Here is a 57,671-nt window from a genome sequence, read left to right as displayed (position 1 = left end):
CGAGGCCGCCGCGTTCGTGTTGGCCGAGGCCTCGGAGGAGGCGTTCGTCGACGAATCCGCCGTCGCCGCCGACTCCGACGAGGCCGCGGAGTTCGCATCCGCCGCCGTGGAGGCATCAGCGTTCACGTCGTCCGACGCGTCTGCCTGAGCCGCCGCCTGCGCCGCGACCGCCGCCGAGGCGTTGGCCGTGGAGGTGACATCGGTGGATGCGGTGGTCGAGGCGTCCGTCGTCGCCGCGGCCTGAGCCGCAGACGTCGCATCGACCGTGGCTGCCGCGGAGGCATCCGACGTCGCATCGGCGAGCGCGGCAGCTTCTGCTGCCGCCTGCGCCGACGGGTCGCCGTCTGCGGTCGCGTCAGCCGATGCGGATGCCGAGGCCGCCGCGTTCGTGTTGACATCGCCCGGGTCGCCCGCGGTCACCTCGGTGGTGTCCGTGGCGCTGACCGCACCCGACGTGGCCGTGAGCGTGTATCCGGTGCCCGGAGCCGTGTCGGCGGGAACCGGATAGTTCACCGTGAACGCACCGAACTCGTCGGTCGTCGCGGTCACCGGTCCTCCGACCTCCGCGCCACCGCTCGGTGCAGTGAGCTGCAGCGAGACCGAGGCGTTCACGGGCCAGCCCGTTCCGGTGACGGCGAGGTTGGTGCCCGCAGGCACCGACGCTGCGGCATCGACCACGACCGGGGCCGCGATGACCTCGGTGGTATCGGTGGCCGTCTGGGTTCCGGCGGTCGCGGTGACCGTGTAGCCCGTGCCTGCAGGAGTTCCGGCCGGGACCGGGTACTGCAGCGTGAAGCCGCCGAGTGCGCCCGTCGTCACCACCTGCGGCGTGCCGATCACCGCGCCGCCCGGCGCGGTCAGCTGCACCGTGACATCGGTGTTCGCCGGCCAGTTGGTGCCGGAGACCGCGAGAGTCGTTCCCGCCTCGACCGTCGCCGCAGCATCGACCGTCGCCGCGGCCGTGACCTGGGTCGTGTCGGTCGCGGTCTGACCGCCGACGGTGGCCGTCACGATGTATCCCGTCGCCGGCGCGGTGTTCGCGGGAACCGGGTAGTCCGCCGTGAACCCTCCCGAGCCGTCGGTGGTCACCACCAGCGGACCGCCGACGTTCGCGCCCCCGCCGGGGGCGGTCAGCTGCACCGTCACATCGGTGTTCGCCGGCCAGCCGGTTCCGGTGATCGGAAGGCTCGCGCCCGCCTGCACCGTGTCGGCGGCGTCGACCGCTGCCGCGGCCGTCACCTCGGTCGTGTCGGTCGCCGTCTGGGTGCCGACGGTCGCCGTGACCGTGTATCCCGGGCCGGGGACTGCGCCACCGGGGACCGGGTAGTCCAGCGTGAAGCCGCCCGTTCCGTCGGTCGTCACCGTCTCAGGGCCGCCGACGTTGCCGCCGCCCGGTGCGGTCAGCTGCACCGTCACTTCGGTGTTCGCCGGCCAGCCGGTACCCGTGAGGGGAAGGCTGGTGCCTGCCTGCACGGTGTCCGCCGCATCCACTGCCGCGGCGGCCGTGACCTCCGTCGTGTCGATCGCCGTGACCGCACCTGCGGTCGCCGTGACCGTGTACGCGGTGCCGGGAACCGCCGAAGCGGGCACGGGGTAGTCCAGTGTGAACTCGCCGGCGCCGTTCGTGGTCGCCGTCTCAGGACCGCCGACGTTCGCGCCGCCACCGGGAGCGGTCAGCTGCACCGACACCAGGGTGTTCGCGGGCCAGGTCGTTCCCGAGACCGCGAGGTTCGTTCCGGCCTGCACCGTCGCCGCGGCATCGATCGCCGCGACCGGAGCATCCGTCACCTCGGTCGTGTCCGTCGCCGTCTGAGTGCCGACGGTGGCCGTGACCGTGTAGCCGGCCGCCGCAGGAGTTCCTGCGGGTACGGGGTAGTCGAGCGTGAACGAGCCGGAGCCGTCGGTGGTGACGGGTTCGGGACCGCCGATGTTCGCGCCCCCGCCTGGGGCCGTGAGCTGCACCGAGACCTGCGTGTTCGCGGGCCAGTTCGTTCCGGAGACGAGAAGGTCGGTGCCTGCCTGCACAGCGGGTGCCGCGTCGATCGCCGCCGCTGCGGTGACCTCGGTCGTGTCGGTAGCGGTGCTCGTGCCGTCCGTGGCGGTGACGGTGAAGCCGGCACCGGGGGTCGTCCCCACGGGGATGGGGACGGATCCTGTGAAGCCCCCCGCTCCGTCGGTCGTCAGCGTGACCGGACCTGCGACCGCGCCGCCGCCCGGGGCGGTGACCGTCACGGCCACGTCGGTGTTCGCGGGCCAGCCGGAGCCTGTCACGGGAAGGGCGGTGCCCGCCTGCACGGTGGGCGCCGCATCGACGGCGGGTACCGCCACTGCGACAGCGTTGGGCCCCGCCTGCGCGTGTGCGAGGACGATGGTTCCGACGCCGCCGGTTCCGAGCAGATCACCCACGGTGAGGACGAACGCCTCCTGGCTGTAGATCGGGCCGTTGTCCGGCTGCACGTTGCCGCGCAGCGAGACCACGCCGTTCAGGAGCCCGACCACCGGGTCGAGCGCCGTGACGATCGAGGTGACGGCGGTGGTCACCGTCGGGATGACCGTCGCGATCACACCCGTCGGTCCGAACAGGGTGGAGTTGAGCGGCCCGGTCAGCGCACCGAGGAGCGTTCCGACCGGGATGACGACCGGAAGGCCCGCGACCGTGAGCGCGATGGTCGCCGTGGCGGTTCCCGCCACGACGCTGCCCAGTGTCTGGTCGGGGACCGAGACCTGCAGACCGGTGACGCAGCCCACGACTTCGACGAGGCACACGCCGACGTTCACGTTCAGCGTCGCGGCGTTGAGCGTCGAGGTGAGCGCGGTCTGGACGAGCGCGGGAACCGTCTCGAGGACGTTGCCCACGCGGGTGATGAGGTTGTTCAGCACCGCGGTCGACAGCACCTCCTCGTTGACTCCGAGCCCGTTGAGACCGTGGCCGGTCGTGTCGGCGAGCAGGGCGTCGAGGTCTGCCCCGACGGCGCCCGTGCGCAGATCGACCGTGACCACGCCGTCGCCGACGGGGGTGTCGAGCACGGTGTTCAGCGCGCCGGTCACGTTTGAGTTGATGCTGATCTCGACACCGTCGGCGCCGACGATCGGGCCGAGCACCCCGTTCAGTGTCGCGAGCGCCCCGGCGAGCAGCCCGTTCGGGCCGGCCAGCGTGGCCACGGCGGCATCGACCGTCGATGCCACTCCGCCGGGCCCGGTGAGAGTCGTCGCCAGGCCGCCGACCGCGGGCAGCGTCAGCTGCAGGTCTCCCCCTGCGACGTTGTAGTCACGCGCGACCGTGCCGGTGCCGTCGAGCGACACCTCGGAGCTGATCGCCTCGAGCGAGATGTCGAGGTCGGCGACCGCTGCGGTGACGGTGGATCCGAGCAGACCCTGGAGGTTCAGGGAGGCGTTCGCGGGATACGCTCCGCCGCCCGTGGTGTCGACGACGCCGCTGTCGTTCACGGCCCCGGTCGCGGCGCGCGAGACGCCCGCATCCGACGACTGCGAATACTGGTTCACGGCGCCGAGCTGGAGGAAGCCGCTGAGCGGCACGCTGAGGCCACCCGGGATCTCGAGGTTCAGAGCATTCAACGCGGTGAGATCGAGCGAGCCCGTCTCGGTGTCGGGCGTCGGAACGCCGTTGTTGCTCGTCTCCACACCGGCGAGCTCGACCACGTCGTCGAGCGGCACTCCCCCGAGCAGGAGGCTCCCGCTCAGGAATCGTGAGCTCGATGCGGACTCGTCGCCGGGAGCGGCGTTCGCCGCTGTCGGTATCAGTGCACTCGCCAGGATCACGGCGCCGACGGTCACGCCGGCGATGCCTCCCCCGATGGCCCTGCGCCGCCGCAGAGCCTTCCCCTCAAGAATTTCCATTCGCCTCTCCCGTGATGCAGATGTTCCGCTTCACAAGGCCCTCCCCAGGCGTCGACAGGTGTCGACCGAGCGCATGCCCAGACAGTATTGCGGTATCTCACGGGTTAAGTCCAGGAATCGTCCAGTGATGGTGCCCCAGCCGTAATACCGGAAGACATTCGGATGCCTTCGACGGAAACCGATCCACAGGTTGCGTTCCAGGCCGCACGCGTGAAGACGAATCGCCACACGACCGAAGAGCTCTCGAGGCACGCAGAACCGCCCCGCAGGTCAGACCTGCGGGGCGGTTCCGGGATGCTGCCGGGCGGTGCCGGGGGCGCAGACGATCGCTCGTCCGAGGGTGGGACGATCGCTCGTCAGAGGGTGAGGCCGTGACCGAATCGGAAGAGCGGATCGGCGGTGTCGAACGGCACGTCGGGTCGCGATTCCTCGACCGCCGCCATCGAGCGGGGAAGGTCGAAGGGCAGCGCACCGCGCGCGGGCGCAGCTCCGCTGAGGACATCGAGAAGGGCGGCGCCCGACGCCCCCCAGTTGACCGTGACCGCGGTCGCGGCGTCGACGATCGGCTGGAGGATCGGGGGCCGATCCGCGAGCACGTCGACGACGGTCGGCACGGCGGCGGCGATCTCGCGCACGTGAGCGACGACCTCCTCGGTGAACTCGAGCGACCCCGCGTGGAAGAAGTTCTCGAACGTGGTGTCTCGCTGCTCGAAGGGAGCCTGCAGCCGGACGATCGCGAGATCGGCCTCTGCGGGAGTCGCGACGACCTCGCCGTAGGCGGACGCGACCTCGTTCTCGACACCCTCGACGTACAGACGCAGTCCGGTGGCGAACGGCAGAGCGCCCCGGTTCGTGAGCACTGTCACCGACGCCCGCTGGGCGGCCTCCCCTGCCGCGCGGAACTCGGCTCGCCCCACGACCTCGTCGGCCGCATCCTCATCGACGAACGGGTCTTCGAAGAGACCGAGCTCGAACTTCTCGCGGAGGATCCGTCGGGCCGAGACGTCCAGCCGCTCCTCGGTCACCGAGCCGTCGGCGACGAGCTCGAGCAGCAGCTCAGGGCAGTCCTCGCCACCGAACTGGTCGACGCCCGCGTCGATCACCTTGCGCATCCGCTCCCGCGGCGTCAGGTCCTCGACCCCCCACGCCCTGGCGGGGAAGGGCTGACCGAAGATCTCGGCGTCGTTGATGAGCCCCCAGTCGGTGCAGACCAGGCCGTCGAAGCCGAACCGCTCGCGGAGCAGACCCGTGATCACCGACCTGTTGAAGCCGAAACCGACCTCTTCGAACTCGGTGCCGACAGGCATGCCGTAGTACGGCATCATCTGTCTCGTGCCGGCGGCGAGGGCGTCCTCGAAGGGCTTCAGATGCAGCTCGAACCGGCCGCCCGGGTAGACCTGCTCCCGCCCATACGGGAAGTGCGGATCCTCGCCGTCCTTCTGGGGTCCGCCACCGGGGAAGTGCTTCGTCATGGTCGACACGGAACCCGGCCCGAAGGATGCGCCCTGGAAGCCCCGGATATATGCCGCTCCGAGAATGCCGGACAGTTCGGCGTCCTCTCCGAACGTCGCGGTCTGCCGCGCCCAGCGCGGTTCGGTCGCCAGATCCACCTGCGGATGCAGCGCGACGCGCAGTCCCACCGCCGTATATTCCTGACGGGCGATATCGGCGAAGCGCTGCACCAGGTCGGGGTCTCTCGTCGCCGCGAGCCCGAGGGTCTCGGGCCACTGCGAGAAGGGACCCGCGAGGATCGAGGCGCCGGGGTTCTCGCTGAACGAGTGACGAGGATCGGTCGACAGCGTCACCGGGATCCCGAGCCGAGTGCTCGCGGCGAGCCGCTGCAGGGCGTTCTGCCATGCCGCGATCTCCCGCCCGGTCGGCGCCGCACCGAGCAGGTTGAAGTGGGTCATGTTCTTGACGTGCACGAACTCGCGCGCGCTCGGGGTCGCGAAGACGGGGTTCGCCTCGTCGAGGTCGCCGATCGCGATCATGGTGTGGAAGAAGAGACCCGCCTTCTCGTCGACGGTCATCTCATCGAGGAGGAGCTGCACGCGGTCGTCGACAGGGAGGCTCGCGTCGAGCCACGGGCGCGCGGTGATCGCGTCGGTCGTGGTCATGGTCATGGTCACTTGACTCCCTTGATGCGGTAGACGAGCACGGCGCCGGCCAGTGCGACGAGCGCACCGAACAGGTACCAGGTCGTGTAGCCGCCGAGCGGGGTGGCCGCCCCGAGCGCGATGACGCTCGGCGCGATCGCGGGTGCGATCGACTGGGGCAGCGCGTTGGCGATGTTCAGCACGCCGAGATCCTTGGCCACGTCGTCGGGATTCGGGAGCACCTCGGTCGCGAGAGCCAGATCGACCGAGAGGAACGAGCCGGCCCCCAGACCGATGATGGCCTGCGCGACGATCACGACGGGGATAGACGGAGCGACGGCGAGGATCACGAGGCCGACGACCATGATCAGCCCGGCGATCGCGACGAACGGACGGCGCTTGCCGATCTTGTCGGAGAGGAAGCCCCCGAGCGGCGCGGAGATGGCCATCGCCGCCATCGAGGCGAGGTTGGCGATCAGGATGGTTCCCACAGCGCCCTGCTCGTCGAGGGCGAACTTGGTCACGAGGTAGAGCGGGAGGAAGGTCGCGATGCCGGCGTAGCCGAACATCACGAAGAACTTGGTCAGCCAGGTCCAGCCGAAGTCGGGGTGCTTGCGGGGGTTGAACACGAACGAGCCGAAGAACGTGCCGATCGTGAAGGGCGTCGCAGGCTTCTCGGTGAGGCGTCGGTCCTTGAGCGTGAGCACGAAGACGATGACGAGGATCAGCGCGATGACGGCGGGCACGACGAACCGCTCGAAGTCACCGGGCAGGAAGTTGACGATGAAGCTGCCGGCGAGGATGCCGATGGGGGTCGTGATGCCGACGATTCCCGAGACCTTGCCGCGGCTCGAGACGGGGACCTGGTCGGGCAGGGTCGCGTTCGCCGCGGCGAGGACCGCATTCATCGATGCCTGGACGAGGCACCATGCGAGCATGACGACGAGCACCGACGTCGCGGCGCCGATGATCACGAAGCCGCCGAGGCCGACGATGGCGCCGCCGAGGATCCACGGTCGCCGCATGCCCCACCGGGAGGTGGTGCGATCCGACAGTCGACCGACGAGCGGGTTCGCGATGAGGGCGAAGGCGGCGCCGACGCCCATCACGAGACCGAGGCTGCCCTCGGTGTTCACCGGATCGAGGCGCTGGATCTTGAAGGCCATCGACACCATGACAGGGGTGAGGAGCGCCAGGTACACGCCGAAGTTCACGGCGGCGAGGCCGGGGGTGTAGCCGCGCGGAGTCTTGCGCGGGGTGGTTCCGGGAAGTTTCACACCGGTGGTTCCGGCGGCAGCCGCGGTGGCGGCCGATGACAGCTCTGTCACGGGGGGTCCTTTCGGGCACAGGTTCGCCGGTCGTCCGCGACTCGGCTCGAGGACGACGATACACGAATCTCGACCGACTGGTAAGTGAATATCTACCGGTTGGTAATGAGGGAGAATGGAGGGAAGGGGGCGGTGATGACGACAGAGACCACGACGAAGTCACGTCAGGCGCGCACCGCCGCGACCCGGCAGCGCATCATCGACGCGGCGCGCTCTCTCTTCGTCGCCCATGGGTACCGCTCGACCTCGCTGCGGGACATCGCCGCAGCCGCCTCGGTCAGCCACCCCGGACTCCTCGGTCATTTCACCTCGAAGGACGACCTGCTCGCCGAGGTCGTGGCCGGTTTCGAATCCGACAACGAGGCGTCATTCGACCTCCTCGCGGCCGCCGCCGAGTCCGGCGAGCTGATCTTCGCCGACGTCGCGCGCCGCAATGCCCGCACACCCGGCTACCTCGAGCTCTTCGCCGCTCTCACCGGCGAGGCCTCGGCCCCCGAGCATCCCGCGCACGAGCGGATGAGAGACCGGTACGAGAGGCTGCGCGCTCTCAGCACGGAGGTGATGTCAGACGCGGCCCTGCACGGGACGATCGACCCCGACCGCGCGGTGGCGGAGGAGACCACGCGGCACATGGCCGGATGGGACGGACTGCAGCTGATCTCGCAGTATCTGCCCGACCGCGTCGACGTCGTGCGGATGCTCGAAGAGCGGGAGTCGCTGTGGGCGCTGCCCCCGGGCTGGCGCGAACCCGATCAGCAGGCGCCGACCACGACGGCATCCGGACCCCCTCCCTCGCTGCAGACGGCCTTGGCCGACAACGACGCCGCGGCCGCAGCCGGGTATGCGTCCGGGCGGCGGCGACGCGCGCAGATCCTCGCCGATGCCATGCATCTGTTCGCCCGCGGGGGCTACGGCGACACCAGCCTCAGCGACATCGCGAAAGCCGTCGGCGTGTCGAAATCCACGCTGCTGCACCACTACCCGAGCAAAGAGCTGCTGCTGAGCGCAGTGCTCGCAGAACGCGACCGCGCGATCGAGGACCGTGCCGGCGGTGCGCCACCCGAGCGGGCGAGCGATGCGCTGCGGAGCATCCCGGACGGCGCGACCGTCAGCGCCCTCGATGAGCCGGGGCTGATCGAGGTGTACGCGGTGCTGTCCTGCGAGGCGGTGCCGTCGGCGCACCCCGCGCACGCGTACTTCGCCGACCGCTTCGCGCGGGCCATCGACTATTTCGCCGAGCTCTTCCGTCTCGCCCAGCGCGACGGCGACCTGTCGGCGCATCGCGACCCGGAGCACGAGGCCGTCTGGCTGATCGCGATGTGGGACGGCCTGCAGTACCAGTGGCTGTACGACCGCGGGGCGGTCGATGTCGCGAGCCACCTGCGTGCGCATCTCGCTGACCTGCTTCACCCCGCACGAAGGTAGGCGCCGCATGCCGGCCCGCGCTGCGGCCCGCCCGCGCTCAGGCCGCGGCGATGACCGCGAGCACGCCGTCGCCGTAGGCGTCGCGCTTCTTCGCACCGATGCCGGTGATGCCGTCGAGGTCGGCGAGCGAGGCGGGGCGATGCTCGGCGAGCGCACGCAGCGTGGCGTCTCCGAACACGATGTACGCCGGCACGCCCTGCTCGCGCGCCGTCTCGGCCCGCCAGGCGCGCAGCGCCTCGAAGAGAGGACGGTCGCCGGCATCGAGAGCATCCGCCGCGCTCGCCTTGCGCGCCCGCGGGGATGACGTCGGACGCCCGATCGTGTCCTTGCGCAGCGGCACCGCGACCTCGCCCTTCAGCACGCCCGGGGCGAGGTCACCGGGGGCCAGCGTGCCGTAGTCGCCCTGCGCGGCGACGATGCCGCGCGCGAGCAGCTGACGGACCACGCTGCGCCAGTCCTGGTCGGAGAGGTCTGCGCCGATGCCGTAGGTGGCGAGCTTCTCGTGCCCCTGCTGGCGGATGCGCTCGGTCGAGGCCCCGCGGAGGATGTCGATCAGGTGCCCCGCGCCGAAGGACTGATTGCGCTCGCGCTTGAGCCGCACGATCGTCGACAGGAGCTTCTGGGCAGGGACCAGCCCGTCGAACGTCTCGGTCTCGTCGAGACACGTGTCGCAGTTGCCGCACGGCTGCGACTCCTGCCCGAAATACCCGAGCAGGTTCTGCCGACGGCATTCCACCGTCTCGCAGAGCGCGAGCATCGCGTCGAGGTGCTGTCCGAGGCGCATCTTGAAGGTGCGGTCGCCGGGGCTCTGATCGATCATGCGGCGCTGCTGCACCACGTCGCCCAGTCCGTACGCCATCCACGCGATCGACGGCTCTCCGTCGCGCCCCGCGCGCCCCGTCTCCTGGTAGTAGCCCTCGACGGACTTGGGCAGGTCGATGTGGGCGACGAACCGCACGTCGGGCTTGTCGATGCCCATCCCGAAGGCGATCGTGGCGACCATCACGACGCCGTCCTCGCGCAGGAACCGCGACTGGTTGGTCGCGCGCACCTCGGCGGGGAGCCCTGCGTGATACGGCAGTGCGTCGAATCCCTGCGCGGCGAGGTACGCGGCCGTCTGCTCGACCGACTTGCGGCTGAGCGCGTAGACGATGCCGACCGATCCCTCGGGCTGCGCACGGATGAACGAGACGAGCTGCTTGCGCGGATCGACCTTCGGCACGATGCGGTACTGGATGTTGGGTCGGTCGAAGCTCGCGACGTAGTGCTTCGCGTCGTCGAGGTGCAGTCGCTCGGTGAGCTCCTTGTGCGTGGCCCGGGTGGCGGTCGCGGTGAGCGCCATGCGCGGGACCCCGGGGAACCGCTCGCCGAGGTCGCCCAGCGCGAGGTAGTCGGGGCGGAAGTCATGCCCCCACTGCGACACGCAGTGGGCCTCGTCGATGGCGATGACGCTGAGGGTTCCCCGCTGCAGGAGCGCGGTGGTCTGCGGAGACGACAGTCGCTCGGGAGCGACGTACAGCAGATCGATCTCGCCTGCGACGTAGGCGCGCTCGACGTCACGGCGCTCGTCGATCGACTGCGTCGAGTTGAGGTAGGCGGCGTTCACGCCGTTGGCCCGCAGTGCGTCGACCTGGTCGTGCATGAGGGCGATCAGCGGGCTGACCACGAGGCCCGTGCCCTCCCGCACGAGCGCGGGCACCTGATAGGTGACGCTCTTGCCGCCGCCGGTGGGCATGAGCACGACCGCGTCGCCGCCGGCGATGACCTGCTCGACGATCGCCGCCTGGTCGCCACGGAACTCGTCGTAGCCGAAGACCGTGTGCAGCGCCTCGGCGGCGGTCGGGTACCGGCTCGGCGCCGCGCGGCGTGCCGCGGGAGCGGATGCCCTGGAGGGTGCCGACGGGCTGGTCGCCGACCGCCCGGCCCCGGTGGTCACCGGTGTCACGGGACCGGGCCCCCAGTCGAGCGGCGGCTCGTACCCCGCACCCTGGGGCTCCCAGTCCATCGGCTCGGGCGGCTCGGACGGCTCCCACCCCGGGGCGTCCCACGGCTCATCGGCGTAGGGCAGATCCTCGTACGGATCACGGGGGGTCTGCGGCATCCCTCCAGCGTAACGACCCCCACCGACGCCGGGCGCCCCCGATCGCATCCCGCGGGCGTAGGTTGGATCCACACGCCTCGAAGGAGCCTCCGATGACCGACATCACCGTCACCCGCGTCGACGACGAGTCCCGCTACGAGATCCGCACCGACGGCGCGCTCGCCGGCTACGCCGAGTTCCAGCTCCGGCCCGGCGCGATCCGCTTCACCCACACCGAACTGGACCCGGCCTTCCAAGGACAGGGACTCGCCGGCATCCTGGCGGAGAGGGCGCTGACCGATGCCGCCGCCTCCGGCGAGGCGATCGTGCCGCTGTGCCCGTACATCGCCAGATACCTCGAGAGCCACGAGATCCCCGGCGCAGAGATCCGCTGGCCGAAGCGCCCCGGCACCGCCCCCGCGGAGGCGTGATGATCGGACAGCGGCGCATCGTCCTCGAGCCGCGCGAGGTCCCGCTCGGCGGCGTGCGGGGCATGAGCGTGCTGCGCGTGCTGCCGCACCGCAACCTCCCGACGATCGGAGCCTGGTGCTTCCTCGACCGGTTCGGTCCGGCCGACACCCGCATGCGCGTCGAGCCGCATCCGCACATCGGACTGCAGACCGTGACCTGGCCGCTGATCGGCGAGATCCGGCATCGTGACTCGCTGGGCAGCGATGCCGACCTGCGCCGGGGCCAGCTCAACCTCATGACCGCGGGCGACGGCATCTCGCACTCGGAGTACTCGATCGGCGACGAGCCGATCCCCCTCGACGCCCTGCAGTTCTGGGTCGTCCTGCCCGAGGGCGCCCGACAGGGCATCGGCGGCTTCGAGCGCCACGCCGACCTGCCCACCCTGACGCTTCCGGCCGAGGAGGGCCCGGATGCCACGGCGACCGTCGTGCTCGGGGAGTTCGCCGAGGTCGTGTCGCCGGCGACCGTGCACACGCCGATCGTCGGGGCCGAGATCGCGGTGCCGTCGGGCGCCCGCATCCGCCTGCCGCTGCGCACGGACTGGGAGCACGCGATCATGCTCGTCGAGGGCGACGCACAGGTCGCGACGCACGGGATGACTCAGAACGATGTGCTCTACCTCGGCGACTCCCGCGACGAGGTCGAGGTCACGAGCGCTCAGGGGGCACTGCTGTTCCTGATCGGCGGGGAGCCGTTCGACGACGAGATCGTCATGTGGTGGAACTTCGCCGGCCGCACGCACGAGGAGATCGTCGAGGCGCGCACCGACTGGGAAGCGGCATCCCCGCGCTTCGGGGTTGTCGAGGGGCACGACGTGCGCATCCCCGCTCCTCCGCTGCCCGACGTGCGATTGATGCCGCGCGGCCGCCGGATCTGACGCGGACGATGCCCGTGCTCTTCCCGGGTCCGCTCGCGCCCATGCCCGACCGCACCGCATCCGCCACCATGATCTGGCCGAGCGCGGCGCCGACCCCGCCGCCACGATTCGTCGAGGGCTTCGACCCGTTCGTGGCATACGCACGCGATGCAGGAGCGGACCCGGCGGCCCTCGCTGCCGATCCTCTGGCGCTGTGGGACTTCGTGGCCGCGCACGCCGAACTGCTCGAGGAACCCGCGACGGCCGAGGCGGCCGCGCGCTTCCTCGGGAACACGATCGCCGTGGTGCACCCCGCCGCGACGTGGCGGATGACGAGCGAGCCCGAGGTCGGCACCTCGGTGATGTCGGTGCCGGTCACCGGTCTGTTGCGGACCATGGTGGAGCATCCGGAGCATCGCGAGCCGTTCCGACAGATGCTCGCCTCCTGGCCGCAGGCCGACCTCGACGATCAGGAGATCGCGGCGCTGGCGCACGAGGAGGTCGAGGTCGATCTCGTCACGCCTCCGGTGCCTTTCGTCCGACCGGAGATCGACCTCCCCGAGTTCCTGGACGATGACGGCCGCATCATTCCCTACGGGTCGCGCTGGGGCGGCGGGTCGCCCTCCGAAGACGCCTACTCGCGGGTCTCGCACCTCGAGCGCTTCGCCCCCGTGCCCGCGGTGGTCGACGCGCTGGTCGCGCATCTTGAGACCTGGTACGCCGTCGCGGTGGACAGCCGGACGGACGAGTCCGGGTCCCACATCGTGCAGCTGCGGCCCGCCACCGGGGCACCGATCACGATCACGAGCGGCGCCACGGGCGAGATCGTCACGATCGAAGCGGGTGCCCTGTTCCGCGAGACGGTGCCCGGGTGCACCTGCGATGCGTGCGACGAGACGGCCGAGAGCGTGGCGGATCAGCTCGAGGAGACGGTGCTCGCGATCGCCGCCGGCGGCCTGCGCGAAGTGTTCCCCGTCGGGGCACGCCGCTGGCTGCACACCCGCATCCTCACCCCCGACGGCACGGGGCGGTCGAGCAGCGGCGAGCCCAGCGGCCCATCGCTCGCCGCCGGACTTCTCGGCGCCGAAGAGGTGCTGCGCGGCCTCCCCGACGGATGGTGGCCGGCATGGTCGCTGCGCCCGCAGCCGACGTGAGACAGCCGCGGCACCCTGCGCTCCGCGGAGCGCCGGGTGCCTCGGCAGCCCACTGCTACGGCGTGTCGACCGTGACGACGGTCTGCACCGCCGAGTCGCCGTACTGCACGAGTCCGAGATAGCGGGTGCCCGCGGTCAGGCCGGTCCAGCTCAGCTCGTAGCTCGTCGCCTGTCCGCGCACAGCGGGGACGGGGTTCGGGTTCGCCGTGAACGTGCCTTCGCCGTCGGCCTGCACGGTGGCGTAGGTCATGTCCCACGTCATCGACGCCGACGTGGAGTACACGTTCGCGACCACCAGGTAGGTACCGGCCGTCGGTGCGGTCAGCGTCACCTGCTCGTCTGCCGAGCCCGTGGCCGACTGCCAGCGCTCGTAGTAGCTCAGGTCGTCAGGGCCGACCACGCGGTAGACCGTGAGGTCGAGGTCGCTTCCGGTGTCGTCGGACGAGTCGAGATCGAAGCGCGAGAGCGCGGCTCCCTCGGGCACGTCGACGATCCACGACACGTTCTTGTCGGCGTCTCCCGACGCCTCGTCGCCCGAGTGCCCGACCACGCGGCCGTCCGGGTCTTCGAGCAGCGTGAACGGCGTGAGACCCGACAGTCCGAGTGCGAGATCCCCGTCGACGCCCGGCGTGATCTCGACCGACGTCGACCCGTCGACACCGGTGCCGGACACCTCGGCCGGAGCATCCGCCGTGACCGGGAAGACCGCGATCGGTGAGCGCACCGTGTTCTTCTTGCTCGTCCACGTGAGCGATCCGGTCGCCCACTGCTCGACCGGCGCGCTCTCATTGTCGAACGTCACCGTATACGTCGCGGTCTGGCCCGGCTTGGTGAACTTCAGCGTCGACGGCTGCACCGTCGCGTTCACACCCGGCAGGTCGACGGATGCCGTGAAGGTGCCCTTCTCGGTCGCCGTGACCGTGCGGGTGACGGTCTGCGCGCTCGCCAGCGACCCGATCGAGAACGACGCGACGTTGAGGTCGCTGCCGTCGATCGGCTCTCCGGGGAAGTCGGCGAGGCCCTTGCCCTCGAGGTACGCGGTCCAGTCGGCCACGTCGTTGAGGTACAGCAGCCCCGGGGTGAAGTAGCGCTTCGGGTCGACCTGACCCGCACCCTGCTGGAACGGATCCGTGTTCGGCGATCCGTCGGCGTTCACCGTGTCGTACGCGGTGGTCATCATGGCCGACTTGATCTCGGCCGGCTTCGCGTTCGGACGCTCGCCCAGGTAGAGCGCGGCGAGGCCGGCGATGTGCGGAGACGCCATAGAGGTGCCCGACAGGATGCCGAAGGTCGGCGTCTCTCCGGGCGCGTTCTGCGTCGCCGCGAGGATCGCCACACCCGGAGCCGCGATGTCGGGCTTCATGATGTCGCTGCCGTCAGCGAGCATGGGCCCACGGCTCGAGAACCCGGCGATCTGCGGCACCGGCGGCGTCACGCCTGTCGTGTTCTCGCCCACGAGGGAGATCGGACGGTCGACGCCGCCCTGCACGTAGCCGAGCACGGCGGCGCGGTACGCGGAGGCGAGGTGCACGGTGGGCACGGCGTGGAAGTCGTTGTCGAGCGAGTCGGCGCCACCGGGGACGTTCACGAGGACGACACCCATCCCGCCGGCATCCTTCACGACCTGCGACTTCTCGGCCCGCGCGTTGCCGCCACGGTCGCAGACCACGATGTGACCGGCGGCCTTCGCCGCATCGAGGCTTCCCGGCAGGCACAGCGCCGCGTCGGCGGACGCCTGACCCGCGGCCGGCACATCCCCGGCGTAGACGGAGGGACCGGTGACGGTCGTGCCGAACGGCACGCTCACCGAGGCGCCCGCCTGAGCGAACCCGTCGAACTGCACGGTGCCCTCCCAGGTCGGGATCGTCGACGCCGCGACGGTCGTGTACCAGGGCGAGGCATGGTCGGCGGTGACCGGGTCTGGCCCGTCGTTGCCCGCGCTCGTGGCGACGAAGACGCCGGCGGCCGCCGCGTTGAAGAACGCGATGTCCTCGGGGGCGAGCACGGTGGATGCCGCCCCGCCGCCGATCGAGTAGTTGATCACATCGACGCCGTCGGCGACGGCCTGGTCGATCGCGGCGATGAGGTCGCTGCCGGCGCAGATGTCGTCGGTGGTGACGGTCTCATCGGGCCCGACATAGCAGGCCTTGTAGGCGGCGACCTTGGCACCGGGTGCGACACCCGAGATCGTGCCGAAGTCGACCGACTCGATCGATGCCTTCACGCCGAAGTTCCCCGCCGCGGTGCTCGCGGTGTGCGAACCGTGGCCGTCGCCGTCGCGTGGCGAGAGGTAGTCGTACTGGAAGTCGAACCCCGCCGCCTGCGCTCCGGTGAAGAAGTACCGGGCGCCGATGAGCTTCGACGAGTAGTCGCCCTTGTCCCACTCCTGCGCCTCGACCATCTCGCCGCGGAACTGGCCGCCGTCGGACTTGTCGAAGTAGACGGACGTGCCGTCGGTGTAGGGCTCGCCGCCCTTGTGACGCTTGTCCTTCTTGGGCTGCTTCTTCAGCTTCTTGCCCGCGAACGACGGATGCTCCGGAGCGATGCCCGTGTCGATGACACCGACGACCACGCCCTCCCCGGCCTTCTCCACACCGCCGGTCTGCTGCCAGATCCCGCCGCGGCCCTTCCTGTCGTCACCCAGACCGAGGAAGTCCGTCGAGGTCTGGGCATCCGGGTGGCGGATGAAGTCGGGGTACACGTCGTAGACGTCCTTCGACGCGCGCAGCGTGTCGACCTGCTCGCCCGTGAGCTCGGCGCTGAACCCGTTGAGGACGACCTGGTAGCTGATGTCGGGGGTGACGCCGGCCTCCTCGGCCACGGTCCGCTGCTCCGTCTCGAGGTGCTCGACGTAGCGCTGCGCATCCTGCGACTCCGTCTCGAGCTGCTCGCCCTCGGAGGGCTTCGTCGCCCGGAGCCCGTCGACCTCCCCCGTGTAGCTCGCGAGCGGGTCGGACTTCAGCACGACGATGTAGTGACCGGGCGTGCCGCCGACGGGGGTGGGGGGCGTCACCTCCTCCGTGCCGGCATAGCCTGCGGTGGCCGTGGATGCGATGAACAGCGTGGCCAGGGTTGCGGCCGCTGCCATCCGGAGGGGTGTTCGACCCATGTTCTTCTCCCGGTGATCAGGGTGCGGAGGCGTTGCCGCACCGCGGCTCAACGTACGCCCGACTTTCGGCCACACACCAGGGTCGGGGACGATTACTGGACGAACGGCCAGGCGAATCGCCAATGGTCGATCAGCGATCTGTGCCCCGGCCGCCGCACCGCGCGAGGAGCCTCAGCGACGCTCGGGCGAGTGCACCCGGGTGAGGAATCTCTGGGTGCGCGGCGACGGCCCCCGCGGGTCGAGCAGCGACACCACGACCGTGACGGCGGCCGCGAGCGGGATCGTCCACGCCGCCGGCTGAGCGAGGTACGGCGCGGCCGCTCCCACACCGCCGATCAGCCCGTGGACCAGCAGCGCCAGGCCCGCGGCGAGGCCGCCCGAGAGCATCCCGGCGACCGCTCCTCGAGCCGTGAGACCGCGCCACCAGACCCCGAGCAGCACGACAGGCGACAGCGTCGACGCCGCGATCACGAAGACGACGCCGACGCTCGAACCGAGCCCGGCCGGCGCGGTGAGGAGCGCGACCGCGAGCGGCACCAGCGCGCACAGCACGGCCGAGAGACGGAAGGAGCGCACCGATCCCGAGAACACGTCCTGGCTGATGACGCCGGCGAGCGACACGACGAGACCGGCGGACGTCGCGAGGAAGGCCGCGAACGCACCGGCGACGATGAGCGCCGTCAGGAGCTCGCCCGCCAAGCCCGGGAACACCCTCGACGGGAGCAGCAGCACGACGGTGTCGGCGACGCCGGGCACGGCGAGGTCGGGGGCGGCGATGCGCGCGAGGAGTCCCATGGTGCTCGACACCGCATAGAACGCGCTCACCATGACGATCACGATCACCGTCGTCCGCCGGGCCGAGACCCCCGTCGGGCTCGTGTAGAAGCGCACGAGCACGTGCGGCAGGCCCATGGTGCCCAGCAGCAGCGCGATGAGCAGGGATGCCGTCTGGTAGGCGTCGAACCCCGACGGCCCGGCCTCGGCGGGGAACACGAGAGCGGGGTCGAAGTCGTGCGGTCCGCCGCTCAGTGCGAACGCGATGCACACGACGGGCACGAGCAGCGCCGTGAGCTTGAGCCAGTACTGGAACGCCTGGACGTACGTGATCGCCCGCATTCCTCCGGCGGCGACCGCCGCGGCGACGAGCACCGCGACGAGCACCGCACCGACCCATTCCGGCACGCCCGCGACGACGAGCAGCGTGATACCCGCGCCGTGCAGCTGCGGGACGATGTACAGCCAGCCGATCACGAGCACCGCGATGCTGGTCACCCGGCGGGCCGCCGTCGATTCGAGTCGCGCCTCGATGAAGTCGGGGATCGTGTACGCCCCGCTGCGCCGCAGCGGCGCCGCCACGAACACGAGGACGAGCAGGTAGCCGGCCGCATAGCCGATCGGGAACCAGAAGCCCCGCGCGCCGTCGAGCAGCACGAGCCCGGAGAGTCCGAGGAACGTGCCGGCCGAGAGGTACTCGCCGCTGATGGCCGAGGCGTTCCACACCGGCCGCACGGTGCGCGAGGCGACGAAGAAGTCTCCGGTGGTGCGGGAGATGCGCAGGCCGTACACGCCGATCAGCAGGGTCGCGACCACCACGAGCGCGATGCCGACGAGGTCGAGCACGGCGTTCATTCGCGGTCACGCAGTGCACGGAAGCGCCGCTCGTTGCGGGCAGCCGTGCGCACGTAGAGCACCGCGAAGACGACGATGAGCGGATAGAAGGCGTACGCCTGCAACAGCCACGACAGCGGCAGCCCCCACACCACGAATCGATCGATCTCGGGGATCAGGGCGACGGCCAGGGTCAGCGCGATCACCACCAGTACGAAGCCCGCGACCGTGCCGAGCGCGAGCCGCAGCTGGCTGCGCATCAGCGCGCGGACGAACACCGCCTCCGCCTCGTCGACCGGCGAACCGGGCAACGCGATGCCGCGCGTCGACGGCGCCGCACCCCGTGTCGGAGCGTGCGCGGTCACCCGTACGCGCTTCGGCGTCTCGTTCACCGCGCGTCCTCCACCCGCAGCAGGGCATCGCGCACCGTCGGCACCAGACGCCTGCTCACGGGAAGTACCGCGGCATCCACCACGACCGCAGGATCTGCCCCCGACAGCCGCGCCTCGGTCACCGCCGCCGAACGGACGAGGGTCGAGCGGTGGATGCGCAGGAAGCCGGCATCCGCCCACCGCGATTCCAGCTCCGAGATCGGGATGCGCACGAGGTGTCCCCCGTCGGCGGTGTGCAGCCGCGAGTAGTCCCCCTGCGCCTGCACCCAGCGCACCTCGCTGCGCCGGACGAAGCGCACCGCCGACCCCACCGTCACCGGCAGCGTCTCATCGTCGGCGGGGGCGGCGACCTCGCCCAGATCGATCACGCGGTCGATGGCGCGGCGCAGTCGCTCGATGCGCACGGGTTTGAGCAGATAGTCGGCGGCGCGCAGCTCGAAGGCCTCGACCGCGCGGGCCTCGTCGGCCGTGACGAACACGACCGCCGGCGGCGTCGCGAGGGTGAGCAGCGAGCGGGCGAGCTCGGTTCCCCGCAGACCCGGCATGTGGATGTCGAGGAAAGCGATGCGCACGGCGCGCTGCGAGAGCAGACGAAGCGCGTCGACACCCGAGGTCGCGGTGAGCACCTCGCCGATGCGCGGGTCGAGGCGCAGCAGGTGCACGAGCTCGTCGAGAGCGGGCTTCTCGTCGTCGGCGACGAGCACGTCGATCATTCGCACCTCGGTCGTCATCGAAGTCTCAGTCGTTGTCCGGGTCGTGCTGCGGCTGCGACTTCGGCACCCGCATGCGCACCAGGGTACCCGCGCCCGTGTTCGTCTCGACGACGAGGCCGCCGTCGGGGCCGTACAGCTGGCGCAGCCGGGTGTCGACGTTGCGCAGCCCCACGTGCAGCCCGTCGTCGGCCGCGGTGAGAGTGGCGAGCAGCCCGTCGGGGTCCATGCCCACGCCGTCGTCCTCGACGGTCACTTCGGTGTGCGTCCCGTCATCGCGCGAGACGATGCGGATCTCCCCGCCGCCCTCCCCCGGTTCGATGCCGTGACGCACGGCGTTCTCGACCAGCGGCTGCACCGAGAGGAACGGGATGACGGTCGCGAGGGTCTCCGGCGCGATCCGCAGGGTGACCCGCAGGCGTTCCCCGAACCGGGCGCGCTCGAGCTCGAGGAAGGAGTGGATGCTGCCGAGCTCCTCCGCGAGCGTCGTGAACTCCCCCTGCCGCCGGAACGAGTACCGGGTGAAGTCGGCGAACTCGAGCACCAGGTCGCGCGCGCGCATCGGATCGGTGTGGATGAACGACGCGATCGCGGTCAGCGCGTTGTAGATGAAGTGCGGCGAGATCTGCGCGCGGAGCGAGCGCAGCTCGGCTTCGGCCAGCTGGGTGCGCGAGGCGTCGAGGCTGCCCAGCTCGACCTGAGCGGCGCACCAGTCCGCGACCTCCTGCGCCGCGCGCACGAGAGCGGCACCCACCGGCGACGCGAAGGCGACGACCACCCCGATGATCTGCCCGTCGACGACGATCGGCGCGCCCACGCCTTCGAGGTCGTCGGCCCGGCCGTCCGGTGAGCGGAAGACCTGTCTCCGGCCCGAGCTGCGCACCTGCCGGGCGATGCGCACGGTGGCCGGCTCCAGCCCCTCGGACGCCCCGTCTACCGACAGGGCGTCATCGTCGCCGACGATCGCGACGGCCGCACTGCCCAGCAGCACCCGCAGATGCCTGGCGGCCTTGACGACATCGGGGCCGGCGAGCCCCGCGCGCAGATGCGGGGCCGCGAGGCTCGCCTGATGCAGCGCCTGCAGTGCCGCTCGCTCGGCGTCGCTGCCGAGGTCGGCCGACCCGCGGGCGAGACGCCGCGCGAGCAGCAGGAGCACCGAGAGCACGATGCCGCCGACCACGCCGAGGACCGCGGCGAGGACGACGTCGTTCATGCCCTCAGCCTAGATCCGCGCGTCGGCTCCGCCCCCCTCCGCCCCCTGAGCGAGGAGCGCCCTCGCCACCCCCGCCGCCGCCGCGAGGAGCGCAGCGACGAGACGAAGGGCGCACCGTCAGCCGCAGCGCGCCCCTCCGTGTAGAACGCCCTTCGTCTCGCTCCGCTCGCTCAGGGAGCGGCAGACTTCCGCCCCCTGAGCGAGGAGCGCAGCGACGAGACGAAGGGCGCACCGTCAGCCGCAGCGTGCCCCTCCGTGTAGAACGCCCTTCGTCTCGCTTCGCTCGCTCAGGGAGCGGCAGACTTCCGCCCCCTGAGCGACGAGCGCCCTCGCCACCCCCCGCCCCCTGAGCGAGGAGCGCAGCGACGAGACGAAGGGCGCACCGTCAGCAGCAGCGCGCACCCGGGTTGCGGTCCTGATCGTCCATCCGCTGCCGCCAGAACTGGCGTTCGGTCATCGGCGCCTCCCCCGGATGCTGCCGCTGATGGTGGGCGACATACGTCGCATAGGCGCTGTCACCCATCAGGGTGGTGATGTACCAGCGGATGCCGCGGCCCACCCGCCCCACGGCGCCGAGCAGCGTCCGCAGAGGGGTGGTCGCGGCATCCGCCCGGTTCACGATGTCGGCCAACTCAGTGCCCCGACGTCGAGCGCTCGTCGGCGAGGATCGGCTCCCACTCCTTCTCCAGTTCGCGTTCGGCCGGGCTCGGGAGGAATCCGGCCGGGGCGAACCGCCGCGAGGCGACCGGCGTCTCTTCGGTGTTCTCGCCGCCGCCGTTGCGGATGGCCTTGACCGTGACGACCACCGCGGCGACCATGACGATGATCGCCAGGGTGACGAAGATGATCGACAGGGTGCCCTGCACGGCGGTGTTGCGGATGACGGCCTCGAGCACCTCGGGGGCGCCCAGCGACGTATCGCCGCTGTCGCGTGCCGCGACGTAGCGGAAGTGGTTCGCCCAGTAGCCGATGGCCGGCACGGGGGAGGCGATCTTGTACAGCGACGCGGTGATCGTCACCACGGCGGTGAACGCGAGCGGCAGCCCGATGATCCACAGCCACTTGATGTAGCTCTTGCCGCGCTTGGCGACGATGGCCATCACCACGGCGAGCGCGATCGCGGCGAGCAGCTGGTTCGCGATGCCGAACAGCGGGAAGAACGTGTTGATGCCGCCGAGCGGGTCGGTGACGCCGAGGATGAGGATCGCTCCCCAGCCGGCCACCATGATCGCGGTGCAGATCCAGACTCCGGGGCGCCAGGAGACGTCACGGAACTTCGGGAACCAGGCGCCGATCGAGTCCTGCAGCATGAAGCGGGCGACGCGGGTGCCGGCATCCACTGCGGTGAGGATGAACAGCGCCTCGAACATGATCGCGAAGTGGTACCAGAACGCCATGAGCGCCTGCCCGCCGAGGGCCTGCTGCATGATGTGGGCGAGACCGAGCGCCAGGGTCGGCGCGCCGCCGGTGCGCGAGACGATGGACTCTTCGCCGACCGCCTGCGCGGTGCCGGTGAGCATCTCGGGTGTGAGGTTGACCCCCGTGAGCCCGAGGGAGTTCACGAAGGCGACGGCCCCTTCGACCGTGCCTCCGGTCGCCGCGGTGGGCGCGTTCATCGCGAAGTAGATGCCCTGGTCGATCGAGATCGCGGCGACGAGGGCCATGATCGCGACGAAGGATTCCATCAGCATCCCGCCGTAGCCGATGAAGCGCGTCTGGCGCTCCTTCTCGACGAGCTTCGGGGTGGTGCCCGATGCGATCAGTGCATGGAAGCCCGAGAGGGCTCCGCAGGCGATCGTCACGAACAGGAACGGGAAGAGCGGACCGGCGAACACCGGCCCCATCCCGTTCTCGCCGAAGACGCTGACGGCCGGCACCGTGATCTCGGGGCGCACGAGCACGATCGCGCCGGCGAGCATGACGATGACGCCGATCTTCATGAAGGTCGACAGGTAGTCGCGCGGAGCGAGCAGCAACCACACCGGAAGCACGGCGGCGATGAAGCCGTAGACGATGATGCCCCACGCGATGGTGGTGCGGTCGAGGTGGAAGATCGCCTGGCCCCACTCGGTGCCGGCGACCCAGCCGCCGCCGATGATGGCGGCCATCAGCAGAGCGAAGCCGATGAGCGACACCTCGGTGACCTTGCCCGGGCGCAGGTAGCGCAGGTAGACGCCCATGAAGATGGCGATGGGGATCGTCATCGCCACCGAGAACACGCCCCAGGGGCTCTCGCCGAGCGCGTTCACGACGACGAGGGCGAGGATCGCGACGATGATGAGCATGATCAGCAGCGAGGCGACGATCGCCGCGGTCCCGCCGATCCTGCCGAGTTCCTGCCGCGCCATCTGGCCGATCGTGCGGCCGCCGCGACGCATCGAGAAGAACAGCACGGTGTAGTCCTGCACGGCACCCGCGAGCACGACGCCCACGATGATCCAGATCGTGCCGGGGAGGTAGCCCATCTGCGCGGCGAGGACCGGGCCGACGAGCGGGCCGGCGCCGGCGATGGCGGCGAAGTGGTGTCCGTACAGCACACGGCGGTCGGTGGGGACGTAGTCCTTGCCGTCCTGCCTGACCTCGGCGGGCGTCGCCCGACGGTCATCGGGCCGGGTGATGTACTTCTCGATCACCTTGGAGTAGAACCGGTAGCCGATCAGGTAGGTGCAGACGGCGGCGAACACGAACCAGATCGCGTTCACTGTCTCGCCGCGCACGATCGCGAGCATCGTCCAGGCGACCGCGCCGAGCAGGGCGATCGCCGACCAGAGGACGACCTTGGGCCAGGTCCAGCGGGCGGCCTTCTCGTGGTGCTCGTCGGCCAGGGCGACCGGCGGCAGGGAGGGATCGGTGGTGATCGCGGTGTCGCCGTGCCGACCGTCGCGATCGCGGCCGGTACCGCCGCGGCGATGCGACGAAGATGCAGTCATGGAGGTCTCCTCGGGGTGCGCGTCTTTGCGTTCCCTCACGCTAGGAAGCATCCGCGTCGTCCACCGGCCCGAGACGCGGGACATGCGACGAACGGCGCGGACGACGCGACGAACGGATGCCGCAGCGGACGTTTTCCCCGGCGCCCGCCGCCGCGGACCCCTCGACCCGCAAGTAGGCTGGAGGTGTGGCATCCTCCCCCGTCCTGACGACTCGCGTGCTGCTCGTCTGCGCGGCGATCGGCGTCGCGACGGGCATCCTCGGAGGAATCGCCGGCTGGATCACGCTCCCCGTCCTCGCAGGGCCGGCCTTCCTCTACGGGCTGGTGCTCGGGTCGCACGTGCTGCCGGGGATCATCGCGCAGGAGGTGCTGCGGCGTCCGTTCGTGGCTCTCGTCACGCACGTGATCGCGGCTCTCATCTCGAGCGCGTTCAACCCGGCCTGGACGCTGCGCTTCATCGGCACCGCCCTGCTCTTCGGCGCGATCCAGGAGGGCATCGCCGCGCTCACCCGCTACCGCTCCTGGGGCGCGTGGCGCTTCTTCCTGTCGGCGGGCGTGATCGGCGTGATCGTCGCGGTCGTGGTGTTCTTCGCGGCGCACCTCGCCGTGATGCCGCTCTGGGCGCAGATCGCCTACCTGGTGATCTCGGTGCTCGGACCGATCGTCTGGACGGCCGTCGGCCTCGCGATCGGCACGGCTCTGAGCCGCGCGGGCGTCTCCCGGCGCTGATCCTCGCCTCGGCACCTCGCTGCGGCATCCTCCTGCGCGGGTGCTGCGCCCTTGCTGTACCCCTGCTGCAGATCAGGTTAGGCTTAGCTAAGTCAGAACTTAGCCGATCCGCTGAACCGGGGTGATGCCGTGCGCTCCTCTGCGCCCCTGCTGAGCGTGCGTGACCTCTCGGTCACGCACGCGGATGCCGCGCACCCCTCCCCCGCAGACGTCTCCTTCGACATCCACCCCGGCGAGGTCGTGCTGCTGCTCGGCCCGTCGGGCTCGGGCAAATCCACGCTCACGCTCGCCCTCAACGGGCTCATCCCGCATGCCGTCCCCGCGACCATGTCGGGCGTGGTCGTGGCCGGCGGACTCGACACCGCCGACACCCCGACCGCCTCGCTGAGCACGCGCGTGGCGATGGTGTTCCAGGATCCGGATGCGCAGATCGTCACCGGCACGGGCTACGACGAGGTCGCGTTCGGCCCCGAGAACCTGCGGCTCCCCCTCGACGAGGTGCACCGCCGGACCGAGGACGCCCTGCGACGCGTCGGCCTCTGGGAGCGCCGAGACGAGAACCCCGACCGTCTCTCGGGCGGTGGCCGCCAGCGCCTCGCGATCGCCTGCGCTCTGGCGATGGGATCCCCGCTGATCGTGCTCGACGAGCCGACCGCCAATCTCGACCCCCAGGGCATCGACGACGTGTACGCCGCGCTGACCGACGTGATCGCCGCCGGGGACAGGGCGATCCTGCTCGTCGAGCACAACCTCGACGCGGCGATGGGGTTCGTGACCCGCGCGATCGTGCTCGATGCCGCGGGCCGCGTCGCGTTCGACGGTCCGGCCGACGAGGTCATCCGGAGGCACGCCGACGAGCTCGTCGCGATGGGGGTGTGGCTCCCCGCGGCCACGCTGGCGGCGCTGCGGATGCGGGAGCTGGGCCTGCACATCCCGGAGATCCCCCTCACCCCCGCCGAACTCGCCTCGGCGCTGGCGGACCGGCCCTCCGTCGGCCTGCAGGACCACGGCACGGATGCCGGACCGCAGCCGGTGGATCGACCCGACATCCGTGCCTCGATCCTGCAGGCCGCACGGGCCTGGGGCCCGATCGCCCCCTCGATCGACGAGTCGGATGCCGTCAGCGGGTCGCCCACCCCGATCATCCGCGCCCGGGGGCTGACCGTCCGCCGCCACCGCACCGAGATCCTGCACGGTCTCGACCTCGACATCGCCCCCGGAACCCTCACCGCGATCGTCGGGGCGAACGGCGCGGGCAAGACCACGCTGCTGCAGGCGCTCGCCGGAGTCGTGCCGCCCCCGCGACGGCAGGTGTCGGTCGACGGGATGGACCCGGGGTCCGCGTCGCCCGGGGAGCTCGCGAGCCGCATCGGCTTCGTCTTCCAGAACCCCGAGCACCAGTTCATCGCGCACACCGTCTTCGACGAGCTCGCGCACGGCCTCCGACTGCGACGCACCTCGGATGCCGAGGTCACCGCGCGGGTCGACGCCATGCTCGAGCGGTTCGGCCTCGAAGCCAAGGCGCACGTGCACCCCTTCCTGCTCTCGGGAGGAGAGAAGCGTCGCCTGTCGGTCGGTACCGCGCTCATCACGCGCCCACGGGTGCTCGCCCTCGACGAGCCGACCTTCGGACAGGACCGCGCACGCGCATCCGAACTCCTCGCGCTGCTGCACGACCTGCGCGACGAGGGCACCACGATTCTCATCGTCACCCACGATCTCGCGCTCGTCGCCGCGCACGCCTCGCACACCGTGATCCTCGCCGACGGACGCGTGCATGCCGCCGGTCGCACCGCCGACCTCTTCCGCGACGAGCGCCCGTTCGTCGACGCCGGTCTCCGCCTCCCGGCCCTCCAGCGGGTGCTCGCCGCAGCAGGGCAGGCGCTCGCATGAGCGCGCAGACGTTCGACCCGTACGCCGCGGTGGCCGAGCCCTCGCCCCGCCGGTTCCTCCACGCCCTGAACCCGCTCGCGAAGGTCGCCGGAGTCGCCCCCGCGATGGTGGTGCTGATCTTCGTGCGCGACCTCGCGACGCCGGCGGCCTTCCTGCTGCTCTCGCTGATCCTGATCGTCGTCGGAGCGCGACTCACGGCGCGCAGCGCGGCCCTGCTGTTCCTCGCCCTGCCGGTCGGGATGGTCGCGATCGCCCTCGGCTTCTCCCTGTGGGTAGACCCTGATCTCGTCGCCCACACCCCCGTGGCCGCTCGGATCGGCGACTGGACGCTGTTCCAGGGAGCCCTCGCGATCGGCGCCGCCACCGCCCTGCGCCTCGGCTCGATCATCGCGCTGGCGCTGATCGGAGGACTCACCACCACGGGCCCCGATCTCGTGCGGGCGAGCGTGCAGCAGCTGCGGGTGCCGTATCGGATCGGGTACACGGCTCTCGCCGCGTTCCGCTTCGTTCCGCGTTTCGGGCACGAGCTGTCGGTGATCCGCGCCGCGCACCGCGTGCGCGGCCATCACGGCGGCAGCGGACCGTTCGCGCGCATGGCCCGGGGGTGGGGGTACATCGTGCCGCTGCTGGCGGGAGCGATCCGGCATGCGGAGCGTGTCGCTCTCGCCATGGACTCCCGCGCCTTCGGCGCGCACGCCTCGCGTACCGAGCCCCACCTCGTGCCGTTCCGCCTGCGCGACACCGTCTTCATCGGATGCTGCCTCGCCGCATCCGCCGCGATCCTCGTGATCTTCTTCCCCTGGCAGCTTCCCTGAAAGGTATGCGCATGGCGTTCAGCAAAATGGTCAAGCCCGAGTCGTCCGAGGTCATCCACCTCGAGGTGCTGCGCACCGAACGCCTCTCGCCGCACTGGATGCGGGTGACTCTCGGTGGTGGCGAGATCGAGAAGTTCCGGCCTATGGGCTTCGATCAGTGGTTCCGGCTGTTCCTGCCGATCGGGGGCGAGGCCGGGCTCGACCGTGTGCCCGCCAAGGCGAACAGCCTGCTCGGATACCTCCGATTCCTGCGCATCCCCAGCGGCGAGCGCCCGGTCATGCGCAACTACAGCGTGCGCGCGTATCGCCCCGCATCGGAGGGCGCGGGGCCCGAGATCGACGTCGACTTCGTGCTGCACGGATCGGCTGAAGACGGCACGGCCGGACCCGCTTCGCGGTGGGCCGAGACCTGCGAGCCCGGCGAGCCCGTGCTGATCCTCGACGAGGGGATCACGTTCAACCCGCAGCGCGGAACCGAGCGGGTGGTGCTGGTGGGCGATGAGACGGCTCTTCCCGCGATCGCCTCGATCTGCGCCTCGCTGCCCGATGACGCCACGGGCACCGCTCTCATCGAGGTGCCCTCCGAGGGGGATGCACTCCCGTTCCCGCATCCGCAGGGAGTCGACATCGTCTGGCTCGTGCGCCCGCACGAGTTCGCACCCGGGACTTTCGCCCTCGGCCGGTTGAGCGATCTGGAGCTGCCCGAGGCCCCGTTCCACGCCTACGCCGCAGGCGAGCAGTCGCTCGCCTCGGGCACCCGCAAGCACCTGGTCGGCGAGCGCGGGGTCGATAAGAACAGCGTGAGCTTCTGCGGTTACTGGAAGATCAGCGCAGGCTCCCCCGCGTCGAAGACCGCACGGGACGCGTCGGCGGAGCCCCGCGCATGAGCGGGGCGGATGCTGTGCGCCCGAACCCCCGCGCGAGCGCGTCGGCCGCCGGTGCGGGGTCGTCGGCCGGTGCGGAACCGCACCCGGCACCCGGTGCGGGGTCGTCGGCCGGTGCGGGGCCGGAAACGCACCCGGCACCCGGTGCGGGGTCAGAAACGCACCCCGCACCCGGTGCGGGGTCAGAAACGCACCCGGAATCGCCCTCCGCGGTGCAGAATCGACCCCGCAGCGGCGTCGGCCGCTCGCGCTTCCGCCTGCCGACCGCGATTCTGCTCACCTGCGCGGCGCTCGGGGTGGCCGGCGGCATCCTGCTCGCGCCCGCCAACTGGATCTCGACGGTCCTGTTCCTCGGCGTCCCGTTCGCCAGCGTGGCGCTGGCCGGGTTGTGGCTGCTGCCGTCGGTGATCGCCCTGCGTCTGCTGCGACGCCCCGCGGTCGGCCTGCTGGTGGGGCTCCTCGCCGGGCTCGTCATCGTGCCGTTCTCGGGTTACGGGTTCAGCAGCGTGGCCACGAACCTCTGGTGGGCGGCGTTCACCGAGCTTCCGTTCCTGTTCGTGCTGTGGCGCTACTGGGGAACCTGGATGCACTACCTCGGCGCGGCGATCGTCGGCATCGTCTACCCGATCCTCGCCTGGACGTCGTTCAACCTGGGGACGTTCGACCTCGGCCTGCAGATCACGTTCTTCGCGATCACGCTCGCGAGCTGCCTCGGCGGCACAGCGCTCGGGATCGTGATCGCCGACCGGCTGCGACGCGCGGGTGTCGGCGGTCGCCTGCCGCGCTGACAGACCCTGGCCAGACCCGGGTCGCCCTGTTCAGATCCGGTCGTCCTGTCCAGATCCGGTCCTCCGCTCCAGATCCGGTCCTCCTGTCCGATCCTGGTCGCCCCGGCCGGGCACAGTTTCGGATGCCGGCGCGAGGCGCGCCGTTCGCCGACCTCCGACCCCGGCGCGTCTCTCCTGCCCTCCGAAGCCGTGCCCAGGGCACAGGGCCGCCTCGCTCCGACGGCCGGCCGACCGACCGCGACGCAGAGGGGCCCCGGATGCTGGCATCCGGGGCCCCTCTCGTGATCTGCGTCAGCGCTTGCCGGCGATCTGACGGCCGACGATCTCACGCATGATCTCGTTCGTGCCGCCGTAGATGCGGTGCACGCGGGCGTCGAGGAAGGCGCGCGCGATCGGGTACTCGGTGATGTAGCCGTAGCCACCGTGCAGCTGCACGCCGGTGTCGAGCACTTCCCACTCGCGCTCGGTCGCCCAGAACTTCACCTTCGCGGCCTCCTCGGCCGAGAGCTTCCCCTGCGAATAGGCCAGCAGCGCGCGGTCGACGTATGCCCAGAGCGCGTCGACCGTCGTCGCCATGTCCGCGATCTTGAAGCGGGTGTTCTGGAAGTCGATGATCCGCTCGCCGAACGCCTCGCGGTCCTTCGTGTAGGCGACGGTCCAGTCGAGCGCGGCCTGCGCGGCTGCGGCGCCGGCGACACCGATCGACAGGCGCTCCAGAGGCAGGTTCATCATCAGCTGCACGAAGCCCTTGCCCTCGACACCGCCGATGAGGTTCTCGTCGGGGACGAAGACGTCGCTGAACGAGAGCTCGGCCGTGTCGTGCCCCTGGAAGCCCATCTTGTGGAGCTTCTTGCCGTGCTCGAACCCCTCCATCCCGTCTTCGAGCAGCACCAGGCTGAACGCATCGGGACGGTTGCCCTCACCGGTCTTGACGAACGTGACGACGAGGTCGGCGGTGGCCCCCGACGAGATGAAGGTCTTCGCGCCGTTGACGATGTACCCGCCGTCGGTCTTCTTCGCCGTCGTCTTGATTCCGCGCAAGTCGGACCCGGCGCCGGGCTCGGTCATCGCGAGGGCGCCGATCACCTCGCCGGTGGCCATGCGGGGCAGCCACTTGGCCTTCTGCTCCTGCGTGCCCATGTGCACGAGGTACGGCACGGCGAGGTCGTCCTGGATGCCGAAGGCACCCGCGAGCGAGCCCGCGCCGGCGGCGATGACCTCTTCGTTCACGACCGCGCGGAAGCGGAAGTCCTGCAGCATCCCGGCGCCGCCGAACTCCTCGGGCACGGAGAGTCCGATGATCCCGGCCTCTCCCGCGGCGAGCATGGTCGCGCGGTCGACCTCACCGTCGGCATCCCACTTCTCGATCGTCTCGTGCGTGACGTGGCGCTTGACGAAATCCTTGACGAGGTCGCGGAATGCCTCGTGATCCTCTTCGTAGATGTCGCGTTCCATGGCGTCCTCCTGAGCGTTGGTGCGTCTTTGCTCCGGCGAGTCTATGCCGGTTCACCGACACCACGACAGCACGTTGTGAGAATGCATCCCACATTCGGTGACACTGGGTACCGCGATTGTCGGATGCCGCAATGAGGTCGTCGCGACCGGCATCCGCGGGTGATCAGTGGATGTAATCGGGAGCCGCGGGAAGCCCGAAGAACTCCTCGAGCGTGTGATATCCACCCTGGTGGTAGGCCGCGGCGAGCTCCCGCCCGACGTAGCGGAGATGCCACGGTTCCGGCTTGTATCCGGTGATCCCCGAGCCCACCTGCTCGTACCGCACGATGAAGCCGTACTCCCACGCGTTCGCCGCGATCCAGTCGCCCTGCGCGGTCGCGCCGAACGACTCGATCGCACCGCAGGACGACTCGCACGCCACGAGGTCGATCGCGAGCCCGGTCTGATGTTCGCTGTGGCCCGCCCGCGCCGACGACGCATCGGCGCCCGCCTGGCCGTCGGTGCGCACATGCGAGGCATGGGTCGCGACCTGCAGGTCGTACGACCGGTATCCGTTGTTCGCTCCGATGCGCCCCGCCCCCTCGGAGTCGGCCGCCGCGGCCATCTCTCCCACCGCGGCGGCGACATCGGCGCGAGCCTGGCCCGAACGCGTCGTCATCTGCACCGGGATGTCGGCGAGAGGCGACGGCGCGAAATCGAGGGGGGTCAGCGGACGCGCCTTGTTGACCACGACCCACACGTGCGCCGGGTCGTCGAGAGCGATGCACGGCGCGTTCCCCGCGATCACGGCCGCCCGAAAGCCCTCCCCACCACCGAACCCGGCGATGATCGCCGCGTCGTCGGCGACCGAGATCGCCTCGAGCACGCTCGGCTCGGCGCACGGGTCGGCCGCAGTGGTCGCACCGACCTCCACGGCCGGCACCTCCTGCGCGACGACCGGCTCAGGCATTCCCGGATCGTCTGCGGCCGAGATCGCGACGGGCGCCGAGGCGAGCGAGAGCAGGATGCCGATGGCGGTCACCGCGAGTCCGACCGGCAGCGCCGGCCCTCGTGCCGGGGACCGGGTCGCCGCATGCTGAGGCTGCGGCGGAAGATGCATGCCTCCATTGTCCCTTAAGTCTGCTCGAACATATGTCCGCTCGGGTTGACGCATCCATCGTTCTTATGTTCGAATGAATGCATGAGGTGGCAAGGTCAGAAGGTCGGCGATGTCGACTCCGGGGCTCTCCCGGGGCTCGAAGACCGGTCGAGCGTGCTGCGCACGGTGACCACGCCCGAGTTCGCCGGCATGACGTTCCATGAGGTGCTGTCGAAGTCCGCGCTCAACCACGTCCCCGGCGCCTCGCGGATGCCGTTCGCCTGGACGATCAACCCGTACCGGGGATGCAGCCATGCCTGCGTCTACTGCCTATCCCCCGACACCTTGATCCTTTGCGCCGATGGCCGCCAGCGGCCCCTGCGTGCCCTCGAGATCGGTGACGAGATCATCGGCACCGAGCGGCAAGGCAGCTATCGCCGCTACGTTCGCACCAAGATCCGGGCGAAGTGGGCGACGCGGAAACAGGCGCATAGGGTCACGCTTGCGGATGGGACCGAACTCGTTGCGAGCGGGGATCATCGGTTCCTCACTGAGCGCGGGTGGAAGCATGTCGCAGATGCTGATTCCGGGAAACGTCCACATCTCACGACGAACAATCGGCTCATGGGGTTCGGAATCGGATCCGCCGGGTCGTCGATCGATGCGCTCTCATCCGGATACCGTCGGGGTTACCTCTCGGGAATGATCCGCGGCGACGGGACGATCTTCCACGGCACCTATCCGAGCGAGTCCCGAACCCGCGAGATACACAGCTTTCGCCTCGCGCTGATCGATGACGAAGCCCTCGAGCGAACTCGGCGATTCCTCGACGATGAAGGCGTGCCGACCAGGACCCGCCCCTTCGCGGTCGCCACCAATACGCGCAGCGCTGCGGACGCGATCCACACCGCCGCCAGGCATCATGTCGAGACCGTCGAGTCGCTCGTGGAGACGCCCGACGCTCCGGACGCCGACTGGTACGCGGGGTTTCTCGCCGGCATCTTCGACGCGGAGGGAAGCTGCTCGCAGGGCGTCCTGCGGATCTCGAACAAGGACGCAGAGATCATCGCGCTGATCGCACGCGGTTTGCGGATTTTCGCGATTCCGCATGTCGTCGAAGATCCGCGCCCCAGCGGCGTTCGTTGCGTCCGTGTCGTCGGCGGCCTCCCCAGCCGCCAGCGATTCTTCGCGATCTGCTCGCCGGCGATCACTCGCAAGCTCTCCATAGAGGGGACCGCGGTGAAGAGCGTCGCCGATCTGAGGGTCATCGAGATCACGCCGATCCCGGGAGAGCAGGAACTGCTCGATATCACGACCGGCACAGGAGACTTCATCGCCAACGGGGTCGTCAGCCACAACTGCTTCGCCCGAGGGACGCACGAGTACCTCGACCTCGACGGCGGGGCGGACTTCGATTCGCAGATCGTGGTCAAGACCAACGTGGTCGAGGTTCTGCAGAAGGAGCTGCGCAAGGGCAGCTGGCAGCACGAGACCGTCGCACTGGGCACCAACACCGACCCGTATCAGCGGGCCGAGGGGCGCTACCGACTGATGCCGGGGATCATCGACGCGCTGGCCACGTCGGGAACACCGATGTCGATCCTCACGAAGGGCACGCTGATCCGTCGCGACATCCCTCTGCTGGTCGCGGCCGCGCAGCGCGTGCCCGTCGACATCCAGATGTCGATCGCGATGTACGACGACGAGCTGCAGAAGGCCATCGAGCCGGGCACGCCGACGACGCAGGCGCGGCTCGACACGGTGCGGGCTCTGCGCGATGCCGGGTTCCGTGTCACGGTGTTCCTGATGCCGATCATGCCCCACATGACGGATTCGGTGGAGGCGCTCGACACCGCACTGCACCGTATCAAGGAGGCGGGCGCGAGTCGCGTCGTCTACGGCGCGCTGCACCTTCGCGCGGGCGTGAAACCCTGGTTCATGCAGTGGCTGGGCGAGTACCGCCCGGATCTGCTGTCGTCGTATCGCGGGCTGTATCCGGGGGTCTCCGCCGAAGCCCCGAAGGGCTATCGGCAGTGGCTCGGCAAGAGGGTGCGTCCGCTGATCCGGATGCACGGCCTCGACGCCGAGCACGAAGACGACTATCCGGTGCGCGGCATCCGCTCGTCCGCCCCGCACGGACGCCCGGCGCCCGCCGTCGCGCCGCCTGCCGCGCCCGCGCAGCCGATGCTGTTCTGACGCGCGCTGACGCGCCGTCGCTCCGGAACTCTGGCGGCGTCACCGGGCGTGTGCGCGCCGAGCATCCCGTTAGGTTGGACTGCATGTTCCGCGCATACGTCGCCCTGCTGTTCCTCGCCGGTCTCGCCGCGACCGTCTTCGGCACGCTGATGCCGCTCGGCGGGGGCTCGACGCTCGTGATGGTGGGGGCGGCAGCCCTCGGTGCCTCCTTCGTGCTGATCGGGATCGTGCTGCTCGGCGACCGAGGTACAGCGTCGGCATCGTCGCGATAGGGCTCCGCCGGTCGAGTGATCGGTCGAGGTCCGGCGAGGGCGTCCAGGGCGCGTAGGCTCGGTCGTTATGGCTACCGGCTCCACGATGCACACGTTCGACGTCCAGTTGGCCGACATGGATCGTGGCGTCTACGACGACTACTCGCTGCGTGTCGCCCGGCATCCGTCAGAGACCGACGCCTACATGCTGACGCGCGTGCTGGCATACGGACTCGAGTTCACCGAGGGCATCACCTTCGGCGGCGGCATCTCGCAGACCGACGAGCCGGCCGTGCTCGTGCGCGATCTCACCGGCAGCACCACGGCCTGGATCGAGGTCGGAGCGCCGGATGCCGAACGCCTGCACTACGGATCCCGGCTCGCCGAGCGCACCGTCGTGTACACGCACCGCGACCCGGCGAAGGTCATGGCTCCGTGGGCCGACAAGCGCATCCACCGTTCCGAAGACCTCCGCGTCTTCAGCTTCGACCCCGGCTTCGTGGATTCGGCCGCGCCCCTCCTCGCGCGTCGCAACACGATGACCCTCACCGTCACCGAGCAGGTGCTCTATCTCGACCTCAACGGCACGACGCTGACCACCGCGATCCACGAGCACCGACTCGGCTGACGCGGGCTCCCGCGCACTGCGCCGCACCGTGCACCGCACCGTGCACCCGTCGGGAGGAGAACTGCCCGTCGGGCGGACTCGCCGCCTGAGATCCTCCTCCCGACGGGTGGATCTCCTCCCGGAGAGACGGGGCACGCCACGAAAAAGGCCCCGCCGCCGCAGATGCGGAGACGGGGCCTTCGAGCGATCAGGCCGTGAGGTCTGCCGCGGTCGGCACGCGGCCGGCGATCTCCTCGATCAGGTCGTCGTTCAGGCGCGCGTTCTCGAACGGTGCCTCGATCTCGGCGCGCTCCAGCAGCTCCGTCATCCGGCGCTGACGCTGGCGTGTGATCAGCGTCACCACACGTCCCGAGCGACCGGCGCGACCGGTGCGGCCGGAGCGGTGCAGGTACGTCTTGTACTCGTCGGGGGCATCGGCCTGGACGACCAGGTCGATGTCGTCGACGTGGATGCCGCGGGCGGCGACATCCGTCGCGACGAGCACGTTCACGCGGCCCGAGGTCAGACGCTCGAGGTTGCGCGTGCGCTTGGCCTGGTTCAGGTCGCCGTGCAGCGAGACGGCCGGGATGCCGGCATCGTCGAACTGCTCCGCCAGCATGTCGGCGTAGGCGCGGGTGCGGGCGAAGACGAGGGTCTTGCCGTCGCGGTCGACGAGCGAGGTGAGGATGTCGGCCTTGTCGCGGTGCTCGATGACGAGCACGCGGTGCTCGATGGTGCTCGAGTCCTGGTCTTCACCGGCGACCTCGTAGACGGCAGGATCGACGAGGAACTCGTCGACCAGCGCCGCGACCTCGCGGTCGAGCGTGGCCGAGAACAGCAGCTTCTGGCTGCCGTCGGCGGTGTGCCGCAGGATGCGCTGCACGGGCTCGACGAATCCGAGCTCGCACATGTGGTCGGCCTCGTCGAGCACCGCGATGCGGCAGTCCGACAGATCGAGCTTGCCCTGGTTGATGAGGTCCTCGACACGACCGGGCGTGCCGATGACGATGTCGACGCCCTTCTTCAGTGCGCCCACCTGACGTCCCTGGGGCACGCCACCGTAGATCTGGGTGGTGAACAGGCCCACGCTGCGCGCGATCGGCTGAATGGTGCGGTCGATCTGCAGGGCGAGTTCGCGGGTCGGCGCGAGGATGATCGCGCGCGGCGACCGGCCGAACTCACGGCGCTTGCCGGCCTGGGACTGCAGGACGCGCTCGACGAGCGGCGCGCCGAAGGCGATGGTCTTGCCCGAACCGGTACGGCCGCGGGCGAGCACGTCGCGACCCGCGAGCACGGCCGGGATGCTGGCCGCCTGGATCGGGAACGGCGTGGCCGCCCCCATGCCCACGAGGGTGTCGACGATGTTGGAGCCGAGTCCGAGATCGCCGAAGGTCACACCATCGACCTCGACGGCCGCCACCGACTTCGCCTCGAGGCGCTCGTGCACGACGTCATCGCCCTGCTCGAACTTCTTGCTCGGCGCGGCGGCAGGAGTCGCGTTCCAGTCGTTGCGGCTCGGACGCTCGTTGCGGCTCGGACGCCCGCGGGTGTCGGAGGTCAGCGGGCGCACGCGGTCGGCCCGGTATGCGCCACCGGTCGACGGACGCGAACGCTCGTCGCGGCCGCCCTCGAACGACCGCTGCGTGCGGTCGCGATCGAAGGCGCGGCGGGCACGGTCGGCATCGTAAGAGCGCTCCGGGCGCTCCGCGCCGCGGCTCGGCGCACCGGAACCGCGGTCGTCACGACGCGGACGCTCGTCACGACCGAAGCGCTGACCGCCGCGGTCGTCACGGCCGCCGCGCTCGTCGCGGTAGCTTCCGGGACCGGTCGGACGCTGTCCGCGACGGTCGTCGCGAACGGGACGGCCGCCATCGCGGTGGTCGTTGTCGCGGAAGCCCTGACGCTGCGTGCCTGCACCGCGATCGTCACGGCGCGGACGCTCGTCGCGCTGGCCGCCGCGCTCGTCGCGGTAGGTGCCGGGACCGGTGGGACGCTGCCCGCCGCGGTCGTCACGACGCGGGCGGTCGTCGCGGTCGAAGCGAGGACGCTCGTCGCGTCCGCCGGCGCGGGTCGGGCGGTCGTCGAATCGACGCGCACCGGTCGAGGAGCGGTCGCTGAAGCGGGGACGCTCGGTGCGCTCGTCGCCGCGGTGGTGCGGGGTCTCGCGGCGGCCGGACTCGGCGCGGTTGCGGATGCCGCGAGCCTCGTCGCGACCCGCACGCTCCTGTGCGTTCCAGCGCTGCTTGGGGGCACCGGCCTCGGCCTCCGCCGGGCGGTACCCGCGGTGTCCGACGCTGCGGCTGCCGGGGCGACGGTCGTAGCCGCCGGCGGCGGGAGCGCTGCGGCGATCGCCGGCATCCGCTCGCGCACCGCGCTCGGGACGCCCGGCGTCACGGCCGCCGGCGTGGCGGTCGTGGAACGAGGTCTTGTTCGCGCCGTAGCGCGGCTCGAAATTGGCGGCGGGACGTCCGCCGCGGGGCTTCTTGTTCTTGGGCATGGGTGTGTCCTTCTGAGTTCTCGCACGAGAACAGCGCTGCGCACACGCGCGAGCACCCTGTGCCTGATCCAAAGTGATCGAGCTCGGGGTTCCGGACTGTCAGCGGCCGGGGCCATTCATGTGATGGTTGATTTACGTCGATCGACGCTCACCATCGGCCCCTGGACTCACACTTCTTACACAAAAACGTCCGCGCCATGCGCAGGTGTCCGAAGCCGACCGCACAAGTGTAGCGGGCACGCCTGAAAGAGTGCTCAGTCCGGTGCACCTCGAGCCATACGATGGCGAGGTGAACTCCGCTTCTCCCACCGGCATCCAGGTGCATCTCCAGCTCGGCGACGTCAGCGCCCAGATCGCTCAGGTCGGCGCGTCGCTCCGAGCCCTGCGCATCGGCGCGGTCGATCTGATCCCTCCGTATCCGCTCGACGCTCCGACGCCCTCCTGTTCGGGCGTCGTGCTCGCCCCCTGGCCGAACCGGGTGCGCGACGGACGTTGGGATGACCGGGGCGCCGAGCGGCAGCTCGCGATCACCGAACCGAAGTTCCGGAACGCCAGCCACGGACTGCTGCGCTTCACGGCCTACGACATCTCCGAGACCGCGTCAGCGGCGACGCTCACCGCGACGATCGTGCCGCAGACCGGCTACCCGTACCTCGTCGAGACGAGCGTGACCTACGTACTGCGGGCCGACGGCATCGACGTGACGCACGCGCTCACGAACCGGTCGGCCACTGCGGCACCGGTCGCCCTCGGCACGCATCCCTTCTTCATGATCGGCGACGTGGACACGCAGGATCTCGTGCTGCGGGTGCCGGCGCACACCGCGTTCGAGACGGATGAGCGGATGCTGCCCACCGGAACCCGCCCCGTCGACGCGGCGCTGCGCGACGGCATCCGCGTGGGCGACACGAGCCTCGACACCGGATTCGCCGATCTCGATCGTGACCCCGACGGACTCGTCCGTCATTCGCTGACCGCCCCTGACGGTCGACGCCTCACGGTCTGGCAGGGTGCCGGCTTCGACTTCGTGCAGGTGTTCACGACCGACAAGTACCCCGGACAGCCGCTGGCGGTCGCGATCGAGCCGATGACGGCGCCCGCCGACGCGCTGAACAGCGGCGCCGGCATCCGCCACCTCGACCCCGGCGAGACCTGGACGCTCGAGTGGGGCATCACGCTCGACTGAGTTCCCGGTGCGGCGTGCACGATTCAGCACCGATGCGCCGACACCCGTCCGGGAATCGCTTCCGGGCGGGCGTCGGGCTCAACTGTGCTGAATCGCAGACGGGGCGGCGATCACTCGCCGCGCTCGCGAAGCTCACGACGCGTCAGCTGCGGCGCATGCGGCAGGCCTGCCCCCGCACCGGCGCCCGCCAGCGCCATGTCGCCCGCCGGAGCAGGGCCATCTGACGGCTCCTCGCCGCCGGCCGACGCAGACCCGTCGCCGCCATCCGCTCCGGACCGACGTGCGCGACGCCGCTCCTTCGCGCCCTCGACGAGGTTGTAGAGGGTCGGCAGCACGATCAGCGTCAGCACGGTCGAGGAGATGAGTCCACCGATCACGACGATCGCGAGCGGCTGCGAGATGAAGCCGCCGTGCCCGGTGATGCCGAGGGCCATCGGGGTGAGCGCGAAGATCGTCGCGAGGGCCGTCATGAGGATCGGCCGCAGACGCTTCTCGCCACCGGCCTTGACGGCGTCGATCGTCGACAGACCCTTCTCCCGGTACTGGTTCACCAGGTCGATGAGGACGATCGCGTTCGTCACCACGATGCCGATGAGCATCAGCACGCCGATCAGCGAGGCGACACCGAGCGGCACGCCCGTGACGATCTGCAGCAGGATCGCACCGGTCGCCGCGAACGGCACCGACACCAGCAGCAGCAGCGGCTGGCGCAGCGACTTGAACGTCGCCACCATCACGACATAGACGATGAGGATCGCCGCCAGCATCGCCAGGCCCAGCTGCGAGAACGAGTCGGCCTGCTGCGAGGCGACACCGCCGACCTCGGCTGAGGCGCCGTCGGGCAGGTCGACCGCAGCGAGCGCCGCGGTCACCGAGGCGGTGGCGGTGGCGAGGTTGTCTGATGCCGGAGGCACGGTGATCGTCGCGGTGCGGCGTCCCTGCTCGGTGGTGATCGACGTCGGCCCGTTGCGCTCCTCGACGGAGGCGATGTCCTGCAGCTGCACGACGCCGAGTGCCGTCGGGATCGCGAGCTCGCGCAGCGCCTGGGCCGTAGTGGGCGGCTCGGACGACGCCAGGTAGACGGTCAGCGCGGTGTCATCGATCTCGATCGAGCCGAGCTGCTCGGGGCGCATCGTGTTCGACACGATCGCTCCGACGGCGACCTCGGACAGACCGCGCTGGGCGGCCGCATCGCGGTCGACGACCACGGCGAGGTACGGCAGGGCGGCGGCGAGGTTGTCGGTGATCTGGCCGATGCCGTCACGGTCCTTCAGCTCGTCGATGACGGCCGTCGTCGCGGTCTGCAGGTCGTCGGAGCCGGCCGCCGAGACCGTGATCTCGATGTCGCTGGAGCCGAGTCCGGCCGATGCCGCGACCGACACCTCGCCGACATCGGTGAGGTCCTCGATCGCGCTCTGCACCGAGGCACGGAGCTTCTCCTGGTCGGCGTCTCCGTCGGTGAGCACCGAGTAGGTCACGCCGGCGCCGCCCGAGAAGGCGTCGCGCAGCGCCGAGCCGCTCGATCCGATCGATGCCTGCACGTGGGTGACGCCCTTGATGTCCAGCAGGGCGTCCTCGACGGCGATGGCCGCCTGCGACTTGGTCTCCAGGCTCGCCGTGGGTCCGAGGTCCTGTGTGACGGTCATGGTGTTCTGGCCGGAGTCGCTGAGGAAGTTGATCTTCATCAGCGGTGCCGCCGCGACGGTCGCACCGAGCACGATGACGGCGAGGATCACGGTGATGCCGGAGTGCTTGAGAGTCCACGCCAGGATCGGACGGTAGCCGCGCTGGAGTCGGGTCGGAGGAGCATCCTGGTGCTCCGGGTCGATCTGCACGCCGTGCTCGTCGAGCAGCGGCTTGCCCGGGCGCAGGAACCAGTAGGCGAGCACCGGGACGATGGTCAGCGAGACGAGCAGCGAGGCGACCATCGCGATCGACACGGTGACCGCGAACGGACGGAAGAGCTCACCGACCACGTCGCCGACGAACACGATCGGCAGGAACACCGCGACCGTGGTGATGGTGGAGGCGGTGACCGCCATCGCGACCTCGCGCACCGCGAGGCGGATCGCGTCCCCCTTGTCGGCGTCGCCGACGTAGTGCCGTTTGATGTTCTCGATCACGACGATCGAGTCGTCGACGACTCGACCGATCGCGATCGTGAGGGCGCCGAGCGTGAGGACGTTCAGCGAGTACCCGAACGCCTGCAGTCCGATGAACGTGATGAGCACGCTCGTCGGGATCGAGATCGCCGTCACGAGGGTCGAGCGGATCGAGAAGAGGAACACCAGGATGACCAGCACGGCGAAGACGAGACCGAGGAGTCCTTCGACGGCCAGTGTCTCGATCGATTGCTGGATGAAGGGCGCCTGATCGAAGATGATCGTGAAGTCGGCATCGGGGAACGTCTTGCCGATCTCGTCCAGAGCGGCGATCACGCCCTGCGAGACATCGACCGTGTTGGCGGCGGGCAGCTTGGTGATCGAGATGGAGAGGGCGTCCTTGCCGTCGACGCGAGAGATCGAGGAGACGGGGTCGGACTCCTGCACGACCGTGGCGACATCGCCGATCGACTGGTCGGAGCCGACCAGGGGAAGGGCTGCGAGCTCCTCCACCGAGGTGATCTTCGCGCCGGTCTGCACCGTGAGCGTCTGGCCGTTCTCGGTGATGTCTCCACCGGGGAACAGTGTGCCGTTCTGCTGCAGGGCCGTGCTGATCGCCTGCGTGCTCTGCCCTGCGGCGGCGAGCTTCGCGAGATCAGGGGTGATCGTGATGCGCTGTCCGACGCCGCCGATGATCTGGGCGGCGTTGACTCCGTCGACGTCCTCGAGGTCGGGGATCGCGATGTTCTGAAGCTCGGCCTGGGCGTTCTCGGCGTCGTCGAAGCCGGTGACGGCGACCTGGATCACCGGGAAGTCATCGATCGACACCGTCAGGACCTGAGGGCTGAGGTCGTCGGGCAACTGACCCGAGATGCGGTTGATCGCCTGCTGGATCTTCTGCTCGGCTGTCGCGAGGTTCGTGCCGTAGGCGAAGGTGGCCTGCACGATCGACGCATTGGTGGTGCTCGTCGCCGTGGTGGCCTCGAGCCCCGGTACACCCTGGATCGCCGATTCGATGGGGGTCGACACGTCGTTCTCGACGACCTCGGGCGAGGCGCCGGGGTACGTCGTCTGGACCACGAGGTTCGGGAGTTCGAGCGACGGAATGAGCTCCTGCTTGAGGTTCGTCAGAGCGAGTCCGCCGAACACGGCGGCGACGATCGTGATGAGCGCGATCAGTGCGCGGTTCTTGAGACTCAGGACGGCGAGGTTCGACAAGGCGGATTCTCTCTCGATCGGTTCAGGCGGATCAGGCGGATGCTGCGGCGGAAGATGCGGCGGAGGATGCGGAGGGGGACGCCGGAGAGGGGATGAGGATCCCGGCGAGGGCGTCGCGGATGAGCTCTTCGTCGAGCGGCTCGTCGTGGATCTGTGAGTGCCACAGTACGCCGTCGATGAAGGCGGCGGCGGCCCTGGCGCGATCCGTTCCGTGCACGGGAGAGATGAAGCCGACGATCTCCTCGGACCAGCGCTTGGCGAAGGCGCGAACGCGGGGATCATGCACGGCGGCGGTCACGACCGCGCGATCGGCCTGCACTGCCCGTGCGTCCTCGAGACTGCGGTGCACGAGTCGCGCGATGCCTTCCGGGCTCACGCCCTCGGCGGCGACGGCTCGCCTGGTCTCATCGATGCGCACCTCGACCTCGGCGGCGAGTGCGCCGATGGCCGCTTCGCGCAGGTCGTCGAGGGTGGCGAAGTACTGCGTTGTCGACCCCAGCGGCACACCGGCGCGGGCGGCGACCTTGCGGTGCGTCAGGGCGTCGACGCCCACCTCGATGATGAGCTCGGCGGCGGCCGTGATGATCTCGAGACGGCGCGCTTCAGGGTCACGGCGGCGGCGTGTGCCCTCGCTCATCCGGATCCCCCTGCGCTGCGCTGTCTGTACGCACGTACATGTACGTTTGTACATTCTGCGCGGCGAACCTGGACATTCGCCCGGCGCAGGCGCAGGCGCGCTGCGTGCGGCTACTCCACCTGACCGCGCTCGAAGTACGCGACGAGTTCGGGCTCCAGTGCGGGGATCGTGATCGCCGAGCCGTCTGCGCGCAACGACTCGGTCGCGAGGATGCCGGTGGCCACCGCCTCGCGAGCGGCCACGGGTGACGTCTCGGTCGCTCCCCCGTCACGCACGAAACGCAGGAACTCCGCGACCAGGAGCGCATCGGCTCCGTCGTGCCCCGCACCCTCGGCCTCGGGAACGACGAACGTCTCATCGGCCTCTGCCGCGCCTCGGTGCCGACGATTCCAGAGCCTGACCTCGCTGCCGGCGGTGTCGCCGAAGTTCTCGATGCGCCCCTCGGTGCCGATCACCGTGTAGTTGCGCCAGTAGTCGGGGGTGAAGTGGCACTGCTGGTACGACGCGAGGATGCCCCCTGACAGACGCATGTTCACCATCGAGATGTCCTCGACGTCGATCACCGGGTTCAGACCCGTGAGCGATGCGGGCGGCCAGTTGTCGACGCTGAACCAGTCGGGCATCCGCTCTCCGGTGCGGTCGCGGCGGTCGGCGATGCCGCCGTAGACGCTGAGCTCGCCCATCGCCGCGACCTGCTCCGTATAGGCGCCGGCGAGCCAGTGGATGATGTCGATGTCGTGCGCCCCCTTCTGCAGGAGCAGCCCCGTCGTGCGGCGGCGGTCGGCGTGCCAGTCCTTGAAGTAGTAGTCGCCTCCGTGTCCGACGAAGTGGCGCACCCACACGGCCTTGACGTCTCCGATCCGTCCGTCCTGGATGAGCCCGCGCATCAGTGTGATCACCGGCATGTGGCGCATGTTGTGACCGATGTAGAGGCGACTGCCGGTGCGGCGGGCCGTCTCGAGCATGGCGTCGGCGTCGGCGAGATCGATCGCGAGAGGCTTCTCGCAGAACACCGCAACACCGGCTTCGAGGGCGCGGATGCTGAGGGCGGCGTGCGTGTCGTCGGGCGTCAGCACCATGACGGCGTCGACTCCCGAGGCGAGCAGGTCGTCGAGTGAGTCGGTGACGAAAGCCTCGGGAAGCAGACGCCGCGCGTCATCGCGCGCACGCTCCGACGGGTCGCAGATCGCGGTGATGCGCGACCCCCGGCCGGGGCGGTGCGCTTCCTCGCGCAGGGTGGCGCGCGCGCCGAAGCCGATGATTCCGATGGTGAGATCCACGGTGGTCCTTCTGAGGGTCGAGTCGGATGTGCGCGGACGACTGCGTCAGCGCGCGTGAGTGGTGGAGGAATCGAGGTCCGTCGACGCCCCGGGGAACAACGACCAGGCGAACTCGTGCAGCTGTGCGGGCGAGTCGTCTGCCGCGAGCGCGCGGTCGATGATGATGCGCGCCTGCCGGTCGTAGAAGTCGGTCGGGCCGACCGTGGTCAGGGTGGGAGCGATGAGCTGAGCGTCGGGGGTGTTGCCGACGCCGATGACCGCGACGTCGTGCGGCACGCGGAGTCCGAGCATGTGCGCCGCATTGATGGCCGCGATGGCCGCGAAGTCGGTCGTCGCGTAGATCGCATCCGGCCGGTCGTCGCGCGAGAGCAGCCGCACCGCCTCAGCGAAGGCGCTCGCCTGACCCTCGGTGTAGGTCGCCGTCCACTCGGGATCGACCTCGAGGCCGGCATCCGCCATCTTCTCGAGGTATGGCGTGTACCGGGTGACCTGCGTGGGTGCCAGGCGCACGGCCCCCTCGGCGGCCAGGCATCCGATCCGCACGTGCCGTTCGAGCAGATGATCCATCGCGAGTTCGCACCCGGGGATCGCGTCCGACCGCACGACGTCGAATCCGGCGGGTTCGAGGTGCTCCGAGAACACGACGAGTCGCTGTCCGCGCTGCACGAGGTCGGCGAGTTTGCGCTCGGCATCCTCGTCGATCCCCACCCCGTCGAGATAGGCGACGTCGCTCTCGACCCGGTCGAGAGCCGCATGCCAGTCTCCGTCGGCGAGGATGAGCGTCGTGAGGCCGTGCCTGTTGGCCTCGACGTTCACGGCGTCTGCGACCGCGAGCGACCACGGGTCGCTGAGCATGTGCAGCGAGAGCTGCACCATTCCGCTGCGCCCGGTGCGGATCGTCCGCGCCGCGATGTTGGGCCGGTAGTTGAGCTCGTCGGCCGCCGCGAGCACCCTGGCTGCGGTGGCCTCGGCGACGCCCGCCCCCGAGGCCGCGCCCGAGCGCCCGGAGAACACGTACGACACCGTGGCGGTCGAGACGCCTGCGCGCTCTGCGACCATGCGGAGGGTCGGACGCCGTGAGGTCGTCGACTGCTGCCTGCGCTCTGCCATCGGTCAGCCCTTCGATCCGCTGAAGGCGATGCCCTGGATGAACTGCCGCTGCAGGATCATGAAGGTCACCAGCATCGGCAGGGTCGCGAGCAACGCTCCCGCCATCAGCACCGGGTAGTCGGTGCCGTGGATGCCGACGAGCTGCGAGAGCCCGACGGACAGCGGCATCCTGGCGGGGTCGGTCGTCACGATCAACGGCCAGAGCAGATCGTTCCAGGACCACAGCACAGTGAACACCACGAGAGCGATGATGCCAGGCTTCGCGAGCGGAACCATGATCCGCCAGAAGGTCTGCCACGGATTCGCCCCGTCGATGCGGGCCGCCTCCTCGAGCTCCGCCGGCATCGACATGAAGAACTGACGCATGAGGAACGTGCCGAAGGCGCTGAAGATCCCCGGCACGATCAGTGCCTGCAGGGTGTTGAGCCACCCGAGCGCCTGGATGATCTCGTACTGCGGCAGCAGATACAGCTGCGAGGGCACCATGAGCACCGACAGGAACACCACGAACAGCGCGTTGCGTCCCGGGAACGGAATGCGGGCGAACGCATACCCGGCCATGGTGCACAGCACCACCTGCCCGACCGTTCGACCGACGGTGAGCAGTACGGAGTTCGCGAACATCTGCGCGAAAGGCATCGACTCGAAGACCTCGGCGAAGTTCGTGAAGACCCACTCTCGCGGGAGCAGGCTCGGCGGCACCTGCACCGAGTCCGACAGCGTCTTGAACGAGGTCAGCAGCTGCCAGATGAACGGGAAGACCATGAGGATCGCGCCGAGGAGGAGTACGACGTGGACGATCCAGAGCGCCCTGTTGCGGGGCTTTCCGGGGCGGGTGGCCGAGCGGCCCGTCGGAGCGCCGACGATGGCACGCGTGTCGAGCGAGACCTCACTCATAGTGCACCCACTTCTTCTGCAGACGGAACTGCACGACCGTGAGCACCAGGATGATCACGAGCAGCAGGAAGGCGACGGCGGCGGCATAGCCCCGGTCGTTGTCGAGGAACCCGGCTTCGTAGAACAGGTAGACGACCGTGCGGGTGTTGGGCATGGCCGGATTGCTGCGGCCGAGCATCATGTAGATGAGGTCGAACACCTGCAGCGCCCCGATCACGCTGATGACGCTGACGAAGAAGATCGACGGCGACAGCAGGGGGATGGTGATGGAGAAGAACTTGCGCACCGGACCCGCACCGTCGAGATCGGCCGCCTCCATGATCGTGTCGGGGATGCCCTGGAGCCCGGCGAGGAAGATCACGATGTTGGTGCCGAGGCCCGCCCAGATACCCACGACCGCGATGGCCACGAGGGCGGTGTTCGGATCGGTGAGCCAGCTCCGGCCGTCGATGCCCACAGCATCGAGGGCGGCATTGAGCACGCCGTAGTCGCCGTTGTAGATCATGCGCCACACCAGCGCGATCGCTGCGGGCATCGTGACGACGGGGATGAAGTACAGCGTCCGATAGGCGCTGCGGCCCTTGAGCCCTGCGGTGTTCAGGAGGGCGGCGATCCCGACCGCCAGCGGGATCCCGATCAGGGCGATGACCGTGTAGACGGCGGTGTTGCGCAGCGCCCCGATCAGCTCCGGGTCCTGGAACAGGCGGACGTAGTTCTCGATCCCGACCCACTCCGCGCCGCCGAACGGCCCCGACTTCGTGAACGAGATGAGGAGCGTGCGCACGGTCGGCCACAGGTAGAAGACGGCGATGCCGAGGGCCGTGGGGCCGAGGAAGACGAGAGCCCACCAGGGGGACGCGCCGGGGTTGCGCCGGCGGCGGCGGGTGCCGGTGCTGGGCGCGTCCGGCATCCGCTCCGCCTGCGCGGCCGCAGCTGACGCGACGACGGTCATGGCCGGTTACTCCTGCTCCGCATCGAGCGCTGTCTGCATCTGCTCGGCGAGGTCCTTCAGGCCCGCCTCGGGGGCGACGGCGCCCGACCAGACCTGCGACAGCACCTCACTCTCGATGCTCGTCCACGCCGACGTGTTCTTCGAGACCGGGTAGGGCACTGCGGTGTCGAGAGCGTCGATGTAGACCTGCAGGTCGTACTGCGGCAGGGCGTCGACCCATGCCTGTTGGGTGCCGTTGAATGCGGGGATCACGGTGCCGGACTCGGCCTGGATCTGCGCCGCCTTCTCACCGCTCGCGAAGGCGGCGAACGCCTGCGCCTCGACCGGATGCGAGCTCTTCGCGTTGGCGACGTTGCCCACACCGTGGATCACGCTCTGGTTGCCTTCCGGCCCCTCGGGAAGCGGCGCCACGTTCACCTTGTCGGCGATCTCGGCGTTGTCCCCGTAGGCGATGGCCGCCCACGAACCGTTCTGGAACATCGCGACCTTGCCGGAGAGGAAGAAGTCCTCGGGGTTGGTGTCGGTCATCTGCTGCGCCGTCGGAGACGAACCGGCCTCGATCAGGTCGGTCCACAGCTCGATGCCCGCGAGTGCCTCGGGCGAGCCGTACCCACTCTCGGTGCCGTCGGCCGAGATGACCTCGCCGCCGGCCTGCGCGATCGAGTTGTAGTAGTTCTCCTGGCCGTACTGGCTCGCAGCCACACCGAACTGGCCCTTGGCGGGGTCGGTGAGCGCGGCGGCCGCCGCGGTGAAGTCGTCCCACGTCCAGCCGGCGGTCGGGTAGTCGACGCCTGCGGCGTCGAAGAGCTCCGTGTTGTACCAGAGGGCGACCGTGTCGAAGTCCTTGGGTGCGCCGTACAGCTTTCCGTCGAACGTGTAGAGGTCGATGAGTCCCTGGGGATAGTCGGCGGCGTCTACGCCCGCGTCATCGAGGGGTGCGAGCTGCCCGTTCGAGGCGTAGAGCGGAAAGTTCGGGCCGTTCATCCAGAAGACGTCGGCGGCGGATCCCCCGGTGGCCGCGGTCTGCAGCTTCGTGAAGTACTCCTTGTAGGGCGTCACCTGGATGTCGATGGTGACGTTCGGGTTCTCCTCCTCGAAGGCGGCGGCGATGTCCTCCATCGCGGGCTTCTGGTTCTCATCCCAGATGGCGTAGCTGAGGGTGACGTCTCCTCCCGACGAGCCCTCGCCCCCGGTCGATGACGCACAGGCGCTGAGCGCGAGGACGGCTGCCGCAGAGGCGGCGAGCGCGGCGAAGGTGCGGCGAGAGGTGCGGGACATCGGTGTCTCCTTTGACGGGTGCAGGGCATCGCATCGAGCGGAATCGCCATGTTAAACGATTAACAGTTAAACGATTAGCAAGACACTAACCTGACCGGTCCACGCCGCGCAAGCGTCAGATCGCACCTCACGGTGGACATGCCGGAGCACCGAGGGCGGCGCACGGGGTCAGCGAGGTCAGAGCAGAGAGCCGAGCGCGAGCCCGAGACCGGCCGCGAGCAGGCCCAGCAGCAGCATCCCGACAGCGTTGAATGCGGATGCCCCGCGCTCGCCGTCGCGCCAGAGCGCCACCGTGTCGAGCATCGCGGTGCTGAAGGTCGTGTAGCCGCCGAGCAGACCGGCGCCGAGGAGGAACGCCTGATCGGGCAGCGCCGCCGTCACGACGCCCAGCGCGAACGAGCCGGTGAGGTTCACGACGAAGATGCCCCAGGGGAAGCGACGACCGGCGACCTTCGCGACGCCGAGATCGACGAGGTACCTCAGCGCGGCACCCACACCCCCGGCGAGCGCCGCTGCGACGAACACCAGGGGGTTCACGAGTCGACTCCTGCGCGGCGAGCGGTCGAGCGAGGGCGTCCGATCCACACCCCGAGCACCGCCGCCGCGAGACCGAGCACGAGGCTGATCCCGGCGTAGGCGGCGGCGAGCAGCGGGGCGTGCGCCCAGAGCGCATCCGTGCCCGTCATGAGCGCGCTGTAGGTGGTGAAACCGCCGAGCACACCCGTGCCGAGGAACACTCGCAGACCCGTGGTCTGCGGCAGCCGTGCCGCGAGGATGCCGATGAGCAGCGCGCCGAGCACATTGACCAGGAGAGTGGCGACGGGCACTCCGCCTGCATCGGGCACCGCGAGTCCGACGGCGAGCCGTGCTGCCGTGCCGACACTGCCGCCGGCGAAGACGAGCAGCAGGGGGCGAAGGGTCACGCGGCAACTCTAGTCCGGCCGTTGCAAGGTGATCGGCGATTGTCAACCGGGTGCGGATCAGAAGCTCCGACGCGAAGACTGGGGTCATGAAGCCACTGTGGAAGCTCGACCGGACCCCTCCCACCGGTACACCGTTCGACCCCGGGGCGCGGCACGACGTGATCATCGTCGGCGCGGGCCTCACCGGCCTGACGACGGCCGTGATGCTCTCGCGCGCCGGACTCGACGTCGCGGTGATCGAGGCGGGCGAGGTCGCCGAACTCGCCACGGGAGGCAACACCGGCAAGCTGAACCTGTTGCAGGGCAAACGGCTCGCCGAGATCCGGGCGCACCATTCGGCCTCGTTGCTGCAGGCATACGTCGAGGGCAACCGCGAGGGCATGGACTGGCTGGTCGCATTCGCCGATCACGCCGGGGTCTCGTACGAACGACGCACCGATCACTCCTACGCGCAGGACGAGAGCGGACTCGATGCGGTGCGGCAGGTGCACGCGGCGGCGCGCGAGGCGGGACTCCCGACGCGGCTGCTCTCGCGGTCCGAGCTGTCGTCCAGCGCGTTCCCCGCTGCGGGCGCGGTGGCGCTCGACGAGCAGGTCACCATCGATCCGGCCCTGGTGACGGGCGCCCTGGCAGCCGAGCTCCTCGCCGCGGGAGGGACCCTGCACACCGGCGTCCGCGTCACCGCGACCCATGCCCTCCCCGATCCGCGTGTGGAGACGCCGGTCGGTCCCCTCTTCGCCGACCACATCGTGATCGCGACCGGATACCCCATCCTCGACCGCGGCCTGTACTTCGCCAAGATGCGCGCGTTCCGCTCATACTGTGTCTCGTTCCGCGTGCCGGGAGACGTTCCCGAGAGCACCTTCATCTCGGTCGACAGCCCCACCCGCTCGATCCGCCCCGTGTCCTCCGCGGACGGCCCCGGTGGCGACGCGCGTCTCGTCGTCGGCGGCAACGGACACCCCGTCGGACGCTCCGACGGTGAGGCCGCGGCCGTCGACGACCTCGTGTCCTGGGCGCGCACGTACTTCCCCGATGCGGAGGAGACCCACCGCTGGTCGGCTCAGGACTACGAGTCGCACAACCAGATCCCCTTCGTCGGCGCGATGCCTCGCGGGCTCGGTCGCATCCGCTTCGCGACCGGATACGCGAAGTGGGGGCTGTCGAACGCCCCCGCCGCCGCCCTGCGTCTCACCGCCGAGATCCTGGGCGCGAGCTGGCACGATCGTCCTGGGTGGATGGTGAAGATCGGCACGAGGCTCACCGTCCCCGCGGATCTCGCGCGCGGCGCGGTCGAGGGGGCCAAGGTCGCCGCGGCAGCGACGACCGGGTGGATCGACGCCGAGTCCCGTCCTGTTCCCGTGCCGAGGCCCGCCGAGGGAGAAGGCGTCGTCGCGCAGCGCAGTGGGCGCCCCGTCGCGATCTCGACGGTCGACGGAGTGACCCGCGCGGTCTCGGCCGTGTGTCCGCACCTCGGCGGCGTGCTCGCGTGGAACGACGCCGAATGCACGTGGGACTGCCCGCTGCACGCCTCGCGCTTCGCCCCCGACGGCACCCGCATCGAGGGGCCCGCGCTTCAGGACCTCACGGTACTCCCGCGCACGAGCGGCGGGTGACGCTCAGTCCCGGGGCGGCGCGCCGGCCCCGGGAGGCGGCGAGTCCCACCCCTGCTGGGGCTCGTCGCAGTTCTCGCGGAACACGTACTGCGAGACGAGCTTGCGCTGGTGGCTCGACCAGTCGATCGCCGGCCGGCGCTGCTCCGGGGGCAGATAGCCGAGCCGGTAGACGGCCATGAGCTCCAGGTCGTCGGGCACGCGCAGCAGCGCGTTGATCTCGTCCCAGCGCCCCGGCACCTCCATCGGGAACGAGATGAACTGGATCCCCATGCCCAGTTCGACGGTGGTGAGCCAGACGTTCTCCATCGCCGCGCCCATGCTGAACACCGAGTAGAACGACGACAGCTGGCCCGGACGGTACTCGCTGCGATCGAGCATCACTCCGAGCAGCAACGGGGATCCGCCGACCAGCTTGTGGTTCTCCTCCCCCAGCGTCTTGGGCACGCCGAACGTGTTCATCAGCTTCTGGCCGCGCTTGGTGAAGACCTGGCTCGTGAAGGGCCGCAGCGCCGCGGGGAGCTTGTCGAACAGCATCCCGCTGCGCTTCTCCTCCATCTCGGCCTGGCTGAAGCGGAAGTACGGCTTGTACCGCTCGAAGAACGTGCCGTTCGACATGGCCTCGGTCATGCTCTCACCGGAGATCCGGGCGATCTTGTCGATCGTGTCGCGGTTCTCGATGACCACGAAACGCCACGGCTGACTGTTCAGCTGCGAGGGCGCCCGCCCCGCCGCCTCGAGCAGGATGCGCTGATGCTCCTCCGACACCGGGTCGGGCAGGAAGGGCCCGTTCGTGGTCTTGCGGCGGCGGATGGCGTCGAGCAGTTCCATGCGTTCACTTCCGGTCGGTGACGAGGCGCGAGCAGATCAGGCCCGCGACGATGAAGGGCGCCGCGGCGAGCGCGACGAGCGGATGCCGGCGGGTGTGCGTTCCCACGTGCGGGATGGCCGCGAGGGGCACCGCCGCCGGCGCGAGGGCCAGGGCGGCGCGTCGGCTCGCGGGCCTCGGCCGCCCCCAGAGGAGCGCCGAGAACGCGGCGGCGGACGTCACGCAGGTGGCGATGTACATCGCATGATGCAGCCAGCGGAATCCGCTCGTGTCGATGACTCGGGCGGCGACGGCGAGTCCGAGCGCGCAGTTGGCGGCGTAGGCCACGGCGGCGGCGATGAAGAGCGGCGCGGCGTTCGTGCGTCTCCGGCGGTGGCCCATGCCACGACCCTACGCCCCGCCTCGGCATCCGCTCCTGCCCTTGCCGTGGCGTGGCGGCCTGTGCAATGCGGCTCGTGCCTCTCCTGCTCCGCTGCTCGCTCTGCGACCGGAGGTCCCGGTCACAGAGCGAGCTCGACGAGGCGACGCGCTAGAGGTTCGCCTCCGCGTAGACGCGGAGCGCGTCACGCACGAACTCCGCTCCCTGCGTGCCGCCGGCGGATGTCGCATAGTTGGCGCCGAAGCGCGGGTCCGCGACGTACATCTCTCCGAGTCCGATCACGTAGCCTCGCACGTCGCCCCCCGCGACTGCCGCCGGAGTGCCGGGGATGCCGGCGAGCCAGGCCACGTGGCGTCGCGCCACGTCCTGAGCCTCGGTCGATGCCGGATCCACGCCGCTCTCGGCGGCGGCGATCCAGTCCCGTCCGAGGTCGGAGACCCGCTGCTGCCAGTCGGCGCGCTCGCCCTCTGCCATCCCCCGCCACCAGCGGTCGCTGTCGGCGTACGCCTCGCGGCCCCACCGGCGCTCGACCTCCTCCCGATGTCGGGTGTGATCGAACCCGTCGAACATGTTCTCTGCCATGAGTTCCTCCCCTCCTCTCAGTGTCTCGATGGTGCTCTCGACCGACGCGATCTGTCGCGCCAGCCGGCCCTGCTCCTCGCGCAGCAGCGCGAGGTGGGTCCTGAGTGCGGACTGCTCACCGCCTCGAGAGGTCGACGTGTCGAGGACCTCGGCGATCTGCGGCAGCCCGAGCCCGAGGTCGCGCAGCAGCAGGATGCGCTGCAGGCGCAGCAGCGCGGTCTCGTCGTACTGGCGGTAGCCGTTGCGCGCGACGCGCGATGCCGGCAGCAGCCCGATCGCGTCGTAGTGGCGCAGCGTTCTGCTCGTGGTGCTCGCGAGCCTCGCGACCTCCTGGATCGACCACTCCCTCCCTGCCATCTCTGCTCCTCCCGCGGGCTCGTCGTGCGATGTCCCCACGCTAGGAGTTGACGCTGCGTCAAGGTCAACCGCTCTTGCTCGTGCGCAAACGTATGTCAGCATTCTGCACTCATATGACTATGTTTACGTGCAAGAGGCAGCACGCCTCTCGCTGTGAAAATTTATGGAGGTGGTGTACATGTCCCTACTGGCGGCAATCGAACCGACGATGATGCGTCGGCGTGCGCAGGACGCGATCGACGATGCGATCCTGCGGATGGATGCCTGGTGGCTGGTGCTGATGGCGGCGATCCTCGTCTTCGGGGTCGCGTTCCTGGCGGCACTGGCGCTGTGGTGCTTCTTCTCCGCCGGGGGTCGCAGATTCAGCGGCAACTGGAAGTGGGGCAAGAGCGGCGTCTCCGTGTGGATCGAATGCGTCTAGACCCACGTCGCCCCCGTGCATCGGTGCCGATGCACGGGGGCGACGACTCCCCGCGCCCCGATTCCTCGCCCCTGCTCGAGGTGGCCGACGTCACCTTCGGATACTCGGCACGGGCCACGGCACTCCGTGACGTCTCGTTCTCGCTCGCCCAGGGCGAGAGGGTCGGCCTGGTGGGGCCGAACGGCTCGGGCAAGTCGACGCTCATCCGCCTCGTGGCAGACCTGTTGCAGGTGCGCCGGGGCGACATCACCATCGACGGTCGCCCGAACCACACCCGCGCGTCTCGAGAACAGCTCTGCTACATCGCGAGCAACGACACCCTGCCGCAGTTCCTGACCGGACGCGAGTACATCGAGCTCATGCATCGCCTCTACCGCACGGCTCCCGACGAGGCCACCGTCGACGACCTGCTCGAGCGCTATCAGATGGGCGGGCGGCAGTTCGACCTGATCGAGGACTACTCGCACGGGATGCGCAAGAAGATCCAGCTCGTCTCGGCACTCTCCCTGAGCAGACCGCTCACGATCATCGACGAGACGCTCAACGGCGTCGACGTCGACGCGCTGTTCGAATTCGAGCTCGATGCCGCTCGCGTGGCCGACGACCGCGGGCTGCTGCTGTGCAGCCACGACTTCCGCCTCCTCGAGAACGTCTGCGACCGCGTGATCGTGCTCTGCCGGGGTGAGATCGCGTTCGACCTTCCCACCTCGCGCGTGCTCGACGACTTCGGATCGGTCGACGCGCTGGTCCGGCGGGCGCTCGCGCTCGCCCGTGCGCAGGAATCGCCATGAGGCCGTCGCTGCAGCTGGCCGGTTTCCTCTGGATGTTCCTGGTGCGACGCATCCTCCGCCGCGGCGTGCTCCGCGTCGCGGCCGTCCGCTGGGCGCTCGTCGCCGCGGTCGCGGCGGCGTTCGTGGGCTTCTGCGCGTTCGGTGTGCTCGCCCTGCGGCAACTGATCGTCGACCCCGAGCAGCTTCCTCCCCTGGTGCGCGTCGTCGGCGTCTCGATACCGCTCTGGGTGCTCACGGCGTTCACCGTCGTGCGGGTGCTGTTCCTGAAGGCCGGCGATCTGATCGAGCTCACCTTCTCCTTTCCGCTGACCAATCGAGCGCGCGGTCTCGGAGTGCTGCTCTTCGAGACCCTGCTCGTCGCCATCGCGGTCACCTTCGCGCTCGGCGCCGTCATCTCCGGGGCACTGTCGATCGGCGGCGTCGGCATCCTCGACGACATCGTGACCTGCGTGATCCTGCCGGCGGTCGTCGCCTATCTGCTGACGAGTGTCGCCTACCTGGCGCTCGAGCGGCTGCTCCTGCGCATCCGTCTCGCCCGGCTCCGGGCGTTTCTCGTACCGGTGGCGCTCGCCGGCGCCATGGTCGCCGTCTATCTCGGGGTGTCATCACAGTCCGAGCCGGTGCTCTTCGCGGCCGTCGGTCAGGGCGATGACTATTTCGCCCCCTCGCTGATCTTCGCCGACATCGCCGCGTCGCACGGACTGCTCGCCGCGCTGTCGGCGTGGGTGCCGTCGGTCGCGCTGCTCGTGCTCGCCGTCATCGCGATGGCGCCGCGGCAGTTCGAGCCGACGCGGCGCTTCGCCGTCATGCCCCGCCTCTTCGGGTCGACCGAGTTCGGCGTCTACTTCTCGGCCCACATCCGGGCGATCGAGACCATCACCGTGATCGGGCTGGCTCTGGCGGGGTCGTACGCCCTGTTCCTCGCGAACGTCCGGCTCCCCCCTCTGCTGCTCATCGCGGTCTCGGTGCAGTCCGTCTACTCCTTCGTCTCGACCGAGTCGCTGCGCGCCACCGGGCCGCGGCGGCACGGCGGGTCGATGCGCTATCTCCTGATCCTCGGCCCGCAGCTGGCGGTGCTCGCGCTGATCGCGGTCCCGGTGAGCGCCCTCTCGGCGCTCACCGGGACACCCGCGGATGCCATCCTCACCGTCATCGGCTTCGCGGCGTCCAACATCGTCGTCCTGACTCTCGCCGGAATCGCCTTCCCTCCCGAGAAGGGCAACCCGTTCTCGGTGATCGCCGGTGTCGCCATCGCCGGGCTCGTGGTGGGGACGATCATGCTCGGCACGAACCTCCTCGGACTGCCGACTCCCTTCACCATCGGGGTGATGGTCTTCCTCACCCTGCTCTCTGCCGCACTCTCCATCGCAGGGATGGACCGAACAGAAAGGACCGCTCGTCATGAAGTGGTTGTTGAGGACCGCCGTGAGCGCGGTCGGAGCGCTCGTCGTCACCGCGGGGGCGGCGATCGCCACCGCGATCTGGTTGATGTTCGCGGAAGGATCGACGGAGGGCCGAAGGCTCGGCTTCTTCGGGGCGGTGTTCGTCGAGGTGCATCCGAGCGCTGACGGGCCCACCCAGCTGGGAGCGGGGTTGAACGACGCGCTTCCGATCATCCTCAGCATCATCGTGGTGACGGTTTTCATCCTCGCCGTGTTCGCCGTGCACGATGCGCTCGTCGAGCGCCGCAGATACCTCCTCGCCGGGGGGAGCTGAGATGTGGTCGGCCCGCGCCGAGCGCGTCGGCGCGGGCCTCATCTGCCGATGGCTCCTCCTCGCGGCCTGGCCGCTCCATCTCGGCTTCGGCGCGCTGGTCGTGGCGACCGGGGCACTCGCCGCCGTCACCGAGCAGACGGGGATCGCGGATGCAGTCGCCGCACTCGCCGCGCACTACGTCCTCGGGCTCTGCTGCTCCTTCGGCCTGCACGAGCTCGGGCACCTGTTCGTGCTCTCGCGTGCGCGCGGGATCACGGCCATCACGCTCGAGCGCACGCTGTGGCGACTGTCGGTGAGCGCGCACGGCCGGATCAGCGGGAGAGCCGCGCTTCTCGCGGCGCTCGCCGGGCCCGGGTCCTGCGTGGTCGCGGGCATCGCCCTTCTGATGCTGATCCCGCAGTCGCACCTGCACCTCTGGTACCTGGCGCACGCCGTGTTCCTCGTCCCGGTCTTCGGCGACGGCAGAACCGTGCTCTCCGTCGTCCTCTCCCGATACCGGCAGGTTCAGTCGCACGCCGAATGAGGGGTTGACAGAGTCGAGATATATCGTGTTACTCTGACCGAAACACGATATATCGTGATCGCTCGACACAGGAGAAGCAGACATGACCGAGAAGTGGCTCGTCGCCCCCGGCGAAGAACGCGTGATCGACATCGAGAACGTCACCCGGCTGAAGATCGGTCTGGTCGGCGGCCAGGTCGACGTCATCGCGCACGATGAACCCGGCATCCGCATCGAGGTGCACGGCGTCACCACCAAGGACCTGCGCATCGAGGCGAACGACGGCGAGGTCGAGATCGACCATCCGCAGCTCGGCTGGGACAACTTCCTCGAGGTGTTCCGCAACTTCGGCTCCGGAGGACCCAAGGCCGAGGTCAGCGTCGCCGTCCCCCGCTCGGTCGCCCTCAACCTGGGCGTCGTGAGCGCCGGGGCCCTGGTGTCGGGCATCCGCAACGATGCACGTCTGAACACCGTCTCGGGCGACCTCATCGTCGACACCCTGATCGGCGACCTCACCGTCAACTCCGTGTCCGGCGACGTGCAGGTGCGCGGACTGACCGGATCCATCAGTGCGAACAGCGTCTCGGGCGACCTCGCCGTCACCGGCACCGTGCGTCGCGCGACCGTCGACATCGTGTCGGGCTCGACGCTCGTCGACGCCGCGGGAGACGTCAACACCATCACCGTGAACTCCGTGTCCGGCGGCACCACCGTGCGACTCGACGAGTCGCTCGCCGCGAACTACGTCATCCGCTCGCTGAGCGGGCGCCTCCTCATCGACGGCGTGGAGCGCAACACGTCGGGCCCCAGCAACTACACCGGATCGACCGGCGAGCTGGCCGGCCGATTCGTCGACCTGCGCGCCAACTCGGTCTCCGGCGGCGTCACGGTGCTCCGCCGCTCACCGGCATCCATCACCGACGATGCGGAGTGGGAAGCATGAGTCCGGCGGTCTTCTCTCACGGCGACCTGAGGCTCTACCTCCTCTCGCTGCTCGCCGAAGCACCCCAGCACGGGTACGGGATCATCCAGGCGCTGACGGACCGCACCGGCGGGACGTACACGCCCAGCGCCGGCACGATCTACCCGCGATTGGCCAAGCTCGAAGAGGAGGGCCTCGTCAGCAAGACCGTCGACGGCCGCACGACGATCTACGCGATCACCGACTCCGGACGCGCCGAGCTCGCCTCACGAGAGGGCGACCTCGCCGGCATCGAGGCGGGGCTGACCGATTCGGTGCGGCTGATCGCCAATGAGGTGCGCCAGAGCGTCAAGGAGGCCATGAAGAGCCTCCGTGCCGACCTCGCCACCGCCGCGAAGGACGATCGCGCCACATCACCGTCGCGTCCCCGCAGTGCGGGCGACGACGAGCGCTCCCTCACCCGTGAGGAGATGCACCGAGCGGATGCCGTCATCAACGCCTTCCGTGCGAGGGTCCGCACCGACCTGCGCACCCACATCGCGAAGGGCGGCACGCTGCCGGCATCCGTGGTGACGCAGCTCGAGGACGGACTGGATGCCGCCGCTCGCGGCATCACCACCGCCCTCGCGGCACTGGGGCGCTGACGTCCTGCGCGTTTCGTCTCGCTCCGCTCGCTCAACGGCCGGATCCGCCCGCCCGCTCGTTGAGCGAGGAGCGCAGCGACGAGACGAAACGCGCCTCCCCCTCCGCCCCCTCACCGCCGGACCCACCCCGCCCGTTGAGCGAGGAGCGCAGCGACGAGACGAAACGCGCGCCCTACTCCGCCGCCTCACCCGCCGGACCCACCCCGCCCGTTGAGCGAGGAGCGCAGCGACGAGACGAAACGCGCACCCCCTCCGCCGCCGGACGCACCCCGCCCGTTGAGCGAGGAGCGCAGCGACGAGACGAAACGCGCGCCCTACTCCGTCCAGATCTCCGGCTGCGTGTCGGGCACGGGCTCCTCCAGCGGGACCACCAGCACCGACCGGTGCTGACGGTGGGCGAGTCGCGCGGCCACCGAACCCGTGAAGAACTCCCTGATCGATTCGCCGATGCCCCGTTTGCGCGTGCCGACGACGATCAGCTGCGCATCGAGTCGGTGGGCGAGCTGCTTGATCGCGAGGGCGGGATCTCCGACGAGCTGCCTCGCGGTCCAGGTGAGCCCCGATCCGTCGAGCACGGCGGCAGCCTGAGCCTGCACCGCCTCGAACTCTGCCGCGCCCGCGTCGAAATTGACGTCGATGGGGGCCGAATGCACGTACCCGTCAGGATCCTCGTAGGTGACGAAGCGCGTGACATCGACATGGGCCACCACGAGGGGCACACGCAACAGTCGGGCGTAGCGCGCGGCCTCCTCGATGACTCTGGGCGCCTGGCCCGGCTGCATCCCGACGATGACTGCTTTCTGCAGTGTCGCGTTCTGCGCCGCCTCATCGGCGTGCGTCGCGTTGCTCTCGGTCATGAGGATCGCTCCCTTCACCAGCCTGCCGACGGGCCAGGGCGGTCCGCCCGCGT

The 57,671-nt window shown here is 69.8% G+C and carries 48 protein-coding genes (1 of these 48 cut by a window edge); 21 read left to right on the top strand and 27 right to left on the bottom strand.

All coding sequences use genetic code 11. From position 1 onward, the window contains the following. The 3 genes from DXT68_RS02410 to DXT68_RS02400 form a co-directional block, all read right to left on the bottom strand. A protein-coding gene (locus DXT68_RS02410) for a choice-of-anchor G family protein (protein ID WP_156149311.1) crosses the window boundary here: on the bottom strand, nt 1–3,858 show its 5' portion. 1,623 nt of this gene lie to the left of the window's left edge; only the first 3,858 of its 5,481 coding nucleotides appear in the window; the start codon lies at nt 3,856–3,858; its stop codon lies off the left edge, out of view. Nucleotides 3,859–4,214: 356 nt separating this feature from the next. Beyond that, a complete protein-coding gene (locus tag DXT68_RS02405) occupies nt 4,215–5,981 on the bottom strand; it encodes a glycoside hydrolase family 3 protein (protein ID WP_045254942.1) in 1,767 nt (588 codons plus the stop codon). A gap of 2 nt (nt 5,982–5,983) precedes the next feature. Beyond that, complete coding sequence (locus DXT68_RS02400; RefSeq protein ID WP_045254943.1) at nt 5,984–7,282, bottom strand: MFS transporter; 1,299 nt, start codon at nt 7,280–7,282, stop codon at nt 5,984–5,986. A 135-nt stretch (nt 7,283–7,417) separates the two neighbouring features. Here DXT68_RS02400 and DXT68_RS02395 point away from each other — a divergent pair, with 135 nt between their 5' ends. After that, a complete protein-coding gene (locus tag DXT68_RS02395; protein WP_045254944.1) occupies nt 7,418–8,707 on the top strand; it encodes a TetR/AcrR family transcriptional regulator in 1,290 nt (429 codons plus the stop codon). 37 nt (nt 8,708–8,744) lie between these two features. Here the strand turns inward: DXT68_RS02395 and recQ are convergent, their stop codons facing one another. Beyond that, on the bottom strand, nt 8,745–10,808 hold the full coding sequence (gene recQ / locus DXT68_RS02390; protein WP_045254945.1) for a DNA helicase RecQ: 2,064 nt from the start codon (nt 10,806–10,808) through the stop codon (nt 8,745–8,747). A gap of 92 nt (nt 10,809–10,900) precedes the next feature. Between recQ and DXT68_RS02385 the strand changes: the two genes are divergently transcribed. Genes DXT68_RS02385 through DXT68_RS02375 form a run of 3 tightly spaced genes read left to right on the top strand, consistent with a single transcriptional unit; the run spans nt 10,901 to nt 13,268 of the window. Continuing rightward, nucleotides 10,901–11,218, top strand: coding sequence for a GNAT family N-acetyltransferase (locus DXT68_RS02385; RefSeq protein WP_045254946.1), 318 nt, complete (start codon nt 10,901–10,903; stop codon nt 11,216–11,218). Continuing rightward, nucleotides 11,218–12,135 (top strand): pirin family protein, encoded by a 918-nt coding sequence (locus tag DXT68_RS02380; protein ID WP_045254947.1) that lies wholly within the window; start codon nt 11,218–11,220, stop codon nt 12,133–12,135. The genes DXT68_RS02385 and DXT68_RS02380 overlap by 1 nt, the downstream gene beginning before the upstream one ends. 41 nt (nt 12,136–12,176) lie before the next feature. After that, nucleotides 12,177–13,268: a DUF6226 family protein gene (locus DXT68_RS02375; protein ID WP_156149312.1), complete on the top strand. Its 1,092-nt coding sequence runs from the start codon at nt 12,177–12,179 to the stop codon at nt 13,266–13,268. Nucleotides 13,269–13,323: 55 nt separating this feature from the next. Here the strand turns inward: DXT68_RS02375 and DXT68_RS02370 are convergent, their stop codons facing one another. The 7 genes from DXT68_RS02370 to DXT68_RS02340 form a co-directional block, all read right to left on the bottom strand. Next, a complete protein-coding gene (locus tag DXT68_RS02370) occupies nt 13,324–16,356 on the bottom strand; it encodes a S8 family serine peptidase (protein WP_052677813.1) in 3,033 nt (1,010 codons plus the stop codon). Nucleotides 16,357–16,548: 192 nt separating this feature from the next. Next, on the bottom strand, nt 16,549–18,006 hold the full coding sequence (locus DXT68_RS02365; protein WP_045254949.1) for a sodium/solute symporter: 1,458 nt from the start codon (nt 18,004–18,006) through the stop codon (nt 16,549–16,551). After that, on the bottom strand, nt 18,003–18,377 hold the full coding sequence (locus DXT68_RS02360) for a hypothetical protein (protein WP_045254950.1): 375 nt from the start codon (nt 18,375–18,377) through the stop codon (nt 18,003–18,005). The genes DXT68_RS02365 and DXT68_RS02360 overlap by 4 nt, the downstream gene beginning before the upstream one ends. Continuing rightward, the gene (locus tag DXT68_RS02355) at nt 18,374–19,090 is read right to left on the bottom strand and encodes a LytR/AlgR family response regulator transcription factor (RefSeq protein ID WP_045255015.1); all 717 of its coding nucleotides are present in this window, start codon (nt 19,088–19,090) and stop codon (nt 18,374–18,376) included. Before DXT68_RS02355 ends, DXT68_RS02360 begins: the two co-directional genes overlap by 4 nt. A 25-nt stretch (nt 19,091–19,115) precedes the next feature. Continuing rightward, complete coding sequence (locus DXT68_RS02350) at nt 19,116–20,300, bottom strand: sensor histidine kinase (protein WP_045254951.1); 1,185 nt, start codon at nt 20,298–20,300, stop codon at nt 19,116–19,118. Nucleotides 20,301–20,685: 385 nt separating this feature from the next. Next, entirely contained in the window at nt 20,686–20,931 is a 246-nt protein-coding gene (locus tag DXT68_RS02345; protein WP_045252767.1) for a YbdD/YjiX family protein, read from the bottom strand. A gap of 1 nt (nt 20,932) precedes the next feature. Then, the gene (locus DXT68_RS02340; protein ID WP_045252766.1) at nt 20,933–23,230 is read right to left on the bottom strand and encodes a carbon starvation CstA family protein; all 2,298 of its coding nucleotides are present in this window, start codon (nt 23,228–23,230) and stop codon (nt 20,933–20,935) included. 185 nt (nt 23,231–23,415) lie between these two features. On the opposite strand from DXT68_RS02340, the gene DXT68_RS02335 reads away from it, so the two are divergent. The 5 genes from DXT68_RS02335 to DXT68_RS02315 all read left to right on the top strand — a co-directional run bounded on the left by DXT68_RS02335 (nt 23,416) and on the right by DXT68_RS02315 (nt 28,338). Then, nucleotides 23,416–23,958 carry an ECF transporter S component gene (locus tag DXT68_RS02335; RefSeq protein WP_045252765.1) on the top strand — a complete coding sequence of 181 codons (543 nt, stop codon included), beginning with the start codon at nt 23,416–23,418 and terminating at the stop codon, nt 23,956–23,958. Nucleotides 23,959–24,087: 129 nt separating this feature from the next. Beyond that, nucleotides 24,088–25,851: an ABC transporter ATP-binding protein gene (locus tag DXT68_RS02330; protein ID WP_045252764.1), complete on the top strand. Its 1,764-nt coding sequence runs from the start codon at nt 24,088–24,090 to the stop codon at nt 25,849–25,851. Further along, complete coding sequence (locus DXT68_RS02325; protein WP_045252763.1) at nt 25,848–26,666, top strand: energy-coupling factor transporter transmembrane component T; 819 nt, start codon at nt 25,848–25,850, stop codon at nt 26,664–26,666. Before DXT68_RS02330 ends, DXT68_RS02325 begins: the two co-directional genes overlap by 4 nt. An 11-nt stretch (nt 26,667–26,677) precedes the next feature. Continuing rightward, a complete protein-coding gene (locus DXT68_RS02320) occupies nt 26,678–27,553 on the top strand; it encodes a siderophore-interacting protein (RefSeq protein WP_045252772.1) in 876 nt (291 codons plus the stop codon). A 209-nt stretch (nt 27,554–27,762) separates the two neighbouring features. Continuing rightward, on the top strand, nt 27,763–28,338 hold the full coding sequence (locus DXT68_RS02315) for an ECF transporter S component (protein ID WP_045252762.1): 576 nt from the start codon (nt 27,763–27,765) through the stop codon (nt 28,336–28,338). 291 nt (nt 28,339–28,629) lie between these two features. Here DXT68_RS02315 and DXT68_RS02310 read toward each other — a convergent pair whose 3' ends face one another. Next, complete coding sequence (locus DXT68_RS02310; protein WP_045252761.1) at nt 28,630–29,793, bottom strand: acyl-CoA dehydrogenase family protein; 1,164 nt, start codon at nt 29,791–29,793, stop codon at nt 28,630–28,632. Between the two features lie 163 nt (nt 29,794–29,956). After that, entirely contained in the window at nt 29,957–30,892 is a 936-nt protein-coding gene (locus DXT68_RS02305) for a M15 family metallopeptidase (RefSeq protein ID WP_045252760.1), read from the bottom strand. 81 nt (nt 30,893–30,973) lie between these two features. On the opposite strand from DXT68_RS02305, the gene DXT68_RS17180 reads away from it, so the two are divergent. The 3 genes from DXT68_RS17180 to DXT68_RS02285 all read left to right on the top strand — a co-directional run bounded on the left by DXT68_RS17180 (nt 30,974) and on the right by DXT68_RS02285 (nt 33,946). Continuing rightward, a complete protein-coding gene (locus DXT68_RS17180) occupies nt 30,974–33,067 on the top strand; it encodes an intein-containing Rv2578c family radical SAM protein (protein WP_045252759.1) in 2,094 nt (697 codons plus the stop codon). Between the two features lie 83 nt (nt 33,068–33,150). Further along, nucleotides 33,151–33,339, top strand: coding sequence for a hypothetical protein (locus DXT68_RS02290; RefSeq protein ID WP_045252758.1), 189 nt, complete (start codon nt 33,151–33,153; stop codon nt 33,337–33,339). A 67-nt stretch (nt 33,340–33,406) separates the two neighbouring features. Beyond that, on the top strand, nt 33,407–33,946 hold the full coding sequence (locus DXT68_RS02285) for a YaeQ family protein (RefSeq protein ID WP_045252757.1): 540 nt from the start codon (nt 33,407–33,409) through the stop codon (nt 33,944–33,946). Nucleotides 33,947–34,133: 187 nt separating this feature from the next. On the opposite strand, the gene DXT68_RS02280 is transcribed toward DXT68_RS02285, so the two are convergent. Next, nucleotides 34,134–36,422, bottom strand: a complete 2,289-nt coding sequence (locus DXT68_RS02280) for a DEAD/DEAH box helicase (protein ID WP_045252756.1) — start codon at nt 36,420–36,422, stop codon at nt 34,134–34,136. Nucleotides 36,423–36,711: 289 nt separating this feature from the next. On the opposite strand from DXT68_RS02280, the gene DXT68_RS02275 reads away from it, so the two are divergent. Further along, nucleotides 36,712–37,608 (top strand): aldose 1-epimerase family protein, encoded by an 897-nt coding sequence (locus DXT68_RS02275; protein WP_045252771.1) that lies wholly within the window; start codon nt 36,712–36,714, stop codon nt 37,606–37,608. Nucleotides 37,609–37,718: 110 nt separating this feature from the next. On the opposite strand, the gene DXT68_RS02270 is transcribed toward DXT68_RS02275, so the two are convergent. The 9 genes from DXT68_RS02270 to DXT68_RS02230 all read right to left on the bottom strand — a co-directional run bounded on the left by DXT68_RS02270 (nt 37,719) and on the right by DXT68_RS02230 (nt 48,005). Continuing rightward, the gene (locus DXT68_RS02270) at nt 37,719–40,928 is read right to left on the bottom strand and encodes an efflux RND transporter permease subunit (protein WP_045252755.1); all 3,210 of its coding nucleotides are present in this window, start codon (nt 40,926–40,928) and stop codon (nt 37,719–37,721) included. A gap of 31 nt (nt 40,929–40,959) precedes the next feature. Next, a complete protein-coding gene (locus DXT68_RS02265; protein ID WP_045252754.1) occupies nt 40,960–41,565 on the bottom strand; it encodes a TetR/AcrR family transcriptional regulator in 606 nt (201 codons plus the stop codon). Nucleotides 41,566–41,675: 110 nt separating this feature from the next. Then, nucleotides 41,676–42,845 (bottom strand): Gfo/Idh/MocA family protein, encoded by a 1,170-nt coding sequence (locus DXT68_RS02260; protein WP_045252753.1) that lies wholly within the window; start codon nt 42,843–42,845, stop codon nt 41,676–41,678. Nucleotides 42,846–42,890: 45 nt separating this feature from the next. Next, the gene (locus tag DXT68_RS02255; protein ID WP_045252752.1) at nt 42,891–43,955 is read right to left on the bottom strand and encodes a LacI family DNA-binding transcriptional regulator; all 1,065 of its coding nucleotides are present in this window, start codon (nt 43,953–43,955) and stop codon (nt 42,891–42,893) included. 3 nt (nt 43,956–43,958) lie between these two features. Further along, a complete protein-coding gene (locus DXT68_RS02250; RefSeq protein ID WP_082068779.1) occupies nt 43,959–44,852 on the bottom strand; it encodes a carbohydrate ABC transporter permease in 894 nt (297 codons plus the stop codon). Then, entirely contained in the window at nt 44,845–45,804 is a 960-nt protein-coding gene (locus DXT68_RS02245) for a carbohydrate ABC transporter permease (RefSeq protein ID WP_045252751.1), read from the bottom strand. Before DXT68_RS02245 ends, DXT68_RS02250 begins: the two co-directional genes overlap by 8 nt. Before the next feature lie 6 nt (nt 45,805–45,810). Beyond that, nucleotides 45,811–47,082 (bottom strand): ABC transporter substrate-binding protein, encoded by a 1,272-nt coding sequence (locus tag DXT68_RS02240; protein ID WP_045252750.1) that lies wholly within the window; start codon nt 47,080–47,082, stop codon nt 45,811–45,813. A 177-nt stretch (nt 47,083–47,259) separates the two neighbouring features. Next, nucleotides 47,260–47,619 carry a fluoride efflux transporter FluC gene (locus DXT68_RS02235; RefSeq protein WP_045252749.1) on the bottom strand — a complete coding sequence of 120 codons (360 nt, stop codon included), beginning with the start codon at nt 47,617–47,619 and terminating at the stop codon, nt 47,260–47,262. Continuing rightward, nucleotides 47,616–48,005: a fluoride efflux transporter FluC gene (locus DXT68_RS02230; RefSeq protein ID WP_045252748.1), complete on the bottom strand. Its 390-nt coding sequence runs from the start codon at nt 48,003–48,005 to the stop codon at nt 47,616–47,618. Before DXT68_RS02230 ends, DXT68_RS02235 begins: the two co-directional genes overlap by 4 nt. Nucleotides 48,006–48,091: 86 nt before the next feature. Between DXT68_RS02230 and DXT68_RS02225 the strand changes: the two genes are divergently transcribed. After that, nucleotides 48,092–49,621 (top strand): FAD-dependent oxidoreductase, encoded by a 1,530-nt coding sequence (locus DXT68_RS02225; protein ID WP_045252747.1) that lies wholly within the window; start codon nt 48,092–48,094, stop codon nt 49,619–49,621. A 3-nt stretch (nt 49,622–49,624) separates the two neighbouring features. Here DXT68_RS02225 and DXT68_RS02220 read toward each other — a convergent pair whose 3' ends face one another. The 3 genes from DXT68_RS02220 to DXT68_RS02210 form a co-directional block, all read right to left on the bottom strand. Beyond that, complete coding sequence (locus tag DXT68_RS02220) at nt 49,625–50,449, bottom strand: nitroreductase family protein (RefSeq protein WP_045252746.1); 825 nt, start codon at nt 50,447–50,449, stop codon at nt 49,625–49,627. Between the two features lie 4 nt (nt 50,450–50,453). Beyond that, nucleotides 50,454–50,828 carry a hypothetical protein gene (locus tag DXT68_RS02215; protein WP_045252745.1) on the bottom strand — a complete coding sequence of 125 codons (375 nt, stop codon included), beginning with the start codon at nt 50,826–50,828 and terminating at the stop codon, nt 50,454–50,456. A 148-nt stretch (nt 50,829–50,976) separates the two neighbouring features. Continuing rightward, on the bottom strand, nt 50,977–51,765 hold the full coding sequence (locus DXT68_RS02210) for a MerR family transcriptional regulator (protein ID WP_045252744.1): 789 nt from the start codon (nt 51,763–51,765) through the stop codon (nt 50,977–50,979). 178 nt (nt 51,766–51,943) lie between these two features. Here DXT68_RS02210 and DXT68_RS02205 point away from each other — a divergent pair, with 178 nt between their 5' ends. From DXT68_RS02205 to DXT68_RS02180, 7 genes are all read left to right on the top strand, one after another. Next, a complete protein-coding gene (locus DXT68_RS02205; RefSeq protein ID WP_045252769.1) occupies nt 51,944–52,186 on the top strand; it encodes a hypothetical protein in 243 nt (80 codons plus the stop codon). Nucleotides 52,187–52,215: 29 nt separating this feature from the next. Next, a complete protein-coding gene (locus tag DXT68_RS02200) occupies nt 52,216–52,977 on the top strand; it encodes an ATP-binding cassette domain-containing protein (protein WP_244268081.1) in 762 nt (253 codons plus the stop codon). Beyond that, a complete protein-coding gene (locus DXT68_RS02195; RefSeq protein ID WP_045252743.1) occupies nt 52,974–54,545 on the top strand; it encodes a hypothetical protein in 1,572 nt (523 codons plus the stop codon). Before DXT68_RS02200 ends, DXT68_RS02195 begins: the two co-directional genes overlap by 4 nt. A 25-nt stretch (nt 54,546–54,570) precedes the next feature. Further along, the gene (locus tag DXT68_RS17300) at nt 54,571–54,693 is read left to right on the top strand and encodes a hypothetical protein (RefSeq protein ID WP_279625466.1); all 123 of its coding nucleotides are present in this window, start codon (nt 54,571–54,573) and stop codon (nt 54,691–54,693) included. 1 nt (nt 54,694) lies between these two features. Beyond that, entirely contained in the window at nt 54,695–55,216 is a 522-nt protein-coding gene (locus DXT68_RS02190; RefSeq protein WP_045252742.1) for a hypothetical protein, read from the top strand. 82 nt (nt 55,217–55,298) lie between these two features. Further along, nucleotides 55,299–56,138: a DUF4097 family beta strand repeat-containing protein gene (locus tag DXT68_RS02185; protein WP_045252741.1), complete on the top strand. Its 840-nt coding sequence runs from the start codon at nt 55,299–55,301 to the stop codon at nt 56,136–56,138. Next, a complete protein-coding gene (locus DXT68_RS02180; RefSeq protein ID WP_045252740.1) occupies nt 56,135–56,761 on the top strand; it encodes a PadR family transcriptional regulator in 627 nt (208 codons plus the stop codon). Before DXT68_RS02185 ends, DXT68_RS02180 begins: the two co-directional genes overlap by 4 nt. Nucleotides 56,762–57,075: 314 nt before the next feature. On the opposite strand, the gene DXT68_RS02175 is transcribed toward DXT68_RS02180, so the two are convergent. Then, entirely contained in the window at nt 57,076–57,618 is a 543-nt protein-coding gene (locus DXT68_RS02175) for a universal stress protein (protein ID WP_052677740.1), read from the bottom strand. Nucleotides 57,619–57,671 lie beyond the last annotated feature (53 nt).

Source organism: Microbacterium foliorum (assembly GCF_003367705.1).
In the GTDB taxonomy this organism is placed as follows: Bacteria; Actinomycetota; Actinomycetes; order Actinomycetales; family Microbacteriaceae; genus Microbacterium; species Microbacterium foliorum.
The sequence above is the reverse complement of the archived record's forward strand: the minus strand, read 5'-3'. Positions and strand labels throughout refer to the sequence as shown.

Bases quoted from the DNA above. Each gene is read 5' to 3' on its own strand.
- DXT68_RS02210 (WP_045252744.1), bottom strand. From the start codon at position 51,765: ATGGCAGGGAGGGAGTGGTCGATCCAGGAGGTCGCGAGGCTCGCGAGC.
- DXT68_RS17180 (WP_045252759.1), top strand. From the start codon at position 30,974: ATGAGGTGGCAAGGTCAGAAGGTCGGCGATGTCGACTCCGGGGCTCTC.
- DXT68_RS02385 (WP_045254946.1), top strand. From the start codon at position 10,901: ATGACCGACATCACCGTCACCCGCGTCGACGACGAGTCCCGCTACGAG.
- DXT68_RS02245 (WP_045252751.1), bottom strand. From the start codon at position 45,804: ATGACCGTCGTCGCGTCAGCTGCGGCCGCGCAGGCGGAGCGGATGCCG.
- DXT68_RS02290 (WP_045252758.1), top strand. From the start codon at position 33,151: ATGTTCCGCGCATACGTCGCCCTGCTGTTCCTCGCCGGTCTCGCCGCG.
- DXT68_RS02395 (WP_045254944.1), top strand. From the start codon at position 7,418: ATGACGACAGAGACCACGACGAAGTCACGTCAGGCGCGCACCGCCGCG.
- DXT68_RS02190 (WP_045252742.1), top strand. From the start codon at position 54,695: ATGTGGTCGGCCCGCGCCGAGCGCGTCGGCGCGGGCCTCATCTGCCGA.
- DXT68_RS02310 (WP_045252761.1), bottom strand. From the start codon at position 29,793: ATGGAACGCGACATCTACGAAGAGGATCACGAGGCATTCCGCGACCTC.
- DXT68_RS02225 (WP_045252747.1), top strand. From the start codon at position 48,092: ATGAAGCCACTGTGGAAGCTCGACCGGACCCCTCCCACCGGTACACCG.
- DXT68_RS02205 (WP_045252769.1), top strand. From the start codon at position 51,944: ATGTCCCTACTGGCGGCAATCGAACCGACGATGATGCGTCGGCGTGCG.
- DXT68_RS02405 (WP_045254942.1), bottom strand. From the start codon at position 5,981: ATGACCATGACCACGACCGACGCGATCACCGCGCGCCCGTGGCTCGAC.
- DXT68_RS02370 (WP_052677813.1), bottom strand. From the start codon at position 16,356: ATGGCAGCGGCCGCAACCCTGGCCACGCTGTTCATCGCATCCACGGCC.
- DXT68_RS02285 (WP_045252757.1), top strand. From the start codon at position 33,407: ATGGCTACCGGCTCCACGATGCACACGTTCGACGTCCAGTTGGCCGAC.
- DXT68_RS02350 (WP_045254951.1), bottom strand. From the start codon at position 20,300: ATGAACGACGTCGTCCTCGCCGCGGTCCTCGGCGTGGTCGGCGGCATC.
- DXT68_RS02220 (WP_045252746.1), bottom strand. From the start codon at position 50,449: ATGGAACTGCTCGACGCCATCCGCCGCCGCAAGACCACGAACGGGCCC.
- DXT68_RS02215 (WP_045252745.1), bottom strand. From the start codon at position 50,828: ATGGGCCACCGCCGGAGACGCACGAACGCCGCGCCGCTCTTCATCGCC.
- DXT68_RS02375 (WP_156149312.1), top strand. From the start codon at position 12,177: ATGCCCGACCGCACCGCATCCGCCACCATGATCTGGCCGAGCGCGGCG.
- DXT68_RS02250 (WP_082068779.1), bottom strand. From the start codon at position 44,852: ATGAGTGAGGTCTCGCTCGACACGCGTGCCATCGTCGGCGCTCCGACG.
- DXT68_RS02355 (WP_045255015.1), bottom strand. From the start codon at position 19,090: ATGATCGACGTGCTCGTCGCCGACGACGAGAAGCCCGCTCTCGACGAG.
- DXT68_RS02305 (WP_045252760.1), bottom strand. From the start codon at position 30,892: ATGCATCTTCCGCCGCAGCCTCAGCATGCGGCGACCCGGTCCCCGGCA.
- DXT68_RS02195 (WP_045252743.1), top strand. From the start codon at position 52,974: ATGAGGCCGTCGCTGCAGCTGGCCGGTTTCCTCTGGATGTTCCTGGTG.
- DXT68_RS02340 (WP_045252766.1), bottom strand. From the start codon at position 23,230: ATGACTGCATCTTCGTCGCATCGCCGCGGCGGTACCGGCCGCGATCGC.
- DXT68_RS02240 (WP_045252750.1), bottom strand. From the start codon at position 47,082: ATGTCCCGCACCTCTCGCCGCACCTTCGCCGCGCTCGCCGCCTCTGCG.
- DXT68_RS02320 (WP_045252772.1), top strand. From the start codon at position 26,678: ATGGCGTTCAGCAAAATGGTCAAGCCCGAGTCGTCCGAGGTCATCCAC.
- DXT68_RS02280 (WP_045252756.1), bottom strand. From the start codon at position 36,422: ATGCCCAAGAACAAGAAGCCCCGCGGCGGACGTCCCGCCGCCAATTTC.
- DXT68_RS02325 (WP_045252763.1), top strand. From the start codon at position 25,848: ATGAGCGCGCAGACGTTCGACCCGTACGCCGCGGTGGCCGAGCCCTCG.
- DXT68_RS02180 (WP_045252740.1), top strand. From the start codon at position 56,135: ATGAGTCCGGCGGTCTTCTCTCACGGCGACCTGAGGCTCTACCTCCTC.
- DXT68_RS02265 (WP_045252754.1), bottom strand. From the start codon at position 41,565: ATGAGCGAGGGCACACGCCGCCGCCGTGACCCTGAAGCGCGCCGTCTC.
- DXT68_RS02380 (WP_045254947.1), top strand. From the start codon at position 11,218: ATGATCGGACAGCGGCGCATCGTCCTCGAGCCGCGCGAGGTCCCGCTC.
- DXT68_RS02255 (WP_045252752.1), bottom strand. From the start codon at position 43,955: ATGGCAGAGCGCAGGCAGCAGTCGACGACCTCACGGCGTCCGACCCTC.
- recQ (WP_045254945.1), bottom strand. From the start codon at position 10,808: ATGCCGCAGACCCCCCGTGATCCGTACGAGGATCTGCCCTACGCCGAT.
- DXT68_RS02365 (WP_045254949.1), bottom strand. From the start codon at position 18,006: ATGAACGCCGTGCTCGACCTCGTCGGCATCGCGCTCGTGGTGGTCGCG.
- DXT68_RS02175 (WP_052677740.1), bottom strand. From the start codon at position 57,618: ATGACCGAGAGCAACGCGACGCACGCCGATGAGGCGGCGCAGAACGCG.
- DXT68_RS02185 (WP_045252741.1), top strand. From the start codon at position 55,299: ATGACCGAGAAGTGGCTCGTCGCCCCCGGCGAAGAACGCGTGATCGAC.
- DXT68_RS02200 (WP_244268081.1), top strand. From the start codon at position 52,216: ATGCACGGGGGCGACGACTCCCCGCGCCCCGATTCCTCGCCCCTGCTC.